Source organism: Streptomyces sp. NPDC058464 (assembly GCF_042721035.1).
GTDB lineage: Bacteria > Actinomycetota > Actinomycetes > Streptomycetales > Streptomycetaceae > Streptomyces.
The window spans coordinates 106,991-164,661 of record NZ_JBHXMA010000012.1; the positions used below are offsets into that span (position 1 = coordinate 106,991).

Genomic DNA, 57,671 nt, shown 5'->3' on the forward strand with positions numbered 1-57,671 from the left:
TTGTGTGCGCGCCGGATTATATCGTGGGGGTGGACCCCCCGCCCGGCCCCCCCCGCCCCCCCCCACGGTCATTCCGTCTCCGCCTGGCGCGCCACCGCGTCGATCGCCGCCAGTGACTTCCGCGCCTGGTTTCGGTCCGTGGTGTACCAGAAGTCGGGCAGTGAGGACTTGAGATAGCCGCCGTACCGCGCGGTGGCCAGCCGCTGGTCGAGTACGGCCACCACGCCGCGGTCCCCCGACGCGCGGACGAGCCGGCCAGCGCCCTGGGCCATCAGGAGCGCGGCGTGGGTGGCGGCGACCGCCATGAAGCCGTTGCCGCCGGCGTCCTCGACGGCCTTCTGCCGGGCGCTCATCAGCGGGTCGTCCGGGCGCGGGAACGGGATCTTGTCCATGACGACCAGCTGGCAGCTGGGGCCGGGGACGTCGACGCCCTGCCACAGTGACAGCGTGCCGAAGAGACAGGTCCTGGGGTCCGCCGCGAAGTTCTTGATCAGTTCACCAAGGGTCTCCTCGCCCTGCAGGAGTATCGGGAACTCGGGAATCCGGATCCGCAGTTCCTCGGCGGCCTGCTGGGCGGCCCGCATCGAGGAGAAGAGACCGAGGGTGCGGCCGCCGGCAGCCTGGATCAGCTCGGTCAGTTCGTCGAGCATGTCGGCGCGGTCGCCGTCCCGCGCGGGACGCGACAGATGCTTGGCCACGTAGAGAATGCCCTGTTTCGGGTAGTCGAAGGGCGAGCCGACATCGACGCCCTTCCACTGCGGGAGGTCGTCGCCCTCGGTGCCCTCCGGGGCGAGGCCCAGGGAGGCGCCGACGCCGTTGAAGTCGCCGCCCAGCTTGAGGGTCGCCGACGTGAGGACCACCGAGCGGTCCGCGAAGAGCTTCTCCCTGAGCAGGCCCGACACCGACATCGGGGCGACACGGAGGGAGGCGCCGAAGCGGTCGTGGCGTTCGTACCAGACGACGTCCCACTCGGAGCCGCCGACGATCCGCTCCGCCACGTCGTGCACGGTCTCCACCGAGGCCAGCGCCTGCTTGCGGACCGCGTCCTCGTCCTGGACCGACTTGTCGCGGGTCGTACCGATCGCGGAGATCACGGTCCGGGAGGCGTCCCTGAGCGCCGCCAGGGCGTACCCGAGATCCTCCGGAATCTCCTCCAGGCGCCCCGGCAGGGCCAGCTCCATCAGTCGTTCGAAGCCCTCGGCGGCGGTCTGGAGCTGGTCGGCGGCCTTCTCGTCGACCAGCTTGGCGGCGCGCCGAACCGCACGGTTGACCTGGCCCGGGGTGAGCTCGCCGGTGGCCACACCGGTGACCCGGGAGACCAGCTCGTGTGCCTCGTCCACGATCAGCACCTCGTGCGGCGGGAGCACCGGGGCGCCCTCGATGGCGTCGATCGCGAGCAGCGCGTGATTGGTGACGACCACCTCGGCGAGCTTCGCACGCTCACGGGCCATCTCGGCGAAGCACTCGGCGCCGTAGGCACACTTGGACGCGCCGAGGCACTCCCGGGAGGAGACCGAGACCTGAGCCCACGCCTTGTCGGAGACGCCCGGTGTGAGGTCGTCGCGGTCGCCGTTCTCGGTCTCGTCGGCCCAGTCGCGCAGTCGCAGCAGGTCCTGGCCGAGCTTGCTGGTGGGCGCGGCCGCCTCGAACTGGTCGAAGAGGCCCTCCTCCTCGTCCTGGGGCATGCCCTCGTGCAGCCGGTGCAGGCACAGGTAGTTCGACCTGCCCTTGAGCATGGCGAACTCCGGGCGCCGGCGCAGCAGCGGGTGCAGGGCGTCGACGGTGCGCGGCAGATCCCTCTCGACGAGCTGTCTCTGCAGGGCGAGGGTCGCCGTCGCCACGACGACCCTCTCTCCGTGTGCGAGCGCGGGCACCAGATAGCCGAGCGACTTTCCGGTGCCGGTGCCGGCCTGGACCAGCAGATGGGATCCGTCGTCGATCGCTCCGGCGACCGATTCGGCCATGGTCACCTGGCCGGGGCGCTCCGTACCGCCGACAGCTGTGACAGCGGCATGCAGGAGTTCAGGGAGTGAGGGCTTCGTCATAGCGCGACCACCCTACGGCCCGGCACTGACAATCGGGCGATCAAGGCGGGGACGTGGGGTGGGATCACGCCGGGGGCTCCGGACAGGCAGGCCAAGGGGGACGGCCGGGCCGGGGGACGGGCCGCCCGGAATTCTTTCGGACGGCCGGGAACTTGATCGGTCGCCGCTTCGTACTACATGTGTACACGCAATCACTCAGCGCTACATCAGATGACGTAGGGACCGGTCCCGGATCATGAGGGCGGCCCGTTTGCCCGGCAGATCGACCTCGGCGGCGTAGCGGTAGCCGGCGTTGAGGAAGGCGGCCACGGAGGGGGTGTTATGAAGATCTGGTTCCGCGACGACTCGAGCACAGGCGGGGCGGTGATCGAGTACGAGATCGGCCACGGCCCTGAGCAGGGCGGACCCCAGTCCCCGTCCCCGGTCGGCGACATCGCCGACGAGAAGGTGGACACCGGTGTCGTGCGGGCGGGCCGGATAGTGGCGCGCGAGCGGGTCCAGGTCGGCTCGATAGATCTCCCAATAACTCATCGTGATGCCGTCGAGCATGCCCAGGCACGGCACGCTGCGTCCGTCTCCCGCGAGCTGGGCGCGCAGATGCTCCTCCGTCTGCGCGCGTGAGCCGGCCAACTGCCAGAACGCGGCCACGGCGGGGTCGTTCATCCAGCCGCTGATGATCGGCAGGTCGCGCTCGACGTGCACCGGCAGCAACTGGAAGGCGCCGACCGGGGTCTGGGTGGGGCCCCAGCTGCCGACCTGGTCGAGCAGATCGAGCGCGTCCGGCGGGCCCGGGCGGCCGAGCGGTCCTGGCGAGCCGAGTGCGCCGGGTGAATCGACCGGGCCGAGTCGGTCGCGGGTGAGCCCGTGGGTTTGTTGTCCGGGATCGGGGGTCTTCCCGGCGACGAGGGCGAGGAATTCGTCGGGCAGGCGGAGGTCCAGGGTGTCCTCGCAGTCCCTGATGTCCTCGGCGGGTCCGGAACGGCCGGGGTGGACCGGGGCGGGGCCGGTGTCGGCGCTCGCGTCGGTGGGAGGCATCGTGCGCTCCTCTCAGGAGACGAGGTGGGTCATGTTCCTCGGTCGGTGGATGAAGGCGGTGGCTGAAGGGCGTGGGAAGAAGTGGGGTGATCGGTTGGGCGTCGGTGACGTTGTCGGTGGGGTCAGGAAGGCGCGGAATGAAGGGGGTTGGTGATGGTGACGTAGACGGACTGGGTGTCGACCGGGCCCACGAGTTCGTCGAGGCCGTGCAGCCGGGTCAGCAGGTTGGCCTTGCAGCGCAGGACGGGTGAGTCGAGCAGGCGGGCAGGCAGGGAGGTGCGCAGCGGGGCCGGGCCGGCGGCGGCGTCGGTGAGGAAACGACGGAAGGCCGCGAGCAGCAGGCGCTCGTCGGCGAGCCGCTGGGAGCCGAACGCGCCGATCAGGCCGAGCACGTTGTTGATGCCGAGGTAGTAGGCGAAGCGTTCGTCGGTGACCTCGTCGGAGACGAAGGTGTCGCTGTGCTCGCCGATGCCGGGCAGCCGGGCGTCGAGGTCATCCCGTCGGGACTCGCGGAAGTAGTAGCCCTGGTTGTCGCGGTAGCGGCCACCGGCCGGCCAGCCGTCGTCGTCCAGCAGGAGCAGGGTGTTCTGCTGGTGCGCCTCCAGGGCGATGCCGGCCTCGCTGTCGAGCCAGAGCACCGGGCGGACGACCTGCTCCAGGTAGCGCAGGAACCACTCCGCGCTGACGGCACCGACGGGTCGGCCGGTGCGTTCGGCGAGCCGGGAGACCACCCGGGCCAGCCGGGAGCGGTTCGGCCGGGGCCGGCCCTTCGCCCCCGGGGCGTCGAGGGGCAGGGGTGTGACCAGCCCGGCGACGCAGGAGACATCGTCGGTCGGCGTGAACGGGTTGTGCCGGATCACCACGTCGAGTCCGGGTACGGGTCGGCCGTCCAGGCCGTCGACGGCCAGCCAGGCGGGGTCGCGCACGATGTCGAAGCCGGGATGGGCGGCCTGCCACTGCTTGGCGAGGCCGGTGCGCAGCAGACGGTGCACCTCGACGCCGCGGTGGAGTTCCTTGCGGAGGTTCTCCCGACGGGAGTTGGTGATGCGCAGGCCGAGCGACAGCTTGAGCATGGCGGGGGCGCCGGTGCGGTGGACGGTTCGTACGGAGGAGGTGGGATGCCAGGGGGCGCCGAGCGGGCCCAGGTCGCGGAGGAGTCCGGCGTCGAGGAGCGCGGCGGTCTCCTCGCGGAGGCCGATCTCGCGGGCCTGCCAGGGGTGCAGGGGCAGGGCGGCGGCGCAGCCGTCGGGCAGGGGCAGGACCGTGCCGGACAGGCGTTCCATGAGGTGCGACGCGGGGAGGGGACGGCCTCGCTCGGTCCAGGCCGAGTCGGTGACGAGCAGGGAGGAGGCGACCGCCATCCAGTGCAGCGGGAAGGAGCCGCGCAGCTCCGGTGAGTAGAGCCGGGCTTCGGACTCGGTCAGGCCCTCGCGGCTCTTCGGGGTCGGGTGCAGCGGGTGCCCGAGGAGGAGTGCCTGCTCGGCGGTGAGGAAGCGGTCGGGGCCGTCGGCGGGGTGGGCGCGCCGGTCCGCGATGAAGGTGGCCGTGCGGCGCAGGGAATCGGCGACCCTGGCCACAAGGTCGTCGCCGTCGGGGGTGGCCCACGCGTTGGGGGTGCCGTCGGCCGCGTGGCCGACCGGGCCGCGGACGGGGGCGGCTGCGCCTCCGGCGTGGCCGGTGCAGTCCCCGGCGTGGCCGGTGCTGCCCGCGGTGTGGCCAGTGCCGCCCGCGGTGTGGCCGCTGTTGCCCCCGGTGTGGCCGGAACTGTCCTCGGCTCGGTCGGCCGTGCCCGCTGCTGCTGCGGTCGTTTCGCGGGTGAGCAGGGCGGCGAGAGCGACCGCGTCGACGGGTGGGGCGGTGTCGGGGGCGCCGGCCAGGCGGGGCGGTTCGAAGCGGTGCCAGCCGGCCGGGGACCAGTGCCGGACCGGGGTGATCAACGCCGTACCGCTGGCGGGCAGCGGGATGCGGAGGGTGCCGGTGGCGGGCGCGGGCAGGTTCGTCTCGCGGACCCAGCAGCGGAGCAGGTTCTCCACGGCAGCGGCCTGGGCGGCGATGTATGGGGCGGGGTGTTCGAGGAGGTCTCCCGTGTCGTCGCGCGGTCGCTCGGGCTGGGCGGTGCGGCCTCGCTGCTGGGGGACCGACTCGGCGAGCGGAACGGGGCGCCCCGGCGGGCCCTGCTCTCCGTTGTCGTCGGGGGTGGGGGTGGCGTTCAAGGAGGGTTCCTCGGGGGGCTCGGGCGGTGCGGGTGCTCGGCGTCGGGCCGGCGAACCGGGCTGGTCGGGTGGTGATCGGGTGATGAGTCGAGTGGTGAGTGTCCTGATGAGAGGGGTGTGGATGATGTGGGGTTCGGTGGGCTGGGCGGTCGGCCGGGTCCGGGATCACGGGCCGGCTGGTCCGTCTTGGCTGCGCCGGTCGGCCGGCCTGCTGCCGGCGATTCGGCGGGCACGTCCTGCCCGGGGGTTCCGGGCGGTGGGGGTTGTGTGGGTGGTCTGGGTGGTCCGGACAGCCCCGGCGGCGATTCCCCTCCCGGAAGTTCGGTCGGCCGGTTCGCGTCGGGGGTGCCGACCGGTCGTGGCGTTTCCGGTGTGCCGGTCAGTCGGCCGGCTCCTTGCGGCCCTCGGGGCGTCGCGGCCGGGCGCCGTGGGCGGCCGGGTCGCGGGCCACGGCTGCCACGGCGTCGGCGAGGCGGTCCAGTACGGCGGCCGCCTGTTCGTCGGTGATGGTCAGTGGCGGGAGCAGTCGTACGACACCGGCATGGCGGCCGCCGAGTTCGACGATCAGGCCGCGTTCCAGGCAGGCGCGCTGCACGGCCGAGGCAAGTTCGGGGGCGGCGGGGCGGGGCCCGGGCCGGGCCTCACCGTCCCACTCGCTCACCGCATCGCCGGGCACCCGCACCGCGTCGGCGGGCACTCGCACCGCACCGCCGGTTCCTCGAGCCCCCGCCTCCCCCATGGCCTCCTTCGTCTCCATCGCCTCCTTCTCGTCCTTCGCGCGCCCCTCCGCCGGCCCCGCGGGTCCCTCCCCCTCCGGGTCCACCAGCTCCACTCCGATCATCAGCCCCCGCCCCCGCACATCCCCCACGCACGCGAAGTCGTCCTGGAGTCGGCGCAGTTGGGTGAGCATCCGGGAGCCGAGGAGGCCGGCTCGTTCGGCGAGGGCGTTCTCGCGGACGTGGGCGAGGGTGGCGGTGCCGGCGGCCATGGCGAGCTGGTTGCCGCGGAAGGTGCCGGCGTGGGCGCCGGGTTCCCAGACGTCGAGGTCGTCGCGGTAGACGACGACGGCGAGGGGGAGGCTGCCGCCGATGGCTTTGGAGAGGACCATCACGTCAGGGGTGACGCCGCTGTGCTCGACGGCCCAGAAGGCGCCGGTCCTGCCCACCCCGGTCTGGATCTCGTCGGCGATCAGGGGGATGGACCGGTCGGCGGTCAGCCGGCGCATCCGGCGGAGCCAGTCGTCCGGCGCGGGGATCACCCCGCCCTCGCCCTGGACGGGTTCGAGGATCATGCCGGCGGGGAGGGGGATGCCGGACTTGGGGTCGTCGAGGACGGTCTCGGTCCAGCGAGCGGCGAGTTCGGCGCCGCGGGGGCCACCGACGCCGAACGGGCAGCGGTAGTCCTGGGGATAGGGCAGCCGGGCGACGCGCACGTCGCCGGCCCCGCCGGAGGCGGCCAGGGCTCCGGTGGTCATCCCGTGGTAGGCGCCGGTGAAGGCGAGGATGCCGGTGCGGCCGGTCGCGGCCCGGACGAGCTTGAAGGCCGCCTCGACGGCGTCCGTACCGGCAGGCCCGCAGAACTGGACGCGGGCGCGGTCGGCGAGGCCGGGTGGCAGGGTGCGGAACAGTTCGGTGATGAAGGCGTCCTTGACGGGGGTCGCCAGGTCGAGGACGGAGAGCGGGGCGCCGGAGTCGAGGACCTTGCGGATCGCTTCCAGCACGACGGGGTGGTTGTGGCCGAGGGCGAGGGTGCCGGCGCCGGAGAGGCAGTCCAGGTAACGGCGTCCGTCGGCACCCTCGATGGTCAGGCCGCGGGCCCGCACCGGCACGATGGGAAGGGCGCGCGCGTAGGTACGTGCCCGCGACTCGCGCGCCGACTGGCGCCTCAGGATCCCCTCGTGCGCCGCGCGCGCTCCCCCGAACGCCCCCTCGGTCACCGGCTCCGTCACGGCCACGGCTCGCTGTCCTCCCCGCTGTCCAGAGGCGACTTGATCGGCGGGCACCGGGCGCAGGCAGCGGGCCCCCCACCGCTACCAACCCCGGACCGGCCGACGGGTTACGGGTCGCCTCAAGATCCTTGCCACGAGCTTGCCCTTCCCGGCCCACCCACCGCTCGACCCGCCGGACACGGATCCACCTCCCGACCGCCCTCCCGACCAACCTCCCGACCAACCTCCCGACCAACCTCCCGGCCGACCACCCGACCGACCTCCTCCGGCCATGTCTCGCCATGCGAATCGAGCGGTGCACAGCTTGGGCGAACGCGCGACGGCACCGGCTACATGCGACGCGTGGACCCCACATACGAACTGCGGTTGTCTCGCTGGTGAGGCCGTAGCGAAACCGTTGCCCTTCCATCGGAAGCGGCGCACAGCGAGCGCATAGTGTGACGCTGAAGTTCCTTACCAACAGGGGGAGTCACCACCATGCGATCCATCCGGCCGTCGTCCGCCCCTCGAGGTGGAAGGGGCGCGCCCCGTGCGCTGGCGGCCGTCGCCCTCGCCTCGGCACTGGCGCTGACCGCCACCGCCTGCGGCGGCTCCGGCGACGACAACGCGGGCGGCCCGGCGTCCGCGTCCGCCACTGCCGACACCGGCGACGGCAAGATCAAGATCCCGGACGACATCAAGAACAAGCTCAAAGAGCACGGGATCGACATCGACAAGTGGAAGAACGGCGCCTGGAAGAACTGGGACAAGGACGACTGGCTGCGCGAGGCCAACGACTTCATCAACCCCATCATCAAGGGTCTGTGGGACCCGAACCGGATGCGGGACGCCAACGACCCCGACAAGGACAAGGGCGTCGACGACAACGACATCTCAGGTGACCAGGGGGTGACCGACCCGACGCCGGAGCCTGTTCAGGCGAAGGCGGTGCGGCCGGCGTACCACGCGAGTGCGGCCACGGCCGGGAAGGTCTTCTTCGACTCCCCCGAGGGCACGATGGTCTGCTCGGCGACGGTCGTCGAGGACCCCGCGCACCCGGGCAAGTCCAACCTGGTGTGGACGGCGGGGCACTGTGTGCACGCGGGCAAGAACGGCGGCTGGTACCGCAACATCGCGTTCGTGCCGTCGTACAACGACAAGGGGCTGACCGGTTCGGCGCTGGCGGCGGCGACCCGTTCGCAGGTCGCGCCGTACGGCGTCTGGTGGGGTGACGGGGCGCAGACCTCGCAGCAGTGGATCGACCAGGGCGGTGAGACGGGCGGCGACGGTGCGTCGTACGACTACGCCGTGATCCATGTGACGCCCGAGCAGGGCAACGGCGGCAAGTCCCTTGAGGAGACGGTCGGTTCGGCGCTGCCGGTGAACTTCGACGCGCCCGCGGTGCCGAAGGTGTCCAGCATCACCGCCACCGGGTATCCGGCGGCGAAGCCGTACGACGGGTCGCTGCTGTACCAGTGCGCGGACCGGCCGGGGCGGCTGTCGGTCGACGCGTCGGCGCCGACGATGTACCGGATCGGGTGCACGATGACCGGTGGGGCGTCGGGTGGCGGCTGGGTGGAGACGGGCGCCGACGGCAAGCCGGCGTTGGTGTCCAACACGTCGATCGGGCCGGTGAGTTCGGGGTGGCTGGCCGGGCCTCGGTTCGGTGATGTGGCCAAGGGGGTTTATGAGGGGGTCAGTAAGGAGTTTGCTGATCAGTGAGGGGAGCGATTTCGCCTTCTCGCCGTAGGGGGACTGCGGGTCGGCGGCTGACTCGCCATCGTGGTTGATCGCGCAGTTCCCCGCGCCCCTGAAGGGGCGCGACAAGGCCCGCCCCCTTGAAAACGGGGCGGGCCTCTCGCTTACGAAGTGTCACGCGGCCGGAGCCGGGACGTACGGCGCAAGTTCCGCCGCCAGTTCCTCGTGGACGCGGACCTTGAGGAGGGTGCCCTCGGCGGTGTGTTCCTCCGAGAGGACCTCGCCCTCGTTGTGGGCGCGGGCCACGAGCTTGCCGTGGGTGTACGGGACCAGGGCCTCAAGCTCCACCGACGGGCGGGGCAGCTCGTTGTCGATCAGGGCGAGCAGTTCCTCGATGCCCAGGCCGGTGCGGGCCGAGACCGCGAGGGAGCGCTTCTCGTTGCGGAGCAGTCGCTGGAGGACCAGCGGGTCGGCCGCGTCCGCCTTGTTGATCACGACGATCTCGGGTACGCCGGTGGCGCCGACGTCCCTGATCACCTCGCGCACGGCGGCCAGCTGCTCCTCCGGGACCGGGTGCGAGCCGTCGACCACGTGGAGGATCAGGTCGGCGTCGCCGACCTCCTCCATGGTGGAGCGGAACGCCTCGACCAGGTGGTGGGGCAGGTGGCGGACGAAACCGACGGTGTCGGTCAGCGTGTAGAGACGGCCGCTCGGGGTCTCCGCGCGGCGGACCGTCGGGTCCAGGGTCGCGAACAGCGCGTTCTCGACCAGGACGCCGGCGCCCGTGAGGCGGTTGAGGAGGGAGGACTTGCCTGCGTTGGTGTAGCCCGCGATGGCGACGGACGGCACCTTGTTGCGGCGGCGCTCCTGGCGCTTGATCTCGCGGCCGGTCTTCATCTCCGCGATCTCCCGGCGCATCTTCGCCATCTTCTCGCGGATCCGCCGCCGGTCCGTCTCGATCTTGGTCTCACCGGGACCACGGGTGGCCAGGCCGCCGCCCTTGCCGCCGCCCATCTGGCGGGACAGCGACTGACCCCAGCCTCGCAGCCTCGGCAGCATGTACTGCATCTGCGCGAGCGAGACCTGTGCCTTGCCCTCTCGGGACTTGGCGTGCTGGGCGAAGATGTCCAGGATGAGGGCGGTCCGGTCGATGACCTTGACCTTGACGACGTCCTCCAGCTGGATCAGCTGGCCCGGGCTGAGCTCACCGTCGCAGATGACGGTGTCGGCGCCGGTCTCGAGGACGATGTCACGCAGCTCCAGGGCCTTGCCGGAGCCGATGTAGGTGGCCGCGTCGGGCTTGTCGCGGCGCTGGATGACGCCGTCGAGCACGAGCGCGCCCGCCGTCTCGGCGAGGGCGGCCAGCTCCGCGAGGGAGTTGTCCGCGTCCTGCACGGTGCCCGAGGTCCATACCCCGACCAGTACGACGCGCTCCAGGCGGAGCTGTCGGTACTCGACCTCGGTGACGTCCTCGAGCTCGGTGGAGAGGCCCGCGACGCGGCGCAGGGCCGCGCGCTCGGAGCGGTCGAACTGGTCGCCGTCCCGCTCTCCGTCGATCTCGTGGCTCCAGGCGACGTCCTCTTCCATCAGGGCATCGGCCCGAAGACCGTCGGGGTAGTCCTGCGCGAGGCGCCTGGTGTCCTGGGAAGGGGAAGAAGAGGAGGTCATTGGGTCCTTACGTCGATAGGGATACCGAAGCCGGCGTTCAGTTGTCTCAACGTACGAGTACCCCGGGAGATTCCCCGCGACCCGCACCGTGCCGACCTGTACCGGCCTGTACCGGCCTGAGCCAGCCTGAGCCGACCCCACGATGGTCGCACGGTACGCCCCGTCCCGGCATCGTGTTATTCGGGGCGCCGCCCCGCCGTCACTTCCTGGTCTGCTTCTTGGGGGCCGGTACCTGCTTCCAGTCCGGGTGGCCGGGCATCGGCGGGGTCTTCTCGCCGTAGAGCCAGGCGTCGAAGAAGCCGGAGAGGTCGCGGTTCGCGACAGCGGAGGCCAGGTGGACGAAGTCGGCCGTGGTCGCCGTGGCGTCCCTGTGCCGCTGGACCCAGATCCGCTCCAGGCGCTCGAAGGCCGGCCTGCCGATCTCCTGGCGCAGGGCGTAGAGGGCGAGGGCGGCGCCGTCGTAGATGTTCGGGCGGAAGATGCTGATCTTCTGGCCCGGCTTGGGGGCCTTGGGCAGGGCGGGCGGTCCGCCTTCGGCGCGCCAGCGGTCGGAGAGGCCGTACGCGGCCTTCATGCGGTTGATCATGGGCTGGTGGCCCTTCTCCTCCGCGTACAGCTCCTCGTACCAGGTGGCATGGCCCTCGTTCAGCCAGACGTCGGACCAGACACGCGGGCTGACGCTGTCGCCGAACCACTGGTGGGACAGCTCGTGCACCATGATCGACTCGATGTACCACTTGGGGTACGCGGGCTCGGTGAACAGGTTCTTCTCGAAGAGGGAGAGGGTCTGGGTCTCCAGCTCGAAGCCGGTGGAGGCCTGCGCCATGAGCACGCCGTACGTCTCGAACGGGTACGTGCCGACCTTGCTCTCCAGCCAGGCGATCTGGTCCGGGGTCTTGGCCAGCCAGGGTTCGAGCTTCTTGGCGTCGGCGCTCGGGACGACGTCCCGGACGGGCAGCCCGTGCGGTCCCGCGCGGTGCAGTACGGCGGAGCGGCCGATGGAGACCTGGGTCAGCTCGGTGGCCATGGGGTGCCGGGTGCGGTAGGTCCAGGTGGTCGTGCGGCCGGACCGGGCCGTCTCGGCGGGCAGCCCGTTGGCGACGACGGTATAGCCGTTCGGGGCGGTGACGTGGAAGGTGAACATCGCCTTGTCGGACGGGTGGTCGTTGCACGGGAAGACCAGGTGGGCGGCGTCGGCCTGGTTGGCCATGGCGAGCCCGTCGGTGGTGCGCACCCAGCCGCCGTCCTGGTCCTTGGCGGACACCGGGTCGCTGGTGTGCTTCACCGTGATGCGCGTCCACTCGCCCTGTCGCAGCGGACTGTCGGGCGTGACGACCAGGTCCTCACCGGCGCCTTCGAAGGAAGCGGGCCGCCCGTCGACCTCTACGGACTCGACCTTGCCGTGCGCGAAGTCCAGGTTGAGCCGGTCCAGGCCGGTGGTGGCCACGGCGTTGATGGTGGTGACGGCCTGCAGCGGCTTGTCGTTGCTGCCGGGATAGGTGAAGGAGAGGTCGTACGACGCCACGTCGTACCCCGGGTTGCCGAGGTACGGGAAGAGCCGGTCGCCCAGGCCCAGCGGGACCGGCGGGGCGCTCGCGCCGAGAAGGGCGACGGAGACGGCGGAGGCGAGGAGAGCGGCGGCCCGCCGGTGCCGGAGCGGGCCGGTGACGCGCCGGGCCGGGCGGGTGCCTTCCGGCAGCGGGCGGGTGCGGAGGGTGAGCGGCATGGACCACCGCTACCAGCGCACCCCACCCTCACGTCGACGAATCGCGACCAATCCACTCGAACGAGTAGCTCACTGGTGTTGCGCTCGGCCGACGTCGTACACACCGGGCACGTTGCGCATCGCGCGCATCAGGGCGGGCAGGTGGGCCGCGTCGGGGAGCTCCACGGTGTAGGTGTGGCGGACGCGCTGCTGGCTGGGGGGTTCCACGGTCGCCGAGACGATCTCGGCGCCCTCCTGGGCCATCGCCTCGGTGAGGTCGGCGAGCAGATGGGGGCGCCCGAACGATTCGGCGACCAGGGTGACCCGGCAGGCCGTGCTGTCGCCCCAGCTCACGGCCACCTCGGGGCGCCCGGAGCTCTTCATGTGCAGCACCGAGGCGCACTCCACGCGATGCACGGTGACCGCTCCCCCGCGCACGGCGAAGCCAATGACCTCGTCGGGCGGTACGGGGGTGCAGCAGCCGGCGAGCCGTACGGTCGCTCCGGGGCGGTCGGCGACCACGGCGCTGGCGGTCCGGGGGGCGCTGCTCGGGGCGCCGCCGGGGGCCGGAGAGTCGGGTACGGGACGGCTGATGACCGGGGCCGGCGGCTCTTCGGCACGGTCCGGGTGGGCGGCGAGCCAGCGCTGGATGGCGATCCGGGCCGCCGGGGTGTGGGCGTGCTCCAGCCATTCCCGGGAGGGCTCGGAGGCCGGGTCCTGGCCCATCAGGAGCTGGACGGTGTCGCCGTCCCTGAGGACCGTGCTGAGGGTCGCGAGGCGGCCGTTGACGCGGGCGCCGATGCAGGCGTGGGCGTCCTCGCCGTACTGGGCGTAGGCGGCGTCGACGCAGGTGGCGCCCTCGGGGAGGCCGAGCGCGCCGCCGTCCGGGCGGAAGACGGTGATCTCGCGGTCCTGGGCGAGGTCCTCGCGCAGGGTGGACCAGAAGGTGTCGGTGTCCGGAGCGGCCTTCTGCCAGTCGAGGAGACGGGAGAGCCAGCCGGGGCGGGTGGGGTCGGCACGCTCGCCGTTCTCCGGGTCCTCCGCGGAGTCGGAGGCGGGCGTACCGGTGGCCGGAGCACCGGCGGCCGGGGCGTCGGCGCCGGGGGTCTCGGTGGCCGGGGCGTAGGGATTGCCGAGGGCGACCACGCCGGCCTCGGCGACCTTGTGCATCTGGTGGGTGCGGATGAGGACTTCGACGACCTGTCCGTCGCCGCGGGCGACGGCCGTGTGCAGCGACTGGTACAGGTTGAACTTCGGTACGGCGATGAAGTCCTTGAACTCCGAGACCACCGGGGTCAGACAGGTGTGCAGTTCACCGAGGACGGCGTAACAGTCCGCGTCCTCGTTGACCAGCACGAGCAGCCGGCCGAAGTCGGCGCCGCGCAGCTCGCCGCGTTTGCGGCTGACGCGGTGGACGGAGACGAAGTGCCGGGGGCGGATGAGGACTTCGGCCGGGATGTCGGCGTCGCGCAGCACTCCGCGGACCTCGTCGGCGATCTCGGCGAGCGGGTCGCCGGAGCGCGCCGCGTTCCCGGCGATCAGCTCGCGGGTGTGCTCGTACTCCTCGGGGTGCAGGATGGCGAAGACCAGGTCCTCCAGCTCGGTCTTGAGCGCCTGCACGCCGAGCCGCTCGGCGAGCGGGATGAGCACGTCGCGGGTGACCTTGGCGATGCGCTCCTGTTTCTCGCGGCGCATCACGCCGAGGGTGCGCATGTTGTGCAGACGGTCGGCGAGCTTGATCGACATCACCCGGACGTCGCTGCCGGTGGCGACGAGCATCTTGCGGAACGTCTCGGGTTCGGCGGCGGCCCCGTAGTCGACCTTCTCGAGCTTCGTCACCCCGTCGACCAGGTAACGGACCTCCTCGCCGAACTGTTCCCGCACCTGGTCCAGCGTCACATCGGTGTCCTCGACGGTGTCGTGGAGCAGAGACGCCGTCAGGGTCGTGGTCTCGGCGCCGAGTTCGGCGAGGATGAGGGTGACCGCGAGGGGGTGGGTGATGTACGGCTCGCCGCTCTTGCGCATCTGGCCGCGGTGCGAGGACTCGGCCAGGACCCAGGCGTGGCGCAGGGGTTCGAGGTCGGCGTCGGGATAGTGGGCGCGGTGCGCCTCGGCGACATGGCCGATGGCATCGGGGAGCTTGCCGCGGGCGGCGTTGCCGAGCAGCGCGGCCCGGCCGAGCCGGCGCAGGTCGATCCGGGGGCGGGCCTTCCTGCGGACCGCCGCTGTGGGCGCTGCAGGACCGGGCGTCGCAGGGTTCGTGGCCTCCGCACTCATGGGCACACCTCCGGCTCGTGGACCGGCGGACGGGGCCCCAGGGCATACGCGGCTCAGGGATTGGCGACGTTCCCCCGTCCGTGCCGGTGCTTGATGCTACCGAGCCCATCGCGCCCGATTGACCGGCTCCCGCCGAGCGTGAAACGGATCACCCAATCGAGCGACGATTTCGAGGTTTACGATTTTGCGCCACCTGTTCGGGGGGTGGCCGATGTTTCTCGCCACCGTGACAACGCGGGCCGTGGATCCGGGCGTTGGAGCACCGCCCGGACCACGGTTTACGACCTGCGGTCAGCTCAACGGACGGCGTTTTCCAGCCACTCCGCACTGATCTCGCCCGTGGCGACAATCACTGCGGGACCGGTCATCTCGATCTCGCCGTCGGGCCGCTCGGTGATGACGAGCCGTCCGCCGGGCACGTCCACGGTGTACGTCGCCGGGGCGCCGGTGACCGTGGGGTCGGCGCCGTCGCGGCGGGCGGCGGCCACCGCGACCGCGCAGGCGCCGGTGCCGCAGGAGCGGGTCTCACCGGAGCCGCGCTCGTGCACGCGCATCGCGACGTGGCGGGGGCCGCGGTCGACGACGAACTCGACGTTGACCCCTTCGGGGTAGGCCGACGGGGGGCTGAAGGGGGGCGGGCTGTAGAGGTCACCGGCGTCCGCGAGGTCCTCGACGAAGGCGACGGCGTGCGGGTTGCCCATGTTCACGTTCCGCGCGGGCCAGGTGCGGTCGCCGACGCTCACGGTCACGTCGCCCTCGGGGAGGCGGGCGCGGCCCATGCCGACGGTGACGTCCCCCGCGGCGGAGCCGCTGTCGGACCCGGTCTTCGCGATGTGCACGGTCTTGACGCCGCCGCGGGTGGCGACGGCGAGGTCGCCCTCCGTGACGTGGCCGGCGTGCTGGAGGTAGCGGGCGAAGACGCGGACGCCGTTGCCGCACATCTCGGCGATCGAGCCGTCGCCGTTGCGGTAGTCCATGAACCACTCGGCGTCGGCGGCCATCCCCTTGGCCTCGGGGTGCGCGGCGGACCGCACGACGTGCAGCACGCCGTCGGCGCCGATGCCGGCACGGCGGTCGCAGAGGGCTGCTACGGCGGCCGGGGTGAGGTCCAGGGCGTTGTCGGGATCCGGGACGATCACGAAGTCGTTCTCGGTGCCGTGGCCCTTGAGGAAGGGGATGCTCATTCTTCGAGGGTAAGGGAGGGTTGCGTGGTCGTTCGGGTGCGGGTGGGTGGGGGCTGGTCGCGCCCACGCGGCGGAGCCGCACATGGATACAGCCCCGCGCCCCTGTCGGGGCGCTCCAGTGGGGGCGCTTTCAGCGCAGGCGCGCCACGCGCCACACCGCCAGGACGGCCACGATCGCCACCAGGACCACGTAACCGATCACCACGCGCCAGTCGGGCCGCCGGCCCGAGCCCCGCGCCGGGAGGCCGGGCCACGTGTAACCGACCTTCCTCGCCGCCATCATTCCCCAGCCCGCCGCGCAGGAGCAGATCAGCAGGCCCAGCATCGCGATCACCGCACCGCTGTCGCCGAAGTCGAAGGCCAGCGGGAAGGCGAACATCAGGGAGCCGACCGCGGCCAGGCCCACGATGGGGGCCAGCTGCCACAGGCGCAGGCGGCGCTGCGGGCGGAGCTCCACCTCGACCTCGGGGCCGCTCGCGAACATCTCCTCCGGCTCGGGGCCGTCGGCGGTGACGCCGCCGCCCACCGTGTCGTCCGGACCGTCGGAGCTCAGCCGGTCCTCGGCCTCCACTGCCTCACTGGCCCCGACTGCGACGTGCTCGGTGTCTCGTGCGGTGTCGCGAGGGCCGGCCTCCATCGCCACGCGCCCTCCCAACCTAGGACTCCACTTGCGATCGAAGCTCGATGATGGCACGGCGCCGGAGGCGTCGATGACCCGTGGCGCATCCCGATGCAATGACGTGATCAGGCTGTGACCGGTCGTTCGACCAACGCCAGGGCCAGCCGCGGAAGTTCCTCGCGGTCCGCTGCGGCCCCACTCAACCAGTGCACCCGGGGATCGCGCCTGAACCATGAATCCTGGCGGCGCGCGAAGCGCTTGGTGGCACGAACGGTCTCGGCCCGCGCTTCCGCTTCCGTGCACTCGCCGACGAGCGCCGCCAGTACCTGCTGGTAGCCGAGCGCGCGCGACGCCGTGCGTCCCTCGCGCAGCCCGTGCGCCTCCAGCGCGCGCACCTCGTCCACGAGACCGGCCTCCCACATCCGGTCGACGCGCAGCGCGATGCGCTCGTCGAGCTCGGGGCGGGCCACGTCGACGCCGATCTGGACGGTGTCGTAGACCGAGTCGTGGCCGGGCAGGTTGGCGGTGAAGGGGCGCCCGGTGATCTCGATCACCTCCAGCGCGCGGACGATGCGGCGGCCGTTGCTGGGCAGGATCGCGCGGCCGGCCTCGGGGTCGGCGGCCGACAGCCGGGCGTGCAGGGCTCCGGAGCCGCGCAGCGCGAGCTCGTCCTCCAGGCGGGCCCTGACCTCGGGGTCGGTGCCGGGGAACTCCAGGTTGTCGACGGCACCGCGGACGTACAGCCCGCTGCCGCCGACCAGGACGGGCCAGCGGCCCTCGGCGAGCAGGGCGTCGATGCGGGCGCGGGCGAGCCGCTGGTACTCGGCGACGGAGGCGGTGACCGTGACGTCCCAGATGTCGAGCAGGTGGTGCGGGACGCCGGCGCGCTCCTCGGGCGTCAGTTTGGCGGTGCCGATGTCCATCCCCCGGTACAGCTGCATGGAGTCGGCGTTGACGACCTCGCCGCCGAGCCGTTGGGCCAGGAAGACGCCGAGGTCGGACTTTCCGGCCGCGGTGGGGCCGACGACGGCGATGACACGGGGGGCGGGGGGTGCGCTGCTCACCGCACCAGTCTCGCAAACCTCGGAGGCAGGTCTCGAACGAGTTACGTGACGGAGCGTGTCCGGCTTCGTTGCCCGTTGCGAGGTTCCCGCCACCGCCGGCGAGAGGTGGCGACCGGTCCGGCGCAATCGGACGCACCGGGGTCACGCGGGATTTCGCTCGCACGAGTAACGTATGGAGTGGATATGGGCGTTTTTGCACGGTTCCTTGGGAAGAAGCCGAAGGCGTCGGAAGAGCCGGACACGAAGGTGCCGGCCGGTGCCGAGCCGGATGGGCCCGGACCGGAGGACGTGGCGGCGGACGCGGCGGAGGAAGCGGCCGAGGCGGCGACGAAGGGCTCGGGCGAGGACGACGGCCGGGGCGCGGACGCGAGGACGGAGACGGAGCGCACCGCGGTCGCCGCCGACAGCACCGAGATTCCCAAGCAGCAGTCCGCCAAGGAGGCCGCCGACAACGAGGCCGGCGAGGGCGCCCGCACATAACGGCCCGCGAGGGAAGCCATAGGGAAGGTAACCATGGGTCTTTTGGACAATTTGAAGGCCAAGCTCGCCCCGGCCAAGGACAAGGCCTCTCACTTCGCGCAGCAGCACGAGGACAAGGTCGACAAGCTCCAGCACGGCATCGACAAGGCCGCGCGGGTCGTCGACGAGAAGACCAAGGGCAAGTACAGCGACAAGATCCAGACGGGTTCCGGGAGGGCGAAGGGCGCCATGGACCGGTTTGTGCACCCGGACGCCATGGGCGGTTCGGGTGACACGGGTGGTACGGCCCCCGGCCCCACCTCGACCCGGCCGGAGGGGCCGCCGTCGGCTTCCTGAGCCGGGCGGGTCCCGGAGCGGATCGGCGGACGGCCGAGAGTCACCCGACTCCCGGCCGTCCGCCGTTTCGGCGGGCAGTCGGGACGGGGCGGCACTGCACGGCCGGCGCTCAGGACCAGGTCGCCACCAGGTAGCAGACGCCGTACGGTGCGTCGTCGTAGAGCAGGGCCCCGGCGAGGTCCGCGTCCTCGGCCGCGCCGGCGAGGACCTGCCAGGGGGCGCGGCCGGCGGCCTTGAGCTGGTACGCCAGGTCGGCGTCGAGGGCCTTGATCGCCGCGATGTCGGCCGCGCCGAGCGCCCGGGCGGCCTCGGCGTCGAAGGGGGCCGCCCGCTCGTCGAGGTAGCCCGGCGCCTTCAGGGTGCGGCAGGCGCTGGCGTCGCCCATGACCAGCATCGCCACCCGCGCGGCGCGGCCGGCGATCTCCCGGCCGGTCCCTACGCACCGCTCGGCCTCCAGGGGTTCGCCGACGCCGAGCCCCTCGATGGGGGCGTCGGCCCAGCCGGTGCGTTCCAGCAGCCAGGCGGCGACGGCGAGCGAGGGCGGCAGCTCACGCTCACCGACCGCGTCCCGCCCACCTGCCGCGGCCCGCCCACTGGCCTCGGCGCTACCGCTGACTTCGGCGCTACCGCTGGTTTCGGCGCTACCGCTGACTTCGACACCACCACTGGCCTCGGCACTGCCCAGCCGTACGTCGACCTCGGCCCCGAAACCCCGGAACGTGCCCGGGCTGCCCTGGGGGAACACGCCCCGTCCCGGCTGTTCGGCGGGCCCCACGACCACCAGGAGGTCGGGCCGGGCGGCGGCGAGCACCCCGAGTGCGTCGGCGCAGGCGGCACGCGCGGCGTCCAGCTCCGGCGCGGCTCCCGCGGCGACCTCGGGGACGAGGACGGGCGGGCAGGGACAGACGGCGGCTGCGACAAGCATGATCGGCAGCCTACTGCGGGTAGGCGGGCGCGGGACCGGTGCTCCACGCCAGTTCCGCCAGCCGGTAGAAGACACGGTGCGTGGACATCATGCCGTCGATGTGGACGTAGTACGCGTCCCCGTCCCCCACCCGGAACACCTCACGGCGCTGCTGGCGCAGGCCCGCGCGATGGCGGTGCGTGCAGGCGACCTCGTACAGGGTCGCCCGGGCCTGCTCCGGGGTGCTCTCGAAGCGGGTGACCTCTTCGACCTTGTAGTAGTCCCCGTTCCCGAACTGCACGACAACCACCCAGCGCGCCATGCTCCGCCCCCCGCCCCCGCCTCCTGATCGACGTGAGGAGTATGGCGGGTGCTCAGTGCGCCGCGCAGCCCCCGGTCGCCACCGGCAGCGGCTCGGGCACGCCGATCTTCGGGAGCCCCAGCAGCACGCCCGCCGGCTTGGCGGTCTCGGCCGCGTTCCGCTTCTCCCAGGCGTCGCCGGCGCGGGTACGCCGTACGCCGAGCACCGGGCCCTCGGCGAGGAGGTGGTGCGGGGCGGCGTAGGTGATCTCGACCGTGACGACGTCGCCGGGGCGGACGTCCTGGTCCGGCTTGGTGAAGTGGACCAGGCGGTTGTCGGGGGCACGGCCGGAGAGGCGGTGGGTGGCGCCGTCCTTGCGGCCCTCGCCCTCGGCGACCATCAGCTCCAGGGTGCGGCCGACCTGCTTCTTGTTCTCGTCCCAGGAGATCTCCTCCTGGAGGGCGACGAGACGCTCGTAGCGCGCCTGGACGACCGCCTTGGGGATCTGGTTCTCCATGGTCGCGGCGGGGGTGCCGGGCCGCTTGGAGTACTGGAAGGTGAAGGCCTGTGTGAAGCGGGCCTCGCGCACGGCGTGCATCGTCTGCTCGAAGTCCTCCTCGGTCTCGCCGGGGAAGCCCACGATGATGTCGGTGGTGATCGCCGCGTGCGGGATCGCGGCCCGCACCTTCTCGATGATCCCGAGGTAGCGCTCCTGCCGGTACGAGCGGCGCATCGCCTTCAGGACGGTGTCCGAGCCGGACTGCATCGGCATGTGCAGCTGCGGCATCACGTTCGGGGTCTCGGCCATGGCCGCGATCACGTCGTCCGTGAAGTCACGGGGGTGCGGGGACGTGAACCGCACCCGCTCCAGGCCCTCGATGTTCCCGCAGGCCCGCAGCAGCTTGCTGAAGGCCTCGCGGTCGCCGATGTCGGAGCCGTACGCGTTGACGTTCTGCCCGAGCAGCGTGATCTCGGAGACGCCCTCGGCGACCAGGGCCTCGATCTCGGCGAGGATGTCGCCGGTGCGGCGGTCCTTCTCCTTGCCGCGCAGGGCCGGGACGATGCAGAAGGTGCAGGTGTTGTTGCAGCCGACGGAGATCGAGACCCAGGCCGCGTAGGCGCTCTCGCGCCGGGTCGGCAGGGTGGAGGGGAAGGCCTCCAGCGACTCGGCGATCTCGACCTGCGCCTCTTCCTGGACGCGGGCGCGCTCCAGGAGGACCGGCAGCTTGCCGATGTTGTGCGTGCCGAAGACGACGTCGACCCAGGGGGCCTTGCGCACGATGGTGTCGCGGTCCTTCTGCGCCAGGCAGCCGCCGACCGCGATCTGCATCCCGGGCCGCTCCGCCTTCCGCGGCGCGAGCCGGCCGAGGTTGCCGTACAGCCGGTTGTCGGCGTTCTCCCGGACCGCGCACGTGTTGAAGACGACGACGTCCGCGTCCCCGTCCGACCCCTCGGGGGCGCGCACGTACCCGGCTTCCTCCAGCAGCCCGGACAATCGCTCGGAGTCGTGGACGTTCATCTGGCACCCGTAGGTACGGACTTCATAGGTCTTGGGTGCTGACACGTCCACTGCCGGGCTCCGGTCGCTGCTGCTGGTCATGCGTCAAGGGTAGGCGCTCTTCCTGGAACCCCGTCCCCACCCGTCCAGGGGCCGGGGTTCCCCGGGAAAGCCCCTGACAGCGGGTTCCGAGTACCCCTGCCGCCCGGCGCCGCTCCGCCCCAGGCCAGGCGGCCGGGACCGGGCGCCGACTCCCGATGTCGTGCCGGTCCGTGACGGCTGCCGTGGGCCGCGCCGACGGACGCTCGCCCGCCGCCGGATCGCCCGCCGCCGCCCGGGACACCCACACACAGGCATGTCACAGTCCACCGCTAGAGTTCTCGATCACTTGACCGGCCCGGGAGCGTCGGGGGGACCTCTCTCGGGTCCGCGCGCTCCCGGTCGTCGTGGACCGGATTCCCTGGGGGGACACCATGAGACGCAGCGCCTTCCTGGCGGCGGCCACGGCGACCGCGCTGTCCGCCTCCCTGTTCACGGGGCTCTCCCCGGCCCGGGCGGACGGGACCGTCGGCGGTCCCGTGCTGTCCGACGCCGACGGCTGGGACGAGCCCGGCCTGCTCTTCGTGACGGCGCACTCCGACAGCCCGCTCACCCGCATCACGGCCCACTTCTATCCGCTGGACGCACCGGACGGGGCGGCCGAAGCCGGGTCGACCGAGGACTTCACCCAGTACTCGGGGGACGACGCACGGTCCGGAGTCTGGCGGGCACCGGTGCACCTGGCGGAGCTCGGCGACTACCGGGTCACCGTCGATCTGCGGGACGCCTCCGGCGCCACCGTCACCGGTGCGCTGTCGCCGCACCCCCTGCGGTACCGGACCGTCGTCACGATCTCCGACCTCACCACCACCCCGAGCGTGCCGGACTACCTCCACCAGCGGGTCTCCGTGAGCGGCACCGCCGTCGCCCGGGACCCCCGCGACCCCGGCACCGCGGCTCCCGCCGAGGGCACGCCCGTCGACGTCGTCGTCTACGCCGGGTCGAGCCAGGCGATCACGACCGGGACCACCGGCCCCGACGGCCGCTTCACCGCCGCCTACGTCCCCACCGAGCCGTCCTTCCGGCTGTTCGCCGTGCCCCGGGCCTCCGGCGGCCACCCGGGGGCGATCGACCTGCCGACGTACCCCGACCAGTACCTGCACACCACCCAGGCACCGGTGCGCTTCTCGGCGAGCACCCACGCCCTGGACCTGAAGCAGGGTGCCACCGGAACGGTCACGGGCCACGCCGAGATCCAGACCACCGCCGGCTGGCAGCCGCTGCCGAACACCGCGATCACCCTTCAGGACTCCACGGTGGTGGCCGGACAGACGACCACCGACAGCCGGGGCGACTACACCCTGCGCGTCTCGTCGGACAACCCCGCGCCGAGCGCCGAACTCGTCGCCGGCACCGGCTCAATGCCCTTCCAGCAGACCGCCACCGAACCCTTCAGCCTGCATGTCGCGTACACCACCCACACCGACATGGGCGCAAGCCTCAACGACGACGGATCCCTGACAACCTACGGCTACGTCTACTACGAGGACCCGCGCGCGAAGTGGCCCGCCAAGCCCACCGTCACCCTCCAGTACTCCCAGGACGGCAAGACGGGCTGGAAGAACGCCACCACCGTGCCGCTCCCGATCCGCTACGACAAACCCCTGTTCCAGGAGACGTTCGCGCGCACCCTCACCGCGCCGGACACCGACGCCTACTGGCGGGCCCGCTTCGACGGCAACCCCGACCTCGGCACCAGCACCACCAAGCCAGTCCGCCTCTACCGCTACGCCACCCGCGTCACCGGCTTCCGCGCCTCTCCCGACCCGGTCCGCAAGGGGCAGCCGATCAGCTTCGGCGGCACCCTCCAGTACAAGAAGGGCTCCACCTGGAAGCCGTTGTCCGGCGGCTCGCCCACCCTCTACTTCAGGCCGCGCGGCTCCAGCACCTACCACTACGTCTGTGAGCTGGACTCCGACAGGCACGGCCACCTCGTCGGCATGGTGAGCGCCGAACGGGACGGCACCTACGCCCTCGCCGTCAGCCGTGAGACCGGTGACCACTACCTGAGGAGCGCCAGGGTCACCGACTACGTCGACGTCCGCTGAACCGACGTCCGCTGAACCGACGTCCTCCTGTCCCGGTGCCGAGTTCTTACGGAGATCTTTCGTGGGGGCCGGGTGCGGAAAGGTCGGCGGCGCCCTCGACGCGGATCTGGTGTGAGGCCGGAGCAGGTCTCGCACCAGTGCCGGCGGCCGAGGCCGCCGCGTCGACAGGAGCGCAGGAACATGACGATGGACATGAAGACGGTGGGCATGAGGTCGAAGGCCGTCGCGGCGGTCGCCGTGATGGTGGCCGCCGGGGCGTCTCTCGCACTGGGCGCCGGATCCGCCTCGGCGTACCCGGGCGGCGCCCACGGAGCCGTGTTCGTCCAGACCGACGGGGTGACGGGCAACGCCGTGGTGGCCTACAGCCGTGCCGCGGACGGCACGCTGCACCAGAGCGGTGTGTACCGGACCGGCGGGCTGGGCGGTGTCCTCGACGGCTCGGCGGTCGACCACCTCGCCTCGCAGGGGTCGCTGACGTACGACAGGGCGCACGGTCTGCTGTACGCCGTGAACGCCGGCAGTGACACGGTCACGGTGTTCTCGGTCCGGGGCGACAAGCTGATCCGTCGTCAGGTCGTCTCGTCCGGTGGCGACTTCCCGGTGAGCGTGGCCGCCCACGGTGACCTGGTGTACGTGCTCAACGCGCTCGGCGGCGGCTCCGTACAGGGCTTCCGGAACGTGCACGGCTCGCTGGTGAAGGTGGCCTCCTGGCACCGCTCCCTCGGCCTGGACCCGGCCGCCACGCCCCAGTTCACGCACACTCCGGGGCAGCTCGCCTTCACCCCGGACGGCCGTGCGCTGGTGGTGACCACGAAGGCCGGCGCCAACACCATAGACGTGTTCCCGGTGCACCGGTCCGGCATCGCGGCCCGGCCCGTGGTCACCGCCACCCCGGGCGCGGTCCCCTTCGGCTTCACCTTCGACGCCCGGGGGCGGCTGGTGGTGACCGAGGCGGGCACCAACTCGGTGGCCACCTTCCGCATCGGCGCCGACCTGCGGCTGACCAAGGTCTCGGAGGTGGCGACCGGTCAGGCGGCGACCTGCTGGATCGCCCGGGACGGCGCGCGCGTCTACGCCTCCAACGCGGGCAGCGGCACGCTGTCCGGCCTGCGGGTCGGCACGGACGGCGCGCTCACGGCGGTCGGTACCACCGCGACCGGCGCCGGCACGGTGGACGCCGACGTCTCCTCGGACGGCCGCTTCCTGTACGTCCAGACCGGCAAGGAGGGCGGCGTCGACGAGTTCCGCGTGAACGGCGACGGCTCCCTGACCCGGGTGGGTTCGGTCGTCGTCCCCGACGCCGTCGGCGGCGAGGGCATCGCCGCCTCCTGACGGCAGACCGCTCGCCGTCGTGCCGGAGCCGGGTTCAGGTCCCCAGCACGGCGGCGAGCAGCCCGCGGTAGTCGTCGTCGCAGGGGCCGCAGGCGAGCAGGTGCGCCGAGACGCCCGGCCAGTGCCGCTCGGGATCGCCCCCGGCGGCCTTGAGTTCCACGTACACATGGAGCACGCGCAGCGCCTCGTCGCAGCCCACGTCCCTCGGGTCCGTGGTCAGGAAGCGCTCCAGCGACGCCCGCGCGGAGAGCCGGTCCGGCTCCGTCATGACCGCCTCCCGGGGATCACGTCCAGATAGCCCTGCGCCACGAGATGGTCGCGCAGCCTGCGCCGGGCGTCGAACATCGCCTTGTAGACGGCGTTCCGGCTGGTGCCGAGTTCCAGGACCAGCGTGTCCAGCGGTACGGCGTCGAGGACCAGCGACACGAAGACCCTGCGTTGACGGCGGGTCAGTACCTGGTCGGCCGCCGCGCGCACGGCGGCGGCCAGGGCGCGTGCCTCGGACGAGTCCGCGGGGTCGGCGCCGAGCCGGTCGGGCAGCCGGTCCCAGTCCTCGCCGTCGAGTTCCACCCGCCCGGTGCGCCAGAAGTGGCGGCCGATCTTCGCCGAGACCTCCAGGACGACGAACCGGTAGGCCCAGGTGGTGAACCGGCTCTCCCCGCGGAAGTCGCCGACCTTCCTGGTGATGGCGAGGAGGGCGTCGGCGGCGGCCTGGTGGGCGAGGTCGTCGACCTCGGGGCCGTCGAAGCCGTACCGGGAGCGCCGCCTGGCCAGTTCCCGTCTGGCGATCCGCAGCAGCTCGCCGTGCAGCCGGGTGCAGGTCTGCTCGTAGGCGGCCCCGGTCGACGACAGGCCCCGCACCCAGGAGGCCGAGACCGGGTCGAACGCGGGCGCCACATCGGCGGGCGTCACGTCGGCGGGGACCACTTCGGCGGGCACTGCGTCGGCAGACGCCACACCGGCGGGCGCCGCGGCCGTCTCCCGCGTCGGCTCGCCCTGCTCATCTCTGGTCACCGACCCCATGCGCCCCATCGTAGGTGCCGCAGGCACGGCCCGCGGAGGGCGGTGGCGGCAAGGCGCGGTGGGGATACGGGGATTGACGCCACCACATTTACTTAGAGTAGCCTTGCCTAAGTTGACCGCTTCCGGAGGGTGGCCGGTGGGATCAGGGGAACTGTCGGGGCGGGATGTCCTGGCCAGCTCGGTCAGAGGGCAGGGGCGGCGGGTTGCTCTCGGTGCGGCGCTCGGGAGCGTGCACCAACTCGGGGAGGCCCTGGTCCCCGTGCTCATCGGTGTCGTCGTCGACCAGGCCGTGGCCGGGCAGGACGCCGGGCGTCTGGTGCTGTGGCTGGCCGTGCTGGCCGTCCTCTACGTGTGCCTGTCGTGGAGTTTCCGGCTGGGCGCGCGGGCCGGGGAGCGCGGGGCCGAGGAGGCCGCCCACGAGCTCCGGCTGGCGGTCGTGCGCCGGGTGCTCGACCCGCGGGGCGGGGCCGGGTCGGACCGGCTCTCCGGTGAGCTGGCCAACGTCGCCACCGAGGACGCCAAGCGCGTCGGGGCGGTCAACATGGCGCTGATGAGCGGCGTTTCGGCCGTCGTCGGCATCACCGTCAGCGCGGTGGCGCTGCTGCTGACGTCCGTGCCGCTCGGTCTGATCGTGCTGCTGGGCACGCCCGTGCTGCTGTGGCTCGGGCATCTGCTCAGCAAGCCCCTGGAGCGGCGCAGCGAGGCCGAGCAGGACCGGGCCGCGGGCGCGGCGGGGGTCGCGGCCGATCTCGTGGCCGGGCTGCGGGTGCTGAAGGGGCTGGGCGCGCAGCGGGCCGCGGTCGAGCGTTACCGCCGTACCAGCCAGGTCTCCCTCGCGGCCACCCTGCGCGCGGCGCGGGCCGAGTCCTGGCAGACCGGGCTCGTACTGGCCCTCACCGGCGGGTTCCTCGCGCTGATCGCCTGGGTGGGCGGCCGGCTGGCCCTCGACGGCTCCCTCACGCTCGGCCAGTTGGTCTCCGCCGTCGGCCTGGCGCTGTTCCTGCTTGGGCCGTTGGAGACGTTCGCCTGGGTCAACGCCGAACTGGCACAGGGCCGTGCCTCCGCCGCCCGGATCGCCGAGGTGCTCTCCGCCGGGCCCGCCGTCACGGGCGGGGAGGAACCGGTTCCGGGCGCGGTGCGCGGGGAGCTGCGGCTGCGCGGGGTACGGCTCGGCGGCCTCGACGGTCTGGACCTCGAGGTGCCCGCCGGGCGGCTGACCGGGATCGCGGTGACCGATCCGGCCTGCGCCGAGGCCCTGTTGAGCTGCCTGGGCCGGGAGGCCGACCCGGAGTCGGGCTCGGTCGAGCTGGACGGCGTGCCGCTGACCCGGCTGGACCCGGCCCGGCTGCGGGCCGCGGTGCTGGTCGCCGCCCACGACGCCGCGCTGTTCGAGGGATCGCTCGCCGACAACGTGGTCCCGGCGGACGCGCACGATGACCTTCTGACGGCACGCGCCATGGCCGCCGCCGGCGCCGACGAGGTGGCCCGCTCGCTGCCGCACGGCGCGGCCACCGGGGTGGGCGAGGGCGGGCGTTCCCTGTCCGGCGGGCAGCGGCAGCGCGTCCTGCTGGCCCGGGCCCTGCGCGCCGGACGCCCCGTCCTGGTCGTGCACGACCCGACGACCGCCGTGGACGCGGTCACCGAGGCCCGGATCGCCGAGGGACTCAGGGAGTTCAGGCAGGGCCGTACGACGGTCGTGGTGACCAACAGCCCGGCGCTGCTCGCCGTCACCGACCGGGTGGTGCTGCTGGACGGCGGCCGGGTCGGCGCCGAGGGCACCCACGCGGAACTCGCCCGGACCCATGAGACCTACCGGACGGCGGTACTGGCATGACGACGGACGTGACCGCAGGGCCCGGCGGCACCGAGAGCGACCTGCTGCCCACCGCCACGCCCGCCCGCACCCGGGCGGCCGTACGCGAACTCCTGCGCCCCGACCGGAAGCTGGCGGCCGCCGGTTTCGGTGCCATGGCGCTCGCCACGGCCGTCGGACTGCTCACCCAGCCGCTGCTCGGGCACATCGTGGACGTGGTCACCGAGCACCGCTCCCCCGACGCCCTGACCTGGCCCGTCCTCGCGCTCGCCGGGGTCGCCGCGGTGCAGGGCGTCACCACCGCACTGGGCATGTCCCTGGTGTCCCGGCTCGGCGAGACCGCGCTCGCCCGGCTGCGCGAACTGTTCGTGGAACGCGCCCTGTCGCTGCCGCTGGAGCGGCTGGAGCGGGCGGGCTCCGGCGACCTCAACGCCCGGGTCACCCGGGACGTCTCCCGGGTCGCCGACGCGGTCCGCACCGCCCTGCCCGAACTCGCCCGCTCCGGGCTGTCGATCGTGCTGACGCTGGCCGCCCTCGCCCTGCTGGACTGGCGGTTCCTGCTGGCCGCGCTGCTCGCGGTGCCCGTGCAGGCACACACCGCCCGCTGGTACGTGCGCAACGCCGTGCCCCTGTACGCGAAGGAGCGGATCGCCACCGGGGCCCAGCAGCAGCAGTTGCTGGACACCATCGGCGGGGCCCGGACGGTACGGGCGTACCGGCTCCAGGACGACCACACCCGTCAGGTCACCGAGCGCTCGCGGGCGGCGGTGGAGCTGACGATGCGCGGGGTGCGGCTGGTGCTGCGCTTCTACAGCAGGCTGCACATCGCCGAGTACGCGGGCCTCGCCGCCGTGCTGGTCACCGGGTTCCTGCTGGTGCGGTCCGGTTCCGCCTCGGTCGGTACGGCGACGGCCGCCGCGCTGTACTTCCACAGCCTCTTCGGGCCGGTCAACACCGCGCTGGTACTCCTTGACGACGCCCAGTCGGCGACGGCGGGACTGGCCCGGCTGGTCGGGGTCGTCGACGAGCCGGTGCCCGCCGCCGACGAGCACACGGACGGCCGTACGACCGCCGGGACGGGCGATCCGACCGTGACGCTGACCGGGGTCTCGCACGCGTACGTGCCCGGCCGTCCGGTGCTGCACGGCGTCGACCTGGAGGTGCGGCCCAAGGAACGGGTCGCACTGGTCGGCACCACGGGCGCGGGCAAGACGACCCTGGCCCGGCTGGTGGCGGGACTGCACCGCCCGGAGGCCGGCCGGGTCGACGTGGGCGGCGCCGAACCGGACGGCTCCGGCCGCCTGGTGGGGCTCGTCACCCAGGAGGTGCACGTCTTCGCCGGGCCGCTCGCCGACGACCTGCGCCTGGCCCGCCCGGACGCGAGCGCCGGGGAACTCCGGGACGCGCTGGCCACGGTGGGCGCCCTCGGCTGGGCCGAGGCGCTGCCGGAGGCGCTGGACACGGTCGTCGGCGACGGCGGGCACCGGCTCACCGCCGACCAGGCCCAGCAACTCGCCCTGGCCCGACTGCTGCTGGCCGATCCGCCGGTCGTCGTGCTCGACGAGGCGACCGCCGAGGCGGGCAGCTCCGGCGCCCGGCTGCTCGACGAGGCCGCCGAGCAGGCGCTGCGGGGCCGTACCGCACTGGTCGTGGCGCACCGACTCAGCCAGGCCGCCGCGGCCGACCGGGTGGTCGTGCTGAGCGACGGCCGGGTGGTGGAGGAGGGCAGCCACGGCGAACTCCTCGCCGCCCGGGGCCGGTACGCCGCCCTGTGGCAGGCATGGTCCGACCACCGCTCCCCCGCCGCTCCCCACTGATTTCCGAAAAGCCAAGCCGCCCCCCGCCGGACCCATCGCCAAGACCAGAAGGATCAGCCGATGCCCCGCGCCACCAGAGTGTCCAGGCTCACCGGCCTGCTCGCCGCCGTACTCCTGCTCACGGCGACGGCGGTCGCCTGCGGCTCCACCGACTCCGACAGCGACTCCGGTTCGTCCTCGTCCGCGGCGAAGGACTCCTCCGCCGGCGCGTACCCCGTGACGATCGCCCACAAGTTCGGCAGTACGACCATCACGTCCGAACCCAAGCGGATCGTGACGGTCGGCCTCACCGACCAGGACGCCGTCCTCGCCCTCGGCAAGGTCCCGGTCGGCACGACCGAGTGGCTGGGCGGCTACAAGGGGGCGATCGGCCCCTGGGCCCAGGACAAGCTGGGCAGCGCGGCCGCGCCGACCGTGCTCAAGGACACCGGTACCGGCCCCCAGGTGGAGAAGATCGCCGCGCTCAAGCCGGACCTGATCCTCGCGGTGTACTCGGGCCTGACCAAGGCCCAGTACGAGAGCCTGTCGAAGTTCGCGCCGGTCGTGGCCCAGCCGAAGCAGTACAACGACTACGGCGTGCCGTGGCAGCAGCAGACCGAGGAGATCGGGCAGGCGCTCGGCAAGGCGGACGAGGCCAAGACGCTGGTGTCGGGCGTGGAGGCCAAGTTCACGGCGGCCGAGAAGGCCAACCCCGCGTTCGCCAAGGCCACGGCGGTCATGGCGACGCCGTACCAGGGAGTGTTCGTCTACGGCAGCCAGGACCCGCGCTCCCGGCTCCTGTCCGACCTCGGCTTCACGCTGCCCAAGGACCTCGACAAGGTGATCGGGGACCAGTTCGGCGCCCAGATCAGCAAGGAGCGCTACGACCTGCTCGACCAGGACGTGGCCGTGTGGATCGCGCCAGACACCACCACGTCGGTCACCAAGCTGCACGATGACCCGGTCTACGGCGATCTGAACGTGGTGAAGCAGGGCCGTGAGGTCTACATCAAGGAGACCAGCGACTACGGCAACGCGGTGTCCCTGTCGACCGTGCTGAGCATCCCCTACGTCCTGGACCGCCTGGTGCCGCAGCTGGCGGCGGCGGTGGACGGCAAGACGGCGACGAAGGTGGAGCAGCCGGCGTCGTAACGCAGACAAATGAAGGGGGTGGATCCGGTCTCCCGGATCCACCCCCTTCATTTGTCTGTCAGGAGCCGTCTACGAGGCTCTTGGGCCGCATGTCCGTCCAGTGCGTCTCGATGTGGTCCAGGCACTCCTGCCGGGCCGCCGGGCCGTGCACGACCGTCCAGCCGGCCGGTACGTCCACGAAGTCGGGCCACAGGCTGTACTGGCCCTCGTCGTTGACGAGTACGGAGTAGACGCCGTCGGGGTTCTCGAACGGGTTGCTCATGTCAGCGGGTCCTTGCCTTTCGGTCTGTTCGGTGGGGGCGGTCGGTGCGGTCTGTCAGTTCGGTTCAGTTCAGTTCGGCCGCGCGTGCCACCAACGCCTCCAGCGCCCGGAACCAGGTCCCGGCCAGCTCCCTGACCGCGTCCTCGGTGAGGAGTCCGGCCGCGTAGGCCCAGTGGGCGCTGAGTTCCGGCCCTTCGGGGCGGTCCTCGGTGAGGGCGTTGAGGGTGAGCGCGTGGGACATCGGCATGCCGGCGTCGGCGTCGAGGTCGGCGGCGTCCTCCTCGGTGGCGTAGGACCAGTCGGCGGCCGCGGGGCGGCCGAAGCGGCCCATGTAGTTGAACTCGATCTGCGGTTCGGCGAGTTCGGCGAGGAGCGGGCCGGTCGCGGGGTTGAGCCGGCGCAGCAGGCCGTGGCCGATGCCGGCCGCCGGGAGGGCGGTGAGGTGGTCGCGGATCCGGGCCACGGCCGCGTCGAGGGCGGGTCCGCCGCCCAGGGCCTCCGGGCCGGACGCACCGGGGTCGAGCCGTACCGGGACGACGCTGGTGAACCAGCCGACCGTGCGGGACAGGTCGGCGTCGCCGGCGAGTTCCTCCTCGCGGCCGTGGCCCTCCAGGTCGACCAGGACCGGGCCACCGACGTGCTCGCCGCCCAGGGTCCGGGCCCGCCAGTCGCCGACGGCCAGGGCGAACGCGGTGAGCAGGATGTCGTTGACGCTCGCCCCGAAGGCGGCCGGGACCCGGCTCAGCAGGGGGCCGGTCACGGCGGCGGGCAGGGACAGGGAGAGGTAGCGGGTGGTGGCGACCGTGTCCCGGGCCGGGTCGAGCCGGCGGGCCAGGGGCAGGTCGGCACCCGCGGCGAGGACGGAGGTCCACCAGGGCAGCTCGTCCTCGGCGGCCGGTTCGCAGGCCCGGGCGCCGAGCAGCCGTGACCAACGGGCGAACGACAGCTCCACCGGCGCCGGTTCGGGGGTGCGGCCGCCGCGGACGGCCGCCCAGGCGGTGGCCAGGTCGGGCAGCAGCACGCGCCAGGAGACGCCGTCGACCACCAGGTGGTGGACGAGGAGCAGCAGCCGCCCGGGGTGGTCCGGTCCGGCGTCGAACCAGACCGCCCGCACCATCGCCCCGGCCTCGGGGTCGAGCCCCGCCAGAGCCGTCGGCGCATGGCGGGCGATGGCGTCCCGCAGCGCGCTCTCGTCCGTGGCTGCCTCACGTACGTCGACCCGGGTGAGCCAGGTCCGTACGTCAGTGCCGCCCGCCGCAGGCACCGACAGCGCGGCCTCCGGGGTGCGGACGAGCCGGGCCCGGAGCATGTCGTGCCGGGCGGCGAGCGCCCCGAGCACGGTCAGCAGGCCGGGTTCGGTGAGGTCCGCCGGGGTGCGCAGCAGGGCCGCCTGGTGGTAGGCGGCGACGGGGCCGCCGCGGTCGAGCAGGGCGCGCATGATCGGGGTGAGGGGGACGGTGCCGGTGCCGTCGTCGTGCGTGGCCTGCCGGTCCTCGGCGCCCAGCGGGACGGCGACGGCGGCCAGGGCGACGACCGTGCGGTGCTGGAGGATCTGGCGAGGGGTGACCCGCAGGCCGCCCGAGCGGGCGCGGGCGACGAGCTGCATGGCGACGATGCTGTCCCCGCCGAAGGCGAAGAAGTCGTCGTCCGTGCCGATCGCCTCGGCGGGCAGGCCGAGGGCGTCGGCGAACAGGTCGCGCAGGGTGCGCTCGGTGTCGTTCTCCGGGGCCCGGCCGCCGCCCGCCGCGGTGAAGTCCGGGGCGGGCAGAGCGGCCCGGTCGAGCTTGCCGTTGGAGAGCAGCGGCAGCCGCTCCAGGACGACCACGGCGGCCGGGACCATGTAGTCGGGCAGGCGGGCGGCGGCGTGGGCGCGCAACTCCGCGCCATCCGTGCCGTCGACTTCGTCCGAGACCGCGTAGGCGATCAACTGCCGTACTCCGGGCCGGTGTTCGCGGGTCACGACGACGCTCTGCGCGACCGCCGGGTGGGTGTCCAACGCGGCCTCGATCTCGGCGAGTTCGACGCGGTACCCGCGGATCTTCACCTGGTCGTCCGTGCGGCCGGCGAATTCCAGCAGCCCGTCCTCGGTCCAGCGGGCCAGGTCGCCGGTGCGGTACATCCGCTCTCCCGGGATCCCGAAGGGGTCGGCGACGAAGCGTTCGGCGGTGAGGTCGGGCCGGCCGAGGTAGCCGCGGGCCAGGCCCGGTCCGGACAGGTACAGCTCGCCGGTGACGCCGGGCGGGACCGGGCGCAGGGCGGTGTCCAGGACGTAGGCCCGGGAGTGGTGGACGGGGCGGCCGACGACCGGGCGGGCGCTGTCGCCGACCCGGCCGACGAGGGCGTCGACGGTGGCCTCGGTGGGGCCGTACAGGTTGACCGCCTCGGTGTCGGGGAGCGCGGCGAGCCGCCGCCACAGCGACTCGGGTACGGCCTCGCCGCCGAAGCCGACCATCGCGAGCGGGCAGTCGCCGCCGGGCCCGATCAGGCCGCTGTCGGCCATCCGGGCGAGCAGGGACGGGGTGACCTCGATGAAGTCGATGCCCAGGTCGCGGATGAACCCGGCGAGGAGCTCGGGGTCACGGCGGGTGTCGTCGTCGGCGATGTGCAGGGCGTGTCCGTCGAGGAGCCAGAGCTGCGGCTGCCAGGAGGCGTCGAAGGAGAACGACCAGGCGTGCCCGACCCGCAGGTGGCGCCGCCCGGTGCGCTCCTTGGCGAGGTCGTGCAGGTCGTGGCGGTGGCTGTGGAAGAGGTTGGCGACTCCGCGCTGGGTGACGACGACGCCCTTGGGGCGGCCCGTGGAGCCGGAGGTGTAGATGACGTAGGCGGGGTGGTCGGGGCCGGGGGCGGTGGGTTCGGCCCGCGGGAGGTCGTCCGGCGGGCCGTCCTTCGGGGCGTCGAGGAGCAGGACGGGGGTCTCGGTGGCGGGCAGGCCCGCGGCGGTCTCGGTGGTGGCCAGGACGAGCACCGGGCGGGCGTCGGCGAGCATGGCGGTGAGGCGGGCCTCGGGCAGCTCGGGGTCGAGGGGCAGATAGGCGGCGCCCGCCTTCATCACGGCGAGGATCGCGGCGATGTGGTCGGCGGTGCGGGGCAGGGCGAGGGCCACGATCCGCTCGGGTGCGGCGCCGCGCCCGGCCAGGATGCGCGCCAACTCGGTGCTGTGGGCGTCCAGTTCGGCGAAGGTCCAGGTGGTGCGGCCGTCGGTGACGGCGACCGCGTCCGGAGTGGCGGCGGCCTGGGCGGCGAACAGCGCCGGTACCGTGCCGAGGCGTTCGGCGGCCGGGAGGGCGGTGTCGTTCCACGTCTCCAGGACGGTGTACCGGTCGGCGGAGCCGAGCAGGTCGAGGCGGCCGACGGGTCGGCCGGGGTCGGCGGCCATGCCGGTCAGCAGGCCGGTCAGGGCGTCCGTGATCCGCCGCACGGTGGCCGCCTCGAACAGGTCGGGACGGAACTCGGCCGTCACCCGCAGCCGTTCGGCGGGCTCGACCGCCCATGCGAGGGGGTAGTGGGTGGAGTCCGCGTGCTCGCGGACCGTGGCGCGCGGTGCGTCACCCGTCTCCTGGCCGGGCTCCGCCACCGGGTACGACTCGAACACCACGAGCGTGTCGAAGAGTTCGCCGAGTCCGGCGGTGCGCTGGATGTCGGCGAGGCCGAGGTGCTGGTGGGCGATGAGCCGGGACTGCTCGTCCTGGACCCGTTCGAGGAGGGCGGCCGTGCTCTCCTCGGGGCGGATCCGCACCCGGACCGGGACGGTGTTGATGAAGAGGCCGATCATCGCCTCGGAGCCGGGGAGTTCGGGCGAGCGGCCCGCGACGGTGGCGCCGAACACCACGTCGTCGCGCCCGGTGAGGCGGCCGAGGAGCACGCCCCAGGCCGCCTGTACGAGGGTGTTGACGGTGACGCCCGCGCGCCGGGCGAACGCCTCCAGCTCCGCGGTGCGGCCGGCGTCCAGTTCCACGGTGTGGGTGTGCGGGACGGCGGCGGCCCGGTCGGGGTCGGCGGGCGCGAGCCGGGTGGGTTCGACGAGGCCGGTGAGCGCCTCGGTCCAGGCGACGGTCGAGACGGCCGGGTCCTGGGCGGCCAGCAGCCGCAGGTGCTCCCGGTAGGGGGCGGGCGGGGCCGGGGTGCGGCCCTCGTAACGCGCCCAGAGCTCGGCGGTGAGCAGCGGCAGCGACCAGCCGTCGAGGAGCAGGTGCTGGTGCGAGAGCACCAGGCGGTGCCGGTCCGGGCCGGTACGGGCCAGCAACAGGCGCAGCAGCGGCGGGCGTTCGGGGTCGAACCGGCGCCGCTCCTGCCCGAGCAGCCGGGTCCAGGCCGCCTCGTCACCGGAATCGCCGGAGTCGGCGGAGTCGGCGGCCTCGGCGGCGCCGCCGGTGAGGTCGAGCTGCCGCCAGGGCAGCACGGCGGTGCGCGGTACGACGGCCACCGGGCGTCCGGAGGACAGGTACCGGAAGCCGCTGCGCAGGTTCTCGTGGGCGTCGAGCAGGTCCTGTGCGGCGGTGCGCAGCCGGTCGGCGTCGACGGGGCCTTCGAGGTCGTAGGTGATCTGGACGGTGTAGAGGTCCGGGCCGTCGTCGCCGGAGTCCAGGGCCGCGTGGAAGAGCAGTCCGGCCTGGAGCGGTGAGAGGGGCAGCACGTCGGTGCCGGCGGGCAGGGCGGCGACCTCGGCGCGTTCGGCGTCGGTGAGGTCGAGGAGGACGGCGGTGTCATGCCGTTCGTCCACGGCGGCCGTCGCGACCGCGGCCAGCCCCGCCACCGACCTGTGCCGGAACACGTCGCGCGGGCTGAACGCCAGCCCGGCGGCGCGAGCCCGGGCGACCAGTTGCATGGCGACGATGCTGTCCCCGCCGAGGGCGAAGAAGTCGTCGTCCACACCGACCCGTTCGAGGCCGAGCACCTCGGCGACGAGGGCGCCCAGGATCTCCTCCAGCGGGGTCCGCGGCCGGGTGTCGGTGACCTCCGCGGCGAAGTCCGGGGCGGGGAGAGCCTTGCGGTCCAGCTTGCCGTTCGGGGTGAGCGGGAGGGCGTCGAGGGTGACGACGGCGGCCGGGACCATGTGGTCGGGCAGCGAGCGGGCGGTGTGGGCACGCAGTTCGGCGGAGTCCGCGCCGGAGCCGGTGGGCACCACGTACGCGACGAGCCGCTCGTCCCGCATCACGACGGTGGCGTGCGCGACGGCCGGGTGTGCGGCGAGCACGCTCTCGATCTCGCCGAGCTCGATCCGGAAGCCGCGCAGCTTGACCTGGTCGTCGGTGCGCCCGAGGTACTCCAGCTCCCCGTCGGCCGTCCAGCGGGCCAGGTCGCCGGTGCGGTACATGCGGGCCCCCGCCGGACCGTACGGGTCGGCCACGAACCGCTCGGCGGTCAGCCCGGTGCGGCCGAGATAGCCGCGCGCCAGCTGCACGCCCGCCAGGTACAGCTCCCCCGCGACACCGGGCGGCACCGGACGCAGACCCGCGTCGAGGACATAGGCGCGGGTGTTCCAGACCGGGCGGCCGATGGGGACGCCCGTCGCGCCCGGGACGATCTCGGTCGCGGTCACGTCGACGGACGCCTCGGTGGGGCCGTAGAGGTTGTGCAGGCGGGTGTCCGGCAGGACGTGGTGGAACCGGGCCGCCAGCGGGGCGGGCAGGGCCTCGCCGCTGCACATCACCTGGCGGAGGCCGGTGCGGTCGGCGGCGGCCGGCTCGTCGAGGAAGGCGCGCAGCATGGACGGCACGAAGTGGGCCGTGGTGACGCGCTCGCGCCGGATCAGGCCGGCCAGGTAGGCCGGGTCCTGGTGGCCCTCGGGCCGGGCGACGACCAGCGTGGCGCCGGTGATCAGCGGCCAGAAGAACTCCCAGACCGACACATCGAAGCCCGCCGGGGTCTTCTGGAGCACGCGGTCGGCCGCGTCGAGGCGGTAGGTGTCCTGCATCCACAGCAGGCGGTTGGCGATGCCCCGGTGCGGGACGGTGACGCCCTTGGGGCGGCCGGTGGAGCCGGAGGTGTAGATGACGTAGGCGGGGTGGCGGGGGTCGTAGGAGGTGGGCAGCGGGGCGTCGGCGGGGTGGTCCGGGGTGCCGTCGGCGGTCACCGTGAGGCGGGGTACGCCGGTGTCAGGAACGGCCACGTCCGCGCCCGTGACCAGGCAGGCCGGGCGGGCGTCGGTGAGCGTGTAGGCCAGCCGCTCGGCCGGGTAGCCGGTGTCGAGGGGCAGGTAGGCGGCGCCCGCGCGGTGCACGGCGAGCAGGGTCACCACGAGGGCGGCTGAGCGCGGCAGGGCGACGGCGACGGTCGTCTCGGCGCGGGCGCCGTGCGCGGCGAGGGTGTGGGCGAGCCGCTCGACGCGCTGGTCGAGTTCGGCGTAGGTGAGTGCGGTGCCCTCGAAGACGAGGGCCGTGGCGGCGGGAGTCCGGGCGACCTGGGCGCGGAACAGTTCGGGGAGGGTGAGGTCCGGGACGGGCCGGGCGGTGTCGTTCCAGCCGGTGAGGACGCGGGCCCGCTCGTCCTCGTGCAGGACGTCGAGGGTGCCGACGCGGCGGCCGGGGTCGGCGGCGACCTGGGCCAGCAGGGACTCCAGGCGGCGGGCGAGGAGTTCGGCGGTCCGCTCGTCGAAGAGGTCGGCGCTGTACTCGATCCAGCCGTCGATGCGCTCGCCCTGCTCGACGAAGTCGAAGCTGAGGTCGAACTTGGCGCTGTCCTGCCCGACGGTCTCGCGGCGGGCGGTCAGGCCGGGCAGTGCGGGTGTCTCGCCCTGGCCCGCGAGGTGGACGACCATCACCTGGAACAACGGGTGCCGGGCCAGGGAGCGTTCGGGGTTGAGGGTCTCCACCAGCCGTTCGAAGGGCAGGTCCTGGTGCTGGTAGGCGGCCAGGTCGGTGTCCCGGACCCGGGCGAGCAGCTCGCCGAAGGTGGGGTCGCCGGTCAGGTCGGTGCGCAGGACCAGGGAGTTGACGAAGAACCCGACCAGGTCTTCGAGTGCCTCGTCGGACCGCCCGGACACCGGGGCGCCGAGCGGGATGTCGTCCCCGGCGCCGAGCCGGTGCAGCAGCGCGGCCACCGCGGCCTGGGCCACCATGAACATGCTGACGCCGTGGGTGCGGGCCAGGCCGCGCAGGGCGCCGGCCAGGGCGGGCGGGACGGTGAAGCCGGTGGTGCCGCCGCGCCCGGTGGGCTCGACGGGGCGCGGCCGGTCGGTGGGCAGGTTCAGCTCGGCGGGCAGCCCGCGCAGGGTCTCGGTCCAGTGGGCGAGCAGCTCCGGCTCGGTCGCGGCCAGCAGGTCGCGCTGCCAGAGCGTGTAGTCGGCGTAACTCGCGGGCAGCGGCGCCCAGTCGGGGGCGTGCCCGGCGGTGCGGGCCGCGTAGGCGGTGGCGAGGTCGGCGAGCAGCGGGCGGTCGGACCACTCGTCGGTGGCGATGTGGTGGAGGAGGAGCAGCAGGACGTGTTCGCCGGGGCCGGTCTCGAACAGGGTGGCGCGGACGGGGAGTTCGCGTTCCAGGTCGAAGAGGTGCGCGGCCCGGTCGGCCAGCTCCTCGAACGGGGCCGAATCCAGCGGGACTCGGACCTCCGCCAGGATCCGCTGGTACGGGACCCCGTCGACCGCCGGGAAGACGGTGCGCAACGGGGTGTGCCGGGCGGCCACGTCGTCCAGGGCGGCCTGGAGGGCGTCCCGGTCGAGGGCGCCGGTCAGCCGCCAGGCGGAGGGGAGGTTGTAAGCGGTGCTCGCGCCGTCGACCTGCGCGAGCAGCCACAGCCGGCGCTGCGCGGAGGACAGCGGCAGCAGTTCGGGACGCGGGCGCGGGTCGCCGAGTCGGGGACGCGGGCGCGGGTCGGTGATTGCGGGACGCCACCCGGCGGCGGACGACCCGGCGGCGGACGTGTCGGCGGCGGACGTGTCGGTGCGGGCGGCGAGCAGGGCCACCGTCGGTGCCTCGAAGATGTCACGGACCGTCAGTTCCGTACCGAGTGCCGTGCGGACGCGGCTGACCAGGCGCATGGCGAGCAGCGAGTGGCCGCCGAGCGCGAAGAAGTCGTCGTCCACGCCGACCCGTTCGCGGCCGAGGACGTCGGCGAACAGGGCGGCGAGGATCTCCTCGCGCGGGGCGCGTGGGGTGCGCGGCGCGGGGCCGTCGGCCGGGCCCGTGGTGAACTCGGGGGCGGGCAGGGCCTTGCGGTCGAGCTTGCCGTTCGGGGTGAGCGGCAGCGCGTCGAGGGTGACGTACGCGGCGGGGACCATGTGGGCGGGGAGTACGGCGGCGGCGTGGGCACGCAGGGCGGTCGCGTCCACCACCGGGCCGGTGTCGGGGACGACGTAGGCGACGAGCGTCTGGCCGTGCACGGTGACGGTGGCGTGTGCGACGGACGGGTGGGCGGCGAGCACGGCCTCGATCTCGCCGGGCTCCACGCGGAAGCCGCGCACCTTCACCTGGTCGTCGGTGCGGCCGAGGTACTCGACCGTGCCGTCCGCCGTCCAGCGGGCCAGGTCGCCCGTGCGGTACATGCGGGCCCCCGCCGGACCGTACGGGTCGGCCACGAACCGCTCGGCGGTCAGGCCGGGCCGCTCCAGATAGCCGCGCGCCAGCTGCACGCCCGCCAGGTACAGCTCGCCCGGAACCCCGGGCGGCACCGGGCGCAGACCGGCGTCGAGGACGTACAGGCGGGTGTTCCAGACCGGGCGGCCGATGGGGACGGCGGTCGCGCCAGGGGCGACCTCGATCGCCGTGACGTCGACGGACGCCTCGGTGGGGCCGTAGAGGTTGTGCAGGCCGGCGTCCAGCACCTCGTGGAAGCGGCGGGTGAGGGCGGGCGGGAGCGCCTCGCCGCTGCACAGCACGCGGCGCAGGCCGGTGCAGCCGACGGCCGTCGGCTCCTCCAGGAAGAGCTGGAGCATGGACGGCACGAAGTGGACGGTGGTGACGTCCTGTTCGCGGATCAGCGCGGCCAGGTAGGCGGGGTCGCGGTGGCCCTCGGGCCGGGCGACGACCAGCGCGGCGCCGGTGATCAGCGGCCAGAAGAACTCCCACACCGACACGTCGAAGCTGGACGGCGTCTTCTGCAGCACGCGGTCGTCGGCGCCGAGGCGGTAGGTGTCCTGCATCCACAGCAGGCGGTTGGCTATGCCCTCGTGCGGGACGACCACGCCCTTGGGGCGGCCGGTGGAGCCCGAGGTGTAGATGACGTAGGCCGGGTGCCGGGGGTCGTACGACGTCGGGAGCGCCGCCTCCGGGCCGGTGGGCAGGGCGTCGCGGACGACGCACACCGGGCGGGCGTCCTCGACCATGAGGGCGAGTCGGTCCGCCGGGTAGTCCGGGTCCAGCGGCAGGTAGGCGGCACCGGCGCGGTGCGTGGCGAGGAGGGCGACGACGAGGTCGACCGAGCGTGGCAGGGCGACGGCGACGGTCCGCTCCGGGCCCGCGCCGAGACCGGCCAGGACCCGGGCGGTGTGCTCGACCCGGGCGTCCAGCTCGGCGTAGGTGAGCCGCTGCTCCTCGAAGACGAGGGCGGTGGCGTCGGGGGTGCGGGCCGCCTGGGCGCGGAACAGCTCGGGGAGCGTCAGAGCCGGGACGGGCCGGGCGGTGTCGTTCCAGGCGGAGAGGACGCGGGTCCGCTCGTCCTCGTCGAGGAGATCCAGGTCCCCGAGCAGGACGTCCGGTTCGGCGGCGGCCTGGGCGAGGAGCCGGGCCGCGCGGTCGGCCAGGACCTCGGCCGTGCCGTGATCGAAGAGGTCGGTGGCGTACTCCAGGAGCAGGACCACGCGGTCGGCCTCGTCGACGTACGTGAAGTGCAGGTCGAACTTGGCCATGCCGGTGTCCATGTCGGACCACTCGGTGGCCAGGCCCAGCACGTCGGGGTCGCCGTCGGGCCGGTGGTGGTACCCGAGCATGACCTGGAAGAGCGGGTTGCGGCCGGCCACCCGGGGCGGGTTGAGTGCCTCCACCACCCGGTCGAAGGGCAGGTCCTGGTACTCGAAGGCGGACAGGGACGACTCCCGGACCCGGCCGAGGAGTTCACGGAACGTCAGCGCGTCGCCGGACAGGTCGGTGCGCAGCACCAGGGTGTTGACGAAGAAGCCCACCAGGTCGCCGAGCGCCTCGTCGGTACGGCCCGCGATGGGCGCGCCGAGGGGGATGTCGTCGCCCGCGCCGAGCCGCTGCAACAGGGCGGCGGTGGCGGCCTGGAACAGCATGAACATGCTGGTGCCGGTGGCCGCCGTGAGGTCGCGCAGGGCGAGACCGGTGGCGGCGGGCAGCTCCAGGCGGACCTTGCCACCGCGCCCGGTCGGCTCGGCCGGGCGGGGCCGGTCGGAGGGGAGGGTCAGCTCGTCGGGCAGCCCGCGCAAGGCGTCCCGCCAGTGGGCGAGTTGGGTCTCACCACTGGTCGCGAGCAGCTCCCGCTGCCACAGGGTGTAGTCGGCGTACTGCACGGGCAGCGGCGCCCAGTCCGGGGCCGCGCCCGCGCGGCGCGCCGCGTAGGCGGTGCCGAGGTCGGCGAGGAACGGCCGGTCGGACCACTCGTCGGTGGTGATGTGGTGCAGGACGACGGCCACCACGTGGTCGTCGTCCGCGAGCCGGAACACTTCGCAGCGCAGCGGGAGTTCCGCGGTGAGGTCGAAGGGGCGGCGCTGGGCCGCCTCGATCAGCGCGGGCAGCTCCTCCTCGGTGGCCTCGGCGACGGTGAGGGCCGGATGCGCGTCCTCGGCGGGGACGATCCGCTGGTACGGCTCGCCGTCATGGGCCGGGAACACGGTGCGCAGCGCCTCGTGGCGGACGGCCACGTCCCGCAGGGCGGCACGCAGGGCCTCGGTGCCGAGGGCGCCGCGCAGCCGGAAGACCAGCGGGAAGTTGTAGGCGACACCGCTGCCGGTGATCTGCTCCACGAGCAGCAGCCGGCGCTGGGCCGGGGACAGCGGGATCCGGGCGGGCCGGTCGGTGACCGGGGTGACGGGCGGCCGGGCCGGGCTCGCCGCGCCGACCCGGGCGGCGAGCCGGGCCGGGGTGGGGGCCTCGAAGAGGTCGCGGATGGCGAGTTCGGCGCCCAGTTCGGTGCGGGCGCGGCTGACCAGCCGGGTGGCGAGCAGCGAATGGCCGCCCAGGTCGAAGAAGTTGTCCTCCGCACCGGCCTCGGGCAGCCCGAGCACCTCCGCGAACAGGCGGCAGAGGACCTCCTCCTGCGGGGTGCGGGGGCCGCGGCCGCCGCCGAGGGCGACGGCGGGTTCGGCCTCGGGCAGGGCGCGCACGTCCAGCTTGCCGTTGGCGTTCATGGGCAGGCCGTCGACGGTGACGAAGGCGGCCGGGACCATGTACTCGGGCAGTTCGCGTCCGAGGTCCTCGCGCAGCCGCCGGACCAGGGCACTGGTCTCGCGGGCGGCGGTGGGGTCGTTGGCGTAGGGGGCGGTGCCGCCGCCGGGGCGGAACAGGCCGCCGGTGAGCCGGTGTCCGGCGGTCTCTTCGGTGAGGAAGACGGCGTCGTAGGTGCCGGTCCGCTCCGACCACGTCGTCAGCACGCGGTGTCCGGCCTCCGCGCCGAGCGCGTGCAGGGTCTCCGGGTCGACGCCGTCCTCGCGGGTGCGGCCGTCGGGGATGCCGGTGACGCGCAGGGCGGCGGGCCGCTCGACACGGGCGCGGTCACCGACCTGACCGGTCGACAAGGCGCGCGAGTGCAGCAGTTGGCCGATGCCCTCGGAGGACCAGCCGCCCCGGGCCAGTTCGCCCACGGTGTGGGCCGTGCTCCACCCGACCGTCGGCGCGTCGTCGAGGCGGACGTCCGGCTCCCCTGCGTACAGGACGACGTCGTAGCGGTGCCGGGTCAGTTCGTTGTGGTGCGTTCCGCGCTTGGTGCGCAGGTCGACGCCGTAGCCCAGGGCGGTGAAGTAGTCGGGGTCGACCAGGAGTTCCTTCTCCAGGCGCAGTCCGCGCTCCACCGCCCGCTCCAGATCGGCCTCGGCCGTGCCGCGGGCGCGCTGGATCTCGGCGTGGAAGGTGCGGGCCAGCCGCAGGTTGCGGACGTCGCCGACGAACAGGGCGCCGCCCGGCGCGAGCAGCTCCATGGCGCCGTCGATGACGGCGGTGAGGTACTCGATGCTCGGGAAGTACTGGATGACGGAGTTGATGACGATCGTGTCGAAGTGGCCGGCGGGCAGGCCGCTCAGGTCGTCGGCGGGCCGGCAGCGCAGTTCCACCCGGGAGGCCAGCTCGGGATCCCCGCTCCTCAGCTCCGCGCCGATCTTGCGGATCACCGGGGCGGCGAAGTCGGTCGCCCAGTACTCCGCCGCGTCCGGAGCGAGTCGGGACAGCAACAGGCCTGATCCCACGCCGATTTCGAGGACGCGGCGCGGGTTCAGGGCGCGGATGCGGGCGACGGTGGCCGCACGCCACTCGTGCATCTGCTCGAAGGGGATGGGCCGGCCGTCGTAGGAGCTGTCCCAGCCGTCGTACTGCTCGGTGAAGACGGCCGTGCCGATCTCCTCGTACTCGTCGGAGTAGATCTCCTGCCACTCCCCCACCTGCGCGGCCTCGGCGGCGGTGCGGTCGGCGCCGCGGTCGGCGGGGTCGGCGCCGGAGGGCACGACGTAGCCGACGAGGCGTTCGTCGCGGACCACGACGGCGGCCTGGGAGACCAGCGGGTGGCGGCTGAGGGCGGCCTCGATCTCGCCGGGTTCGATGCGGTAGCCGCGGATCTTGACCTGGTCGTCGGTGCGGCCGAGGAAGTCGAGGTTGCCGTCGGGGCTCCGGCGCACCAGGTCGCCGGTGCGGTACATGCGCTCGCCGGGCTCCCCGAACGGGTCGGCCACGAACCGCTCGGCGGTCAGGCCGGGCCGGTCGAGGTAGCCGCGGGCCAGGCCGATGCCGGCGATGTACAGCTCGCCGGGGACGCCGTCGGTCACCGGGCGCAGCCAGGCGTCGAGGATGTGGGCACGGGTGCCCCGGATGGGCTTGCCGACGGTGGGGGTGTCGGAGTCGAGGGTGCCGCCACCGAGGGTGTTGATGGTGTACTCGGTCGGCCCGTACAGGTTGTAGCCGTAGGTGCCCTCGGTGTCCCGCAGGGCCGCCCACACGGTCTCCGGGACCGCCTCGCCGCCGAGCAGCACGAGCGGCGGGATGTGGCCGGTCAGCAGGCCCTGCTCGATCAGCAGCCGGGCGTACGTGGGCGTGACGTTGACGACGTCGATGCGGTGCTGCTCGCAGTAGGCGACCAGTGCCTCCGCGTCGCGCCGCAACTCCTCGTCGCACACGTGCACTTCGTGGCCCTCGACCAGCCAGAGCAGCTCCTCCCACGACATGTCGAAGGCGAACGACACGGTGTGCGCGATCCGCAGCCGCCGGCCGCCGGCCGCGGCGATCGCCGGCTCGAAGATCTCCATCTGGTGGTTGAGCTGCATGTTCGTCAGGCCCCGGTAGGGGGTGACGACGCCCTTGGGGCGGCCGGTGGACCCGGAGGTGTAGATGACGTAGGCGGGGTGTTCGAGGCTGAAGCGGCGGCGGACGGGGGTGTCAGGGAGCCCGGCCAGCTCGTCCCGCACCGCCGGGTCGTCGAGCAGGACGCGGGGCAGGTCGTCGCCGTCGAGGGTCGCGGAGACGGCGGCGGTGGAGAGCAGGAGCAGCGGGCGGGCGTCGGCCAGCATCAGGGAGAGCCGGTCGGCCGGGTGGTCCAGTTCCAGGGGCAGGTAGGCGGCACCGGTGCGCAGGACGGCGAAGAGCGCGACCACCATGTCGAGGGAGCGGCCCAGGCCGAGCGCGACCACCCGCTCCGGACCGGCGCCGCGCTCGATGAGCAGCCGGGCCATCCGGTTGACGGCCGCGTCGAGTTCGGCGTAGGTCAGCGCGCGCTCGCCGAGCACGAGGGCCCTGGCCTCCGGGGTGCGCGCGGCCTGGGTGGCGAGGAGGTCGGCGATGGTCTCCTCGGGGACCTCGACCCGGCCGACCGCCCGCTCCTCGCGCAGGGCCGCGTGTTCGGCGGGCAGCAGCGGGTCGAGGGAGCCCACGGGTGCCGTGAGGTCGGTGGTGAGGCGGTCGACGAGGAGGGTGAAGCGGTCGAGCAGGGCGCGGGCCCGGTCGGCCGGGACCAGGTCGGGCCGGTGGGTGAGGGTGACCGTGATCCGCTGCCCGGGGGTGACGACCAGGTTCGCCGGGTAGTGGGTGGCGTCGACGTTGGCGACGGCGGTGGCGCCGTGCCGGGTGCGCAGCTCCGCCAGCCGGTCCTCGGTGTCGTTGTTGCGGAGCACGAACAGCGTGTCGAACAGCTTGCGGTGCCCGGTCTCGGCCTGCAGCACGCCGAGGCTGAGGTGCTCGTACGGCATCAGGTCGAGGCGCTCGCCCTGGACGCGCCGGAGCAGGTCGAGGACCGGCTCGGCGGGGTCGAAGGCGATCCGGGTGGGCACGGTGTTGAGGAACAGGCCGATGATGTTCTCGACGTCGTGGACCTCGCTGGGCCGGCCGGCGACGGTGGTGCCGAACACGACGTCGGTGCGGCCGGTGGCGGAGCCGAGGGTGAGGCCCCAGGCCGCGTTGAGCAGGGTGTTCAGGGTGAGGCCGTGGACGCGGCCGGTCTCCCGCAGCCGGTCGCCGAGTTCGGCTGTGAGGCGTACGTCGAGCTGGTCGGGGATGACCGGTTCGAGGCCGTCGGCGGCGGTCGGGGCCAGCAGCGTGGGCTCCTCCAGGCCGGTCAGCGCGGTGCGCCAGGCGGCCGTGGCGGACGGGTCGTCCTGCTGGTCCAGCCAGGTCAGGTAGTCCCGGTAGCTGCCGGGCGCGGGCAGCGCGGAGGCGTCGCCGCCGGTCTCGTACAGGGCGAACAGCTCGTCGAGGAAGAGCCAGGCCGACCAGCCGTCCCAGAGGATCAGGTGCCGGCCGATGACGAGGCGGTCGCCCCGCTCGGCGCCGAGGCGCAGCAGGAGCAGCCGGAACAGCGGGGGCGCGGACAGGTCGAAGCGGCGGTTGCGCTCGGCCTCGGTCAACTCCCGTGCCCGTTCGTCCTGTTCGACGGCCTGGAGATGGGAGAGGTCGACCTCTTCGAGCGGGATCTCAGGGGTCTCGACGATGAACTGCACCGGCTGGTCGAGGCCTTCGCTGGTGAAACCGGCCCGCAGACCCGGGTTGCGGTCCAGGAGCGTGCGCGTGGCGGCGCGCAGCCGGGCCGGGTCCAGGCCGGTGGCGAAGTCGAAGGTCTCGTGGACGGTGTAGACGTCCAACGCGCCCTGGTCGTAGGCCGAGTGGAAGAACAGGCCCTCCTGGAGGGGGGCCAGCGGCCAGACGTCGGCGACGGCGGCCGGGGCGGCCAGGGCGCGGATCCGGGCGTGTTCGGCGTCGGTGAGGGTGAAGTCGGCAGCGGAGGGCGCGGCTTCTGTGGTGGTGCGGGCGGTGGCCGCGAGGGCGGCGGGCGTGCGGTGGGTGAAGACGTCCCGCGGGCTGAGGTCCAGGCCGGCCGCGCGGGCCCGGCTGGCGACGCCGATGGAGCTGATGCTGTCGCCGCCGAGCCGGAAGAAGTCGTCGTCCGGACCGGCGTCGGCGATGCCGAGGACGGCGGCGAAGATCTCGGTGAGCTGCTGCTCCAGCGGCCCGGCGGGCTCGCGGCGGACGGCGCGTTCGGCCTCGGGGGCGGGCAGTGCGGCCTGGTCGAGCTTGCCGCTGGGGGTGAGCGGCAGGTCGGCGAGGACGACGTAGGCCTCCGGGACCAGCGGTGCGGGCAGCGCCTCGGCGAGGGCGGCGCGCAGCTCGGCGGGGTCGGCGACGGCACCGGCCGCGGGGACCGCGTAGGCGACCAGGCGCTGGTCGCGGACGACCACGGCACCGCGCGCCACCGCCGGGAGACGGGTCAACGCGGCCTCGATCTCGCCGAGTTCGATGCGGTTGCCCCGCAGCTTGACCTGCCGGTCGGTGCGGCCCAGGTAGTCCAGGGTTCCGTCGGGGCGGCGGCGCACCAGGTCGCCGGTGCGGTACATGCGCTCGCCGGGCACGGTCGCGTACGGGTCCGCCACGAAGCGGTCGGCGGTGAGTGCGGGCCGCCGGTGGTAGCCGCGGGCCAGCTGGACGCCGGTCAGGTAGAGCTCGCCGGGCACACCCTCGGGCACCGGGCGCAGGCAGGCGTCCAGGACGCGCAGGCCGGTGTTCCACACGGGCCGGCCGATGGGCACGGTGGTGCCGGGCGCGCCGTCGTAGGCGTGGTGGGTGACGTCGACGGCGGCCTCTGTGGGGCCGTACAGGTTGTGCAGCGGAACGCCGGTCAGGTCGCGCCAGCGCCGGGCCGCCGTGCCGGACAGGGCCTCGCCGCTGCTGAGGACGCGGCGCAGGCTGCCCGCCCAGGCCGGATCGGCGGTGACCTCCTCCGCCGCGAGGAACGCGTCCAGCATCGACGGCACGAAGTGCATCGTCGTCACGCCCTCGGCCCGGATCAGCCGGGCCAGGTAGGCGGGGTCGCGGTGCCCGTCGGGCGCGGCGAGCACGACCGCGGCGCCCTCGTGCAGCGCCCAGAAGAACTCCCAGACGCTGACGTCGAAACTGGACGGGGTCTTCTGCAGCACCCGGTCGTCGTCGGCGAGTCCGTACGCGCCCTGCATCCAGGCCAGCCGGTTGCCGATGGCGCGGTGGGTGACGACGACACCCTTGGGGCGGCCGGTGGAGCCGGAGGTGTAGATGAGGTAGGCGGGGTGGTCGGGGGTGAGGGGTGGCGTGGACTGCGGGACGTCGTCGACCTCCTCGACCTCCTCGACCTCCTCGACGCACAGGATCTCCAGCCCGGCCGTGTCCGGCAGCCGTACGGCGTCCCGTGCCGTGGTGACGACGGTCCGGGCGCCGGAGTCGGTGAGCATGTACGCGATGCGGTCGGCCGGATAGTCGAGGTCGACCGGCAGATAGGCGGCGCCGGACTTCAGCACGCCGAGCAGGGCGACCATCAGCTCGGCCGAGCGTGGCACGGCGACGGCGACGAACCGTTCGGGTCCGGCGCCCCGGGCGCGCAGCCGGCGGGCCAACGCCTCGGCTCGGGTTTCGAGTTCGGCGTAGGTGAGGGTGGTGTCCTCGTACACGACGGCGGTCGCGTCGGGGGTCCGGGCGGTCTGCGCGGCGATGGCGGCGGGCAGGGTGGTCGGGGGTACGGGGCGGCGCTCGCCCTCGGGGTGGACGCGCTCGGCCTCGGTGAGCAGGTCGAGGGCGGCCACCGGGCGTGCGGTGTCCTCGGCGAGGGCGTCCAGGACCTTGGTGAGCCGGTCGGCGAGCAGTCGCACGGCGTCGCCGGGGACCCGGTTCGCGTGGTGCTTGAGGCGCAGGTCGAGCCAGCGGCCGGGCTTGACGACGAGTGCCAGCGGATAGTGCACGGCGTCGTGGAATGCGTGCCCGGCCAGCCGGACCGTGCCGGTGGGGTCGGTGAGGTCGGTTTCGGCGGGGTAGTTCTCGAACACCACCAGGGTGTCGAAGAGTTCGCCGCCGCCCGCGTGCCCGGCGGCCCGCTGGATCTCCGCGAGGCCGAGGTGCTGGTGGTCAAGGAGGGCGCTCTGCTCCTGCTGGAGGCGTTCCAGGACGGCACCGAGGGTGTCGGCGGGGGTCCAGCTCAGCCGGGTGGGCAGGGTGTTGATGAAGAGGCCGACCATCGACTCGATGCCGGGCACGGCGGCGTCGCGGCCGGAGACGGTGGTGCCGAATACCACGTCCTGGCAGCCGGTCAGCCCGGCGAGGAGCAGGCCCCAGGCGGCCTGGACGACCGTGCCGAGGGTGACGCCGTGTTCGCGGGCGCGGGCGGTGAGCCGGGCGGTGGTGCGCTCGGGCAGTTCGACGCGGAGCTGGGCGGGCTCGATCGGCCCGGCGGCCGGGGTCTCGACCAGGCGGGTGGGCTCGTCGATCCCGGCGAGGGCGGCGCGCCAGGCGTCCCGGGCGGCCTGCCGGTCGGCGCGCGCGACACGGGCCAGATAGCCGCGGTACGGGGCGACTTCGGGAAGCGAGGCGGGCTGATCGCCATAGAGGGCGAGGAGTTCGCGGTGCAGGACGGGCAGGGACCAGCCGTCGGCGACGATGTGATGGAAGGTCAGGATCAGGCGGCTGCGGTCCGGTCCGAGGCGGACCAGGGCGCAGCGCAACAGCGGCGGCCGGGCCAGGTCGAAGCGGCGGGCGCGTTCGTCGGCGGCGACGGCCTCCGCGAGGCCCGCGCGGACGGCGGTGTCCTGGGCGGACAGGTCGACCTCGTGCCAGGGCACGTCGAGGCCGGTGGCGACGAGCTGGGCCGGGCGGCCGTCCGGGAGCTGGCGGAAGCAGGCCCGCAGCGGGGCGTGCCGGTCGAGGAGCCGCTGGGCAGCCTGCCGGAGGAGGCCGCTGTCGACGGGACCGGTGAGTTCGATCACCTGCTGGACGACGTAGGCGTCGTGCTCGGCGCCGTCCAGGAGGGCGTGGAAGAAGAAGCCCTCCTGGAGCGGGCCGAGCGGCAGGACCTCGGCGACCGTGAGCGGGGCGTCGCCCTGGAGCGCGGCGAGTTCGTCGGCGGTCGGCGGGTCCCAGGGGGTGTCGGCCGGGTCCTCGGCGCCGTCGGTGGTGCGGGCGACCTCGGCTAGCTGGGCGACCGTGCGGTGCCGGAAGACGTCCCGCGGGGTCAGCTCCAGACCGGCCCGGCGGGCCAGGACGAGCAGCTGGATGGCGACGATGCTGTCCCCGCCGAGCGCGAAGAAGTCGTCGTCGACGGTCACCGAGGGCACCCGCAGGGCGCGGGCGTACAGGTCGCACAGCAGGCGCTCGCGCTCGGTGCGCGGGGCCCGGCCGGAGCTGAGCAGGCCGTAGTCCGGGACCGGCAGGGCGGCGGAGTCGAGCTTGCCGCTGGGGGTGACGGGGAGCCGGTCCAGCGGGACGAGGGCGGCCGGGACCATGTACTCGGGCAGGAACTCGGCGGCGTGCGCGCGCAGCCCGGCCATCAGCGCGGTGACGTTGCGGAAGGGCGCGGGACGGTTGGCGTGGGGGCGGACCTGGTCGGCGGGCACGTACAGCGGGCCGAGCGGCGTGTCGTCGCCGCGCGCGAACACCGCGTCGAGGCTGCCGTCCTCGGCGTCCGCGGTCCAGGTGAGCGCGGCCCGGTAGCCGTGCCGGGCGGCGGTCTCGTACAGGGCCTCCGGGTCGACGCCGGCGCTGCCGGTGCGGCTGCTGTCGTCGAGGGCGCCGAGTGCGGCCAGGTCGGGGGCGAGGCGGGCGTTGGGGATGCCGGTGACGCGGAGGCGGGCGGGGCGGTCCGGGGCGGCGAGCCGCTCGGCGAGGACGTCCGGGCTGCCGAGCGTGGACCAGGGCACCGGGGTCGAGGCGTCCGGAGTCAAGGCGTCCGGGACCGGTTCGGTGCCGGGCCGCAGGACGACGTCGTACCGATAGCGGGTCAGCTCGTTGTGGTGGACGCCCCGCTTGGTCCGTACGTCTGCCGTGAAGCCGTCCAGGGTCGCGAAGTAGTCCGGGTCGAGGAGGAGTTCGCCCTCCCAGGCCACGGCCCGGTCGACGGCGGCACGCAGGGCTTCCTTGTCGTCGGCGGACCCGGTGTGGGCCCGGCCCGACTCGATGGCGGCGGCCAGCGTCCGCAGCAGCCGCAGATTGCGTACGTCGCCGATGAACAACGACCCGCCGGGCGCAAGCAGTTGCGCGGCCGAGCGCAGGACGCCGGTGAGGTAGTCGGCGTCCGGGAAGTACTGGACGACGGAGTTGACGACGATCGTGTCGAAGTGCCCGGCGGGCAGTCCGGTCAGCTCGTGCGCGGGCCGGGCGTGCAGGGTGACCCTGCCGGCCAGTTCCGGTACGGCGTCGACCTGGGCGCGCAGCGCGCGTACGGCTTCCTCGGAGAGGTCGGTGCCGACGTACTCGGCGCAGTCGGGGGCGATCCGGGAGAGCAGCAGGCCGCTGCCGACGCCGATCTCCAGGACGCGGCGGGGCCGCAGTTCGCGGATCCGGGCGACGGTCGCGTCCCGCCACTCGCGCAGGTCGGCGAGCGGGATGGGCAGGCCGTCGTACATGCTGTTCCAGCCCGCGAAGTTCTCCTCGAAGCCGTCGGATCCGGCGGCGGAGTAGAGGAGTTCGTGCAGGTCCTTCCAGTCGGACACGGCCTCGTCGGCCTCGGTGACGGTGTCCAGGGAGGGCACGACGTAGGCGGCGAGGCGGCGGTCGCCGGGGCGGTCCTCGCGGACCATGACGGCGGCCTGGTCGACGGCCGGGTGGGCGCGCAGCACGGACTCGATCTCGCCGGGCTCGATGCGGAAGCCGCGGATCTTGATCTGGCTGTCGACGCGGCCGTGGAACTCGAGCCGTCCGTCGGACTTCCAGCGGACCAGGTCGCCGGTGCGGTACAGCCGCTCGCCGGGCGCGCCGAACGGGTCGGCGACGAAGCGCTCGGCGGTCAGCGCGGGCCGGCCGAGGTAGCCGCGGGCGAGCCCGGCGCCGCCCAGGTACAACTCCCCCACCACACCGGCGGGTACCGGCCGCAGCCGCTCGTCGAGGACGTAGGCGCGGGTGCCCGGGTCGGGGACGCCGATGGGCACGATGGTCCCGGCCGGGGTGTCCGGGTCGCACAGGCCGAGCGTGGAGTTGGTGGTGGCCTCGGTGGGTCCGTACGCGTTGAACATCATCCGGCCGCCCGCGTAGCGGCCGACGAGTTCGGGCGAGACGCGCTCGGTGCCGGCCAGCAGGGTGGCGGCGGGCGGGAGTTGCACGTCCTCCGGCATGGCCGCGAGCAGCGCGGGCGGCAGGATCATGAAGGTGATGCCGTGCTCGTTCGCGTAGTCGGCGAGCGGCGCGCCGGGCACCCGGCGGTCGGCGGGTACGACGACCAGCCGGCCGCCGGAGAGCAGGCCGAGGCACAGGTCCCAGAAGGCCACGTCGAAGCTGGGCGAGGCGAACTGCAGGACCCGGCTGTGCGGGCCGATCCCGAACCGCTCGCGCTGGGTGGCGACCAGCTTGGCGACGCCGGCGTGGGAGAGCACCACGCCCTTGGGGCGGCCGGTGGAGCCGGAGGTGTAGATGACGTACGCGGCGTGCGCGACCGTCAACTCGTCCGCGATGGCGGGGTCGTGGGCCGGGTGGGTGGCCAGCTCGGCGACGGTCTCCGGGGCGTCGAGGACCAGCGGGTCCGTGCCCGGCGGCAGGTCGGGGACCATGCCGGCGGTGGTGACGAGGCAGACCGGGCGGGCGTCGTCGAGCATGTAGGCGATGCGGTCGGCCGGGTAGTCGGTGTCGACGGGGAGGTAGGCGGCGCCCGTCTTCAGTACGGCGACCTCCGCGACGATCATGTCGGCGGACCGGGGTACGGCGAGCGCCACGACCTGCTCGGGACCGGCGCCGCGGGCGACCAGGGCGTGCGCCAACCTGGCTGCGCGGGCGTCGAGTTCGGCGTAGGTGAGGCGGACGTCCTCGTGGACGAGGGCGACTTCGTCGGGGCGCGCGGCGACCTGGTCGGCGAACATGCGCGGCCAGGTGAGCGCGGGCACCTCGTGCGCGGTGTCGTTCCAGTCCCTCAGGATCAGCTGCCGTTCGTCGGCGCCGAGGAGTTCGAGGTCGGCGAGCGGGGTGCCGGGACGGTCGAGGGCGTCGGCGAGGAGCGTGGCGTAGTGGCCGAGGATGCGGTCGGCGGTGCCGGGTTCGAAGAGGTCGGCGGCGTAGTCCGCGCACACCTGCCCGTCGGTGACGGAGAGCGCCAGGTCCAGGGGGCCGCCGTCGTCCCAGGGTGCGGTGCCGAAGCCGACGGCGCACAACAGGGCGCCGCCGCGGCCGGGTTCGGGAGCGAGCAGTCGCAGCAGCTCGGCGGTCGGCAGCCGGTGGGCCGTGGCCTGGGCGCGGGCGGCCGTGACGTGGTCGCGCAACTCGGCGAACGACATGGCGCCGTTCACCACCAGCCGGAGCGGCAGGCCCTCGTGAGCGACCGTCAGGTCCTGTGCCGCACCTCCGCCGTAGCGGTGCAGCAGGGCGACGAAGACGGCGAGCAGAGTCGGCTCGTCGGCAAGACCGGGAAGCCCGGCAGGTCCGGTGAGCTCGACCGTGCGTCCGGCACGCGGCCGCGGCTCCTGCGGGCGCGCCGGGTGCGGGTGGTCGAACGGCAGCGAGGTCTCCGGTACCGGTGCGGCGAACCGTTCCCGCCAGTAGTCCTCCGCGGGTCCCGTCCGCGCCGTCGAAACAGAAGTCGAAGCCGCAGAAGACGGTGCGGAAGAACGCGTGTTGCCCGACACAGCTGCCCGTGCCTCCCCATAGGTGTGGAACGGCTCAGCGGAGCCGCGACCGCTCGCATAGTAAGGTAAGGATTGCCTAACTCGACAGGGTCAATCCGACTTCAGCGGCCCAAGTCACAACGGCTGAGGTTATGCTCACCTAACCTGCTATCAGGACTGTTCGCGGACCACCGGACGACGGCATGGAGACCGGCAAGTGGCTTCAGGCAGAAGGCTTCGCACCACGGTGCTGGTGACACTGATCACCGCCCTCCTGGTCCTTTTGTCCCTTCTCTCCGTGGCGCTGGGCGCGTTGAGCATCCCGCTCGACCAGGTGGTGCGCTCGGTCCTCGGGCATCCGCCGAGCCGGCTGGTCGACAACGTGATCTGGTCGGTGCGCGTCCCCCGGACCCTGCTCGGCCTGACCACGGGCGCCGCCCTCGGCATGTCCGGCGCCCTGATGCAGGCCCTGACCCGCAACCCCCTTGCCGATCCCGGCATCCTCGGGGTGAGCGCGGGCGCGTCCTTCGCGATCGTCGTGTCGGTCGCGGTGTTCGGGGTCGGATCGCTGTACGGCTACGTGTGGTTCGCGTTCGCCGGCGCGCTCGCCGCGAGCGTCCTGGTCTTCCTCCTCGGACGGCTGGGCCGCTCCGGGGCGACCCCGGTGAAGCTGGCGCTCGCCGGCGTGGCCGTCACCTCGCTGCTGTCGTCGCTGACCAGTGCCGTGGTGCTCACCGACCAGGACGCGCTGGACCGTTACCGCTACTGGTCCGCCGGCACCCTGGCCGACCAGGACTCCGGCGACCTGGTGCGCATCCTGCCGTTCCTCGCGGTGGGCGCGGTCCTCGCCCTGTCCTGCGCCCCGGCCCTGAACAGCCTGGCGCTCGGCGACGACGTGGCCGCCTCCCTGGGCCGGCGGCTGGGTCTGGTACGGCTCCAGGGGGTGACCGCGATCGTGCTGCTGACCGGCGCGTCGGTCGCGGTCATCGGTCCGGTGGTCTTCCTCGGCCTGGTCGTCCCGCACATCGCCCGGCTGCTCGCCCAGTTCGCCGGCATCGGCCCCGACCACCGCTGGCTGCTGCCGCTGTCCGCCGCGCTGGCGCCGGTCCTGCTGCTGTCCGCCGACATCGTGGGCCGGATGGTGGCCCGGCCCACCGAGATCCAGGCCGGTGTCCTCGTCGCCTTCCTCGGCGGCCCGTTCTTCATCGCCCTGGTCCGCCGCCGGAAACTCGCGGAGGTGTGAGCGTGCCCGCACAATCGTCCCCCACCACCGCCGTCTCCGTCCGGCCCACGCTGCGCGACCGGCCGTTCCGGCTGGCCGTGCCCCCGGTGTCCGGCATGCTGCGGCCGCGCCTGGTGCTGACCGGAGTGCTCGTCGGCGTGGGCGCGTTCGCGCTGTTCTGCTGGGGCCTGGCCCTCGGCGACTACCCGGTGAGCCTGCCCGACGTCGTCAAGGCCCTGTTCGGCGTGGGCGACCCCGGGACCCTCGTCGTCGTACGGGACCTGCGGCTGCCCCGCGCCCTGACCGGCCTCCTGGTCGGCCTCGCCTTCGGGGTCTCCGGGGCGGTGTTCCAGACGATGACCCGCAATGCGCTGGCCAGCCCCGACATGATCGGGCTGACCGAGGGCGCCGGCACGGCGGTGGTCGCGGCGGTGGTCCTCGGCTGGTCCGGCGGGCTCGGGCTGTCCACGGTCGGTCTGCTCGGCGCCCTGGCGACCGCGCTGCTCGTGTACGCGCTGGCCTGGAAGGGCGGGGCCACCGGCTACCGCATCATCCTCGTCGGCATCGGCGTCTCCTGGATCTGCACCAGCGCCACCGACTTCCTGGTGGCGCGGGGCAACCGGTTCCAGGCCGAGGAGGCGCTCGGCTGGCTGGTCGGCAACCTCAACGGCCGCACCTGGGGCCAGGTGGACTCCCTGGCGATCGCCCTGGCCGTGCTGCTGCCCGTCACCCTGGGCCTGGGCCTGGGCCGCTGGATGCGCACGCTCCAGCTCGGCGACGACGTGGCCGCCGGGCTGGGCACCCCCGTCCAGCCGGTCCGGCTGGCGCTGCTGCTGACCGGGGTGGGCCTGGTCGCCTTCGGCACGGCCGCGGCGGGACCGGTGGCCTTCGTGGCCCTGGCCTGCCCGCAGATCGCGCTGCGGCTGGCCGGCACCTCGGCACCGCCCCCGCTCGTCTCCGGTCTCACCGGTGCGTTCGTCGTCCTCGGCTCCGACCTCCTCGCCCGCGAGGCGGTCCCCGGGACGGAACTGCCGGTCGGGATCGTCACCGGCGCCCTCGGCGCGCCGGTCCTGCTGTGGCTGCTCGTCCGCGCCAACCGCGCGGGATCTGGAGGCTGATCCCATGTCGACCACCGCCCCGCGCACCCCGGGCTCCCCAGAACAGCCTGCCCCCGGACCCGAGTTGCGGGCCCGCGGCCTCCATCTCGCCTACGACGGGCGGCCCGTGGTGGCCGACCTCGACCTCACCGTGCCCACCGGCCGGATCACGGCCATCGTCGGCGCCAACGCCTCGGGCAAGTCGACCCTGCTGCGCGCCCTCGCCCGGCTGCTGGCCCCGCGCCAGGGCGTCGTCGAACTGGACGGCACCGCCCTGCGCTCCATCGCCACCCGCGAACTCGCCCGCAAACTCGGCATCCTGCCGCAGACACCGGTGGCGCCGGAGGGGCTGACCGTCGCCGACCTGGTCAACCGCGGGCGCTCCCCGCACCAGACCTGGTGGCGGCAGTGGTCGGCGGCGGACGAGGAGGCGGTGCGGGCGGCGCTGGCGGCGACCGGCCTGACCGAGCTCGCGGACCGGCCGGTGGACGAGCTCTCCGGCGGCCAGCGGCAGCGCGCGTGGATCGCCATGGCCGTCGCCCAGGGCACTCCCGTGCTGCTCCTGGACGAGCCGACGACCTATCTCGACCTCGCCCACCAGATCGACGTCCTGGACCTGGTCACGGACCTCAACCGGCGCGAGGGCCGCACGGTGGTGATGGTGCTGCACGACCTCAACCAGGCCTGCCGGTACGCCGATCACGTCATCGCCATGAAGGCCGGCCGTATCGTCGCCGAGGGCCCACCGGCCGAGGTGGTCACCGAGGCGACCGTCGAGGACGTCTTCGACCTGCGCTGCCGGATCACCCCCGACCCGGTCAGCGGCACCCCGATGGTCATCCCACTCGGCCGCCACCACGACGGTGGCGACGCCCGAGACGGCGACACCCGCGACGGCGGCACCCCCCGCGGCGAGGGCACCCGCGACGCCGAGGGCGCGGTACCGGCCGCGGTCGACTGACCGGCCCACCGGGACGACGTCCGGGGCGGCCCGCCCCGCCGGAAGAACCCGCGCGGCAGGCCGACCCGGCACACTCGCGGACGCCCGCGAACGCGGCCCCGGCCGGTGCCGGAGCCGCTCGGGATGCCGCCCCTGCGAGGGGCGCCCGGCTCAGGGACGCGACGTCAGATACCCGCCCATGGTGCGGAAGTAGTCCGCCGCCGCGTACTCCGTGCCGTCGTCCGTGCGTACCCGCCGGACCAGCAGTCCCCGTCCGCGCCCCGTGTGGGCGTCGGCGCCCGCGACGACGACCACACCGTCGCCCTCGCGGATGAAGATCCGGCCCGGAGTGCCGCCGTAACGGCCCTCGGAGACGGCGGCGGAGACGATCCTGAGCCGCTCGCCGCGGTGGAAGGCGTAGGCGTTCGGGTACGGGTCCGACTGGGCCCGCACCAGGCGCTCCAGGCGCTCCGCGGGCCAGGTCCAGTCGATGCGGCTGTCCTCCAGGGACCGCTTGTGGAAGAAGCTGGCGCGGGTGCGGTCCTGCGGCACCCACTGCCCGGCGTCCCGGCCGGCGGCGATCAGGTCGAGCGACTCGCGCACGATGGGCGCGATCAGGCCGACCGTGCGGTGGAAGAGGTCGGTGGCGGTGTCGGCGGGGCCGACCGGCACCGAGCGCTGCACCAGGACGTCCCCGGCGTCGAGTTCGGTGTTCATGCGGTGCGCGGTCACCCCGACCCGCTCCTCGCCGTTGATCAGCGCCCAGATGATCGGGGAGAACCCGGCGTAGGCCGGCAGCAGGGAGTCGTGGATGTTCAGGGTGCCGTGCGGGGGCAGGTCGAAGAGCTCCGGGGGCAGCCAGGTCCGCCAGTTGTTGGCGACGATGATGTCCGGCCGGGACTCCCGTACGGCGGCGAGGAGTTCGGCGTCGTCGGGGCGGTCGCGCAGCAGCACCGGGACGCCGTGCTTCTCGGCCAGCTCGGCGACGTTGTCGTCCCAGATCTTCTCGTAGGCGTGCTCGCTCCTCGGATGGGTGACGACGAGAACCACCTCGTGATCGGAGTCCAGCAGCGCCTGAAGCGTGCGGTGACCCCAGGTCTGGTAGCCGAGCATGACGACCCGCATGACGGTCCTTCCCTTCACTGACTCCATTGCTAGGTAAGCCTTACCTTATCTAGCATGGGTCTGCCTGAGGGAGGCGATGCAAAGGTGAAATCACCGGTCATGGGTTCCGACGTCGTCCACGACATCATCGGAATCGGTTTCGGCCCGTCAAATCTCGCTCTGTCCATAGCGGTTGAGGAGCACAACGCGGGTCTCGCGGCGGACAGCCGTCTCAACGCCCTGTTCCTGGAACGGCAGCCGCGGTTCGGCTGGCACCGGGGCATGCTGATCGACGACGCCACGATGCAGGTCTCCTTCCTCAAGGACCTCGTCACCCTGCGCAACCCGACCAGCGACTACAGCTTCCTCTGCTTCCTGCGCGAGCAGGGCAGACTGATCGACTTCCTGAACCAGAAGACCCTCTTCCCGCTGCGGATGGAGTTCCACGAGTACTTCGAGTGGGCGGCGGCGCGGGTCGCGCACCAGGTGTCGTACGGCAGCGAGGTGGTCGCCGTGGACCCGGTGCGCGACGACGACGGCCGGGTGACGTTCTTCGACGTCACCTGCCGTGACACGGCCCGCCCGGGGACCACCGTGATCCACCGCACGCGCAACATCAGCGTGGCGATGGGTCTTGAGCCGCATGTGCCGCCGGGGTTGGAACTCGCCGAACGGGTCTGGCACAACAGCGAGTTGATTCCGCGGGCCGAGC

Annotated in this window: 30 protein-coding genes (1 of these 30 cut by a window edge); 12 read left to right on the forward strand and 18 right to left on the reverse strand. The window is 73.3% G+C overall.

Annotated features, from left to right (window positions below):
- Window positions 1-68 precede the first annotated feature (68 nt).
- The 4 genes from ACFWPQ_RS18185 to ACFWPQ_RS18200 all read right to left on the reverse strand — a co-directional run bounded on the left by ACFWPQ_RS18185 (window position 69) and on the right by ACFWPQ_RS18200 (window position 7,247).
- Window positions 69-2,045: an ATP-dependent DNA helicase gene (locus ACFWPQ_RS18185; protein ID WP_384035152.1), complete on the reverse strand. Its 1,977-nt coding sequence runs from the start codon at window positions 2,043-2,045 to the stop codon at window positions 69-71.
- Window positions 2,046-2,246: 201 nt separating this feature from the next.
- Window positions 2,247-3,080, reverse strand: coding sequence for a GNAT family N-acetyltransferase (locus tag ACFWPQ_RS18190; RefSeq protein ID WP_384035155.1), 834 nt, complete (start codon window positions 3,078-3,080; stop codon window positions 2,247-2,249).
- Between the two features lie 122 nt (window positions 3,081-3,202).
- The gene (locus ACFWPQ_RS18195; RefSeq protein WP_384035158.1) at window positions 3,203-5,293 is read right to left on the reverse strand and encodes an IucA/IucC family protein; all 2,091 of its coding nucleotides are present in this window, start codon (window positions 5,291-5,293) and stop codon (window positions 3,203-3,205) included.
- 379 nt (window positions 5,294-5,672) lie between these two features.
- Window positions 5,673-7,247: a diaminobutyrate--2-oxoglutarate transaminase family protein gene (locus ACFWPQ_RS18200; RefSeq protein ID WP_384035161.1), complete on the reverse strand. Its 1,575-nt coding sequence runs from the start codon at window positions 7,245-7,247 to the stop codon at window positions 5,673-5,675.
- A gap of 471 nt (window positions 7,248-7,718) precedes the next feature.
- Here ACFWPQ_RS18200 and ACFWPQ_RS18205 point away from each other — a divergent pair, with 471 nt between their 5' ends.
- Complete coding sequence (locus ACFWPQ_RS18205) at window positions 7,719-8,942, forward strand: trypsin-like serine peptidase (RefSeq protein WP_384035164.1); 1,224 nt, start codon at window positions 7,719-7,721, stop codon at window positions 8,940-8,942.
- Window positions 8,943-9,092: 150 nt separating this feature from the next.
- On the opposite strand, the gene hflX is transcribed toward ACFWPQ_RS18205, so the two are convergent.
- The 6 genes from hflX to miaA all read right to left on the reverse strand — a co-directional run bounded on the left by hflX (window position 9,093) and on the right by miaA (window position 17,435).
- Window positions 9,093-10,586, reverse strand: a complete 1,494-nt coding sequence (hflX, locus tag ACFWPQ_RS18210) for a GTPase HflX (protein ID WP_384035167.1) — start codon at window positions 10,584-10,586, stop codon at window positions 9,093-9,095.
- Between the two features lie 199 nt (window positions 10,587-10,785).
- Window positions 10,786-12,312 (reverse strand): M1 family metallopeptidase, encoded by a 1,527-nt coding sequence (locus ACFWPQ_RS18215; protein ID WP_384035170.1) that lies wholly within the window; start codon window positions 12,310-12,312, stop codon window positions 10,786-10,788.
- 69 nt (window positions 12,313-12,381) lie between these two features.
- A complete protein-coding gene (locus ACFWPQ_RS18220; protein ID WP_384035173.1) occupies window positions 12,382-14,568 on the reverse strand; it encodes a RelA/SpoT family protein in 2,187 nt (728 codons plus the stop codon).
- 296 nt (window positions 14,569-14,864) lie between these two features.
- Window positions 14,865-15,752, reverse strand: coding sequence for a diaminopimelate epimerase (gene dapF / locus ACFWPQ_RS18225; protein ID WP_384035176.1), 888 nt, complete (start codon window positions 15,750-15,752; stop codon window positions 14,865-14,867).
- A gap of 130 nt (window positions 15,753-15,882) precedes the next feature.
- Window positions 15,883-16,389, reverse strand: coding sequence for a hypothetical protein (locus tag ACFWPQ_RS18230; RefSeq protein WP_384035401.1), 507 nt, complete (start codon window positions 16,387-16,389; stop codon window positions 15,883-15,885).
- 107 nt (window positions 16,390-16,496) lie between these two features.
- On the reverse strand, window positions 16,497-17,435 hold the full coding sequence (gene miaA, locus ACFWPQ_RS18235; RefSeq protein ID WP_384035179.1) for a tRNA (adenosine(37)-N6)-dimethylallyltransferase MiaA: 939 nt from the start codon (window positions 17,433-17,435) through the stop codon (window positions 16,497-16,499).
- Window positions 17,436-17,618: 183 nt separating this feature from the next.
- Between miaA and ACFWPQ_RS18240 the strand changes: the two genes are divergently transcribed.
- Both ACFWPQ_RS18240 and ACFWPQ_RS18245 read left to right on the forward strand, forming a co-directional pair.
- The gene (locus tag ACFWPQ_RS18240) at window positions 17,619-17,915 is read left to right on the forward strand and encodes a hypothetical protein (protein WP_384035182.1); all 297 of its coding nucleotides are present in this window, start codon (window positions 17,619-17,621) and stop codon (window positions 17,913-17,915) included.
- 33 nt (window positions 17,916-17,948) lie between these two features.
- Complete coding sequence (locus ACFWPQ_RS18245; RefSeq protein ID WP_384035184.1) at window positions 17,949-18,251, forward strand: antitoxin; 303 nt, start codon at window positions 17,949-17,951, stop codon at window positions 18,249-18,251.
- 109 nt (window positions 18,252-18,360) lie between these two features.
- On the opposite strand, the gene ACFWPQ_RS18250 is transcribed toward ACFWPQ_RS18245, so the two are convergent.
- Genes ACFWPQ_RS18250 through miaB form a run of 3 tightly spaced genes read right to left on the reverse strand, consistent with a single transcriptional unit; the run spans window position 18,361 to window position 21,056 of the window.
- Window positions 18,361-19,176, reverse strand: coding sequence for a class III extradiol dioxygenase subunit B-like domain-containing protein (locus ACFWPQ_RS18250; protein ID WP_384035187.1), 816 nt, complete (start codon window positions 19,174-19,176; stop codon window positions 18,361-18,363).
- 10 nt (window positions 19,177-19,186) lie between these two features.
- Window positions 19,187-19,477 (reverse strand): hypothetical protein, encoded by a 291-nt coding sequence (locus ACFWPQ_RS18255; protein ID WP_384035190.1) that lies wholly within the window; start codon window positions 19,475-19,477, stop codon window positions 19,187-19,189.
- Window positions 19,478-19,529: 52 nt separating this feature from the next.
- Window positions 19,530-21,056 (reverse strand): tRNA (N6-isopentenyl adenosine(37)-C2)-methylthiotransferase MiaB, encoded by a 1,527-nt coding sequence (gene miaB / locus ACFWPQ_RS18260; RefSeq protein ID WP_384035192.1) that lies wholly within the window; start codon window positions 21,054-21,056, stop codon window positions 19,530-19,532.
- 371 nt (window positions 21,057-21,427) lie between these two features.
- On the opposite strand from miaB, the gene ACFWPQ_RS18265 reads away from it, so the two are divergent.
- Both ACFWPQ_RS18265 and ACFWPQ_RS18270 read left to right on the forward strand, forming a co-directional pair.
- Window positions 21,428-23,101 carry a hypothetical protein gene (locus ACFWPQ_RS18265; protein WP_384035195.1) on the forward strand — a complete coding sequence of 558 codons (1,674 nt, stop codon included), beginning with the start codon at window positions 21,428-21,430 and terminating at the stop codon, window positions 23,099-23,101.
- Window positions 23,102-23,281: 180 nt separating this feature from the next.
- Window positions 23,282-24,433, forward strand: coding sequence for a lactonase family protein (locus tag ACFWPQ_RS18270; RefSeq protein WP_384035198.1), 1,152 nt, complete (start codon window positions 23,282-23,284; stop codon window positions 24,431-24,433).
- Between the two features lie 34 nt (window positions 24,434-24,467).
- Here ACFWPQ_RS18270 and ACFWPQ_RS18275 read toward each other — a convergent pair whose 3' ends face one another.
- On the reverse strand, window positions 24,468-24,701 hold the full coding sequence (locus tag ACFWPQ_RS18275) for a hypothetical protein (RefSeq protein WP_384035200.1): 234 nt from the start codon (window positions 24,699-24,701) through the stop codon (window positions 24,468-24,470).
- Window positions 24,698-25,456: an RNA polymerase sigma factor gene (locus tag ACFWPQ_RS18280; RefSeq protein ID WP_384035202.1), complete on the reverse strand. Its 759-nt coding sequence runs from the start codon at window positions 25,454-25,456 to the stop codon at window positions 24,698-24,700. Before ACFWPQ_RS18280 ends, ACFWPQ_RS18275 begins: the two co-directional genes overlap by 4 nt.
- Before the next feature lie 151 nt (window positions 25,457-25,607).
- On the opposite strand from ACFWPQ_RS18280, the gene ACFWPQ_RS18285 reads away from it, so the two are divergent.
- From ACFWPQ_RS18285 to ACFWPQ_RS18295, 3 genes are read left to right on the forward strand one after another with little or no spacing between them, the layout of a single operon-like run.
- Window positions 25,608-27,290, forward strand: coding sequence for an ABC transporter ATP-binding protein (locus tag ACFWPQ_RS18285; protein WP_384035404.1), 1,683 nt, complete (start codon window positions 25,608-25,610; stop codon window positions 27,288-27,290).
- Window positions 27,287-29,086 carry an ABC transporter ATP-binding protein gene (locus tag ACFWPQ_RS18290; RefSeq protein WP_384035205.1) on the forward strand — a complete coding sequence of 600 codons (1,800 nt, stop codon included), beginning with the start codon at window positions 27,287-27,289 and terminating at the stop codon, window positions 29,084-29,086. Before ACFWPQ_RS18285 ends, ACFWPQ_RS18290 begins: the two co-directional genes overlap by 4 nt.
- 60 nt (window positions 29,087-29,146) lie before the next feature.
- Window positions 29,147-30,217 (forward strand): iron-siderophore ABC transporter substrate-binding protein, encoded by a 1,071-nt coding sequence (locus ACFWPQ_RS18295; RefSeq protein ID WP_384035208.1) that lies wholly within the window; start codon window positions 29,147-29,149, stop codon window positions 30,215-30,217.
- 58 nt (window positions 30,218-30,275) lie between these two features.
- Here ACFWPQ_RS18295 and ACFWPQ_RS18300 read toward each other — a convergent pair whose 3' ends face one another.
- Window positions 30,276-30,479, reverse strand: a complete 204-nt coding sequence (locus ACFWPQ_RS18300) for an MbtH family protein (protein ID WP_089104367.1) — start codon at window positions 30,477-30,479, stop codon at window positions 30,276-30,278.
- A 64-nt stretch (window positions 30,480-30,543) separates the two neighbouring features.
- On the reverse strand, window positions 30,544-52,617 hold the full coding sequence (locus ACFWPQ_RS18305; RefSeq protein WP_384035211.1) for a non-ribosomal peptide synthase/polyketide synthase: 22,074 nt from the start codon (window positions 52,615-52,617) through the stop codon (window positions 30,544-30,546).
- A gap of 196 nt (window positions 52,618-52,813) precedes the next feature.
- Between ACFWPQ_RS18305 and ACFWPQ_RS18310 the strand changes: the two genes are divergently transcribed.
- The 3 genes from ACFWPQ_RS18310 (at window position 52,814) to ACFWPQ_RS18320 (ending at window position 55,876) form a co-directional block, all read left to right on the forward strand.
- Window positions 52,814-53,839, forward strand: a complete 1,026-nt coding sequence (locus ACFWPQ_RS18310; RefSeq protein WP_384035214.1) for a FecCD family ABC transporter permease — start codon at window positions 52,814-52,816, stop codon at window positions 53,837-53,839.
- 95 nt (window positions 53,840-53,934) lie between these two features.
- Window positions 53,935-54,936 (forward strand): FecCD family ABC transporter permease, encoded by a 1,002-nt coding sequence (locus tag ACFWPQ_RS18315; RefSeq protein ID WP_384035407.1) that lies wholly within the window; start codon window positions 53,935-53,937, stop codon window positions 54,934-54,936.
- Window positions 54,937-54,940: 4 nt separating this feature from the next.
- Entirely contained in the window at window positions 54,941-55,876 is a 936-nt protein-coding gene (locus ACFWPQ_RS18320) for an ABC transporter ATP-binding protein (RefSeq protein WP_384035217.1), read from the forward strand.
- A 150-nt stretch (window positions 55,877-56,026) separates the two neighbouring features.
- Here the strand turns inward: ACFWPQ_RS18320 and ACFWPQ_RS18325 are convergent, their stop codons facing one another.
- Window positions 56,027-56,980, reverse strand: coding sequence for a methionyl-tRNA formyltransferase (locus tag ACFWPQ_RS18325; protein WP_384035220.1), 954 nt, complete (start codon window positions 56,978-56,980; stop codon window positions 56,027-56,029).
- Window positions 56,981-57,064: 84 nt separating this feature from the next.
- Here ACFWPQ_RS18325 and ACFWPQ_RS18330 point away from each other — a divergent pair, with 84 nt between their 5' ends.
- Window positions 57,065-57,671: the 5' portion of a lysine N(6)-hydroxylase/L-ornithine N(5)-oxygenase family protein gene (locus tag ACFWPQ_RS18330; protein WP_384035223.1), read on the forward strand. 737 nt of this gene lie beyond the right edge of the window; 607 of the gene's 1,344 nt are visible here — the first part of the coding sequence; the start codon lies at window positions 57,065-57,067; the stop codon falls past the right edge of the window.

Coding starts and splice junctions, on each gene's coding strand:
- ACFWPQ_RS18325 (WP_384035220.1), bottom strand. CDS start 56,980: ATGCGGGTCGTCATGCTCGGCTACCAGACCTGGGGTCACCGCACGCTT.
- ACFWPQ_RS18320 (WP_384035217.1), top strand. CDS start 54,941: ATGTCGACCACCGCCCCGCGCACCCCGGGCTCCCCAGAACAGCCTGCC.
- ACFWPQ_RS18315 (WP_384035407.1), top strand. CDS start 53,935: ATGCTGCGGCCGCGCCTGGTGCTGACCGGAGTGCTCGTCGGCGTGGGC.
- ACFWPQ_RS18240 (WP_384035182.1), top strand. CDS start 17,619: ATGGGCGTTTTTGCACGGTTCCTTGGGAAGAAGCCGAAGGCGTCGGAA.
- ACFWPQ_RS18295 (WP_384035208.1), top strand. CDS start 29,147: ATGCCCCGCGCCACCAGAGTGTCCAGGCTCACCGGCCTGCTCGCCGCC.
- ACFWPQ_RS18255 (WP_384035190.1), bottom strand. CDS start 19,477: ATGGCGCGCTGGGTGGTTGTCGTGCAGTTCGGGAACGGGGACTACTAC.
- ACFWPQ_RS18245 (WP_384035184.1), top strand. CDS start 17,949: ATGGGTCTTTTGGACAATTTGAAGGCCAAGCTCGCCCCGGCCAAGGAC.
- ACFWPQ_RS18270 (WP_384035198.1), top strand. CDS start 23,282: ATGACGATGGACATGAAGACGGTGGGCATGAGGTCGAAGGCCGTCGCG.
- ACFWPQ_RS18190 (WP_384035155.1), bottom strand. CDS start 3,080: ATGCCTCCCACCGACGCGAGCGCCGACACCGGCCCCGCCCCGGTCCAC.
- ACFWPQ_RS18275 (WP_384035200.1), bottom strand. CDS start 24,701: ATGACGGAGCCGGACCGGCTCTCCGCGCGGGCGTCGCTGGAGCGCTTC.
- ACFWPQ_RS18215 (WP_384035170.1), bottom strand. CDS start 12,312: ATGCCGCTCACCCTCCGCACCCGCCCGCTGCCGGAAGGCACCCGCCCG.
- hflX (WP_384035167.1), bottom strand. CDS start 10,586: ATGACCTCCTCTTCTTCCCCTTCCCAGGACACCAGGCGCCTCGCGCAG.
- ACFWPQ_RS18250 (WP_384035187.1), bottom strand. CDS start 19,176: ATGCTTGTCGCAGCCGCCGTCTGTCCCTGCCCGCCCGTCCTCGTCCCC.
- dapF (WP_384035176.1), bottom strand. CDS start 15,752: ATGAGCATCCCCTTCCTCAAGGGCCACGGCACCGAGAACGACTTCGTG.
- ACFWPQ_RS18220 (WP_384035173.1), bottom strand. CDS start 14,568: ATGAGTGCGGAGGCCACGAACCCTGCGACGCCCGGTCCTGCAGCGCCC.
- ACFWPQ_RS18280 (WP_384035202.1), bottom strand. CDS start 25,456: ATGGGGTCGGTGACCAGAGATGAGCAGGGCGAGCCGACGCGGGAGACG.
- ACFWPQ_RS18300 (WP_089104367.1), bottom strand. CDS start 30,479: ATGAGCAACCCGTTCGAGAACCCCGACGGCGTCTACTCCGTACTCGTC.
- ACFWPQ_RS18205 (WP_384035164.1), top strand. CDS start 7,719: ATGCGATCCATCCGGCCGTCGTCCGCCCCTCGAGGTGGAAGGGGCGCG.
- ACFWPQ_RS18185 (WP_384035152.1), bottom strand. CDS start 2,045: ATGACGAAGCCCTCACTCCCTGAACTCCTGCATGCCGCTGTCACAGCT.
- miaB (WP_384035192.1), bottom strand. CDS start 21,056: ATGACCAGCAGCAGCGACCGGAGCCCGGCAGTGGACGTGTCAGCACCC.
- ACFWPQ_RS18290 (WP_384035205.1), top strand. CDS start 27,287: ATGACGACGGACGTGACCGCAGGGCCCGGCGGCACCGAGAGCGACCTG.
- ACFWPQ_RS18230 (WP_384035401.1), bottom strand. CDS start 16,389: ATGGAGGCCGGCCCTCGCGACACCGCACGAGACACCGAGCACGTCGCA.
- ACFWPQ_RS18265 (WP_384035195.1), top strand. CDS start 21,428: ATGAGACGCAGCGCCTTCCTGGCGGCGGCCACGGCGACCGCGCTGTCC.